This window comes from Marinobacter sp. AN1, assembly GCF_026013985.1.
Lineage (GTDB): Bacteria > Pseudomonadota > Gammaproteobacteria > Pseudomonadales > Oleiphilaceae > Marinobacter > Marinobacter segnicrescens.
The window spans coordinates 978124-1035794 of the sequence record NZ_CP110342.1 but is presented as its reverse complement, the minus strand read 5'-3'; the positions used below and the strand labels follow the sequence as shown (position 1 = coordinate 1035794).

45 protein-coding genes, 1 tRNA gene and 3 pseudogenes (2 of these 49 only partly in view) are annotated in these 57671 nt (G+C 59.0%); 29 read left to right on the top strand and 20 right to left on the bottom strand.

The genetic code is table 11. The features are described 5' to 3' along the window. The 7 genes and pseudogenes from LJ360_RS04620 to LJ360_RS04595 form a co-directional block, all read left to right on the top strand. A protein-coding gene (locus LJ360_RS04620) for a cation diffusion facilitator family transporter (protein WP_091851167.1) crosses the window boundary here: on the top strand, positions 1 to 126 show its final stretch. It extends 783 nt beyond the left edge of the window; 126 of the gene's 909 nt are visible here — the last part of the coding sequence; its start codon lies off the left edge, out of view; it ends in the stop codon at positions 124 to 126. Positions 127 to 669: 543 nt separating this feature from the next. Beyond that, a complete protein-coding gene (locus LJ360_RS04615) occupies positions 670 to 1092 on the top strand; it encodes a TolC family protein (protein ID WP_264995415.1) in 423 nt (140 codons plus the stop codon). Positions 1093 to 1181: 89 nt separating this feature from the next. After that, entirely contained in the window at positions 1182 to 2483 is a 1302-nt protein-coding gene (locus tag LJ360_RS04610) for an IS1380 family transposase (protein ID WP_041336316.1), read from the top strand. A 155-nt stretch (positions 2484 to 2638) separates the two neighbouring features. After that, positions 2639 to 2806: pseudogene (locus LJ360_RS19985) on the top strand (hypothetical protein); the annotation flags it as partial. A gap of 54 nt (positions 2807 to 2860) precedes the next feature. Then, complete coding sequence (locus LJ360_RS04605; RefSeq protein ID WP_264995414.1) at positions 2861 to 3505, top strand: TolC family protein; 645 nt, start codon at positions 2861 to 2863, stop codon at positions 3503 to 3505. A gap of 18 nt (positions 3506 to 3523) precedes the next feature. Continuing rightward, positions 3524 to 4858, top strand: coding sequence for an efflux RND transporter periplasmic adaptor subunit (locus LJ360_RS04600; RefSeq protein ID WP_091851161.1), 1335 nt, complete (start codon positions 3524 to 3526; stop codon positions 4856 to 4858). A 10-nt stretch (positions 4859 to 4868) separates the two neighbouring features. Next, a complete protein-coding gene (locus tag LJ360_RS04595; RefSeq protein WP_248234398.1) occupies positions 4869 to 8090 on the top strand; it encodes an efflux RND transporter permease subunit in 3222 nt (1073 codons plus the stop codon). 444 nt (positions 8091 to 8534) lie between these two features. On the opposite strand, the gene LJ360_RS04590 is transcribed toward LJ360_RS04595, so the two are convergent. Continuing rightward, positions 8535 to 9788: an IS256 family transposase gene (locus tag LJ360_RS04590; RefSeq protein WP_264994805.1), complete on the bottom strand. Its 1254-nt coding sequence runs from the start codon at positions 9786 to 9788 to the stop codon at positions 8535 to 8537. Between LJ360_RS04590 and LJ360_RS04585 the strand changes: the two genes are divergently transcribed. Then, a complete protein-coding gene (locus tag LJ360_RS04585; protein ID WP_264995413.1) occupies positions 9787 to 10836 on the top strand; it encodes a porin in 1050 nt (349 codons plus the stop codon). The genes LJ360_RS04590 and LJ360_RS04585 overlap by 2 nt on opposite strands. Positions 10837 to 11013: 177 nt before the next feature. Next, a protein-coding gene (locus LJ360_RS04580; RefSeq protein ID WP_264995412.1) for an IS3 family transposase occupies positions 11014 to 12167 on the top strand; the annotation gives its coding sequence in 2 pieces (ribosomal slippage) (positions 11014 to 11254 and positions 11254 to 12167; 1155 coding nt in all). A gap of 242 nt (positions 12168 to 12409) precedes the next feature. On the opposite strand, the gene LJ360_RS04575 is transcribed toward LJ360_RS04580, so the two are convergent. The 4 genes from LJ360_RS04575 to typA form a co-directional block, all read right to left on the bottom strand. Then, the gene (locus LJ360_RS04575; RefSeq protein ID WP_264995411.1) at positions 12410 to 13522 is read right to left on the bottom strand and encodes a porin; all 1113 of its coding nucleotides are present in this window, start codon (positions 13520 to 13522) and stop codon (positions 12410 to 12412) included. Positions 13523 to 14013: 491 nt separating this feature from the next. Next, positions 14014 to 14457, bottom strand: coding sequence for a D-aminoacyl-tRNA deacylase (dtd, locus tag LJ360_RS04570; protein WP_264995410.1), 444 nt, complete (start codon positions 14455 to 14457; stop codon positions 14014 to 14016). A gap of 129 nt (positions 14458 to 14586) precedes the next feature. After that, positions 14587 to 15549, bottom strand: coding sequence for a prolyl aminopeptidase (pip, locus tag LJ360_RS04565; protein WP_264995409.1), 963 nt, complete (start codon positions 15547 to 15549; stop codon positions 14587 to 14589). A gap of 464 nt (positions 15550 to 16013) precedes the next feature. Beyond that, positions 16014 to 17825, bottom strand: a complete 1812-nt coding sequence (gene typA / locus LJ360_RS04560; protein WP_264995408.1) for a translational GTPase TypA — start codon at positions 17823 to 17825, stop codon at positions 16014 to 16016. Positions 17826 to 18386: 561 nt separating this feature from the next. On the opposite strand from typA, the gene glnA reads away from it, so the two are divergent. The 4 genes from glnA (at position 18387) to ntrC (ending at position 23450) form a co-directional block, all read left to right on the top strand. After that, positions 18387 to 19790, top strand: coding sequence for a glutamate--ammonia ligase (gene glnA / locus LJ360_RS04555; RefSeq protein WP_091851141.1), 1404 nt, complete (start codon positions 18387 to 18389; stop codon positions 19788 to 19790). A 174-nt stretch (positions 19791 to 19964) separates the two neighbouring features. Further along, the gene (locus LJ360_RS04550; RefSeq protein WP_091851139.1) at positions 19965 to 20489 is read left to right on the top strand and encodes a DUF4124 domain-containing protein; all 525 of its coding nucleotides are present in this window, start codon (positions 19965 to 19967) and stop codon (positions 20487 to 20489) included. A 451-nt stretch (positions 20490 to 20940) separates the two neighbouring features. Next, a complete protein-coding gene (gene glnL, locus LJ360_RS04545; RefSeq protein ID WP_091851136.1) occupies positions 20941 to 22023 on the top strand; it encodes a nitrogen regulation protein NR(II) in 1083 nt (360 codons plus the stop codon). Further along, positions 22023 to 23450: a nitrogen regulation protein NR(I) gene (ntrC, locus tag LJ360_RS04540; protein ID WP_264995407.1), complete on the top strand. Its 1428-nt coding sequence runs from the start codon at positions 22023 to 22025 to the stop codon at positions 23448 to 23450. Before glnL ends, ntrC begins: the two co-directional genes overlap by 1 nt. Before the next feature lie 134 nt (positions 23451 to 23584). Here the strand turns inward: ntrC and ssb are convergent, their stop codons facing one another. Both ssb and LJ360_RS04530 read right to left on the bottom strand, forming a co-directional pair. Further along, complete coding sequence (gene ssb / locus LJ360_RS04535) at positions 23585 to 24124, bottom strand: single-stranded DNA-binding protein (protein ID WP_091851130.1); 540 nt, start codon at positions 24122 to 24124, stop codon at positions 23585 to 23587. After that, a complete protein-coding gene (locus LJ360_RS04530; protein WP_091851126.1) occupies positions 24108 to 25382 on the bottom strand; it encodes an MFS transporter in 1275 nt (424 codons plus the stop codon). Before LJ360_RS04530 ends, ssb begins: the two co-directional genes overlap by 17 nt. 197 nt (positions 25383 to 25579) lie before the next feature. Between LJ360_RS04530 and pomA the strand changes: the two genes are divergently transcribed. The 3 genes and pseudogenes from pomA (at position 25580) to uvrA (ending at position 30205) form a co-directional block, all read left to right on the top strand. Continuing rightward, complete coding sequence (gene pomA / locus LJ360_RS04525) at positions 25580 to 26347, top strand: flagellar motor protein PomA (RefSeq protein WP_091851123.1); 768 nt, start codon at positions 25580 to 25582, stop codon at positions 26345 to 26347. A 4-nt stretch (positions 26348 to 26351) separates the two neighbouring features. Continuing rightward, positions 26352 to 27245 carry a MotB family protein gene (locus LJ360_RS04520; RefSeq protein WP_091851119.1) on the top strand — a complete coding sequence of 298 codons (894 nt, stop codon included), beginning with the start codon at positions 26352 to 26354 and terminating at the stop codon, positions 27243 to 27245. A 142-nt stretch (positions 27246 to 27387) separates the two neighbouring features. Beyond that, positions 27388 to 30205: pseudogene (gene uvrA / locus LJ360_RS04515) on the top strand (excinuclease ABC subunit UvrA). A 90-nt stretch (positions 30206 to 30295) separates the two neighbouring features. On the opposite strand, the gene LJ360_RS04510 reads toward uvrA, so the two are convergent. After that, the gene (locus LJ360_RS04510) at positions 30296 to 32212 is read right to left on the bottom strand and encodes an LTA synthase family protein (protein ID WP_264995406.1); all 1917 of its coding nucleotides are present in this window, start codon (positions 32210 to 32212) and stop codon (positions 30296 to 30298) included. 65 nt (positions 32213 to 32277) lie between these two features. On the opposite strand from LJ360_RS04510, the gene LJ360_RS04505 reads away from it, so the two are divergent. Further along, complete coding sequence (locus tag LJ360_RS04505) at positions 32278 to 32511, top strand: hypothetical protein (protein ID WP_264995405.1); 234 nt, start codon at positions 32278 to 32280, stop codon at positions 32509 to 32511. Between the two features lie 131 nt (positions 32512 to 32642). Here the strand turns inward: LJ360_RS04505 and LJ360_RS04500 are convergent, their stop codons facing one another. After that, on the bottom strand, positions 32643 to 33512 hold the full coding sequence (locus tag LJ360_RS04500; protein ID WP_091851110.1) for a thioredoxin family protein: 870 nt from the start codon (positions 33510 to 33512) through the stop codon (positions 32643 to 32645). 197 nt (positions 33513 to 33709) lie between these two features. Here LJ360_RS04500 and lon point away from each other — a divergent pair, with 197 nt between their 5' ends. Beyond that, a complete protein-coding gene (gene lon / locus LJ360_RS04495) occupies positions 33710 to 36157 on the top strand; it encodes an endopeptidase La (RefSeq protein ID WP_264995404.1) in 2448 nt (815 codons plus the stop codon). A gap of 193 nt (positions 36158 to 36350) precedes the next feature. Here lon and LJ360_RS04490 read toward each other — a convergent pair whose 3' ends face one another. Further along, complete coding sequence (locus LJ360_RS04490) at positions 36351 to 37562, bottom strand: flagellar assembly protein FlgT (RefSeq protein ID WP_264995403.1); 1212 nt, start codon at positions 37560 to 37562, stop codon at positions 36351 to 36353. A 5-nt stretch (positions 37563 to 37567) separates the two neighbouring features. Beyond that, complete coding sequence (locus tag LJ360_RS04485; RefSeq protein ID WP_264995992.1) at positions 37568 to 38053, bottom strand: LPP20 family lipoprotein; 486 nt, start codon at positions 38051 to 38053, stop codon at positions 37568 to 37570. Between the two features lie 311 nt (positions 38054 to 38364). Here LJ360_RS04485 and LJ360_RS04480 point away from each other — a divergent pair, with 311 nt between their 5' ends. From LJ360_RS04480 to trmL, 3 genes are all read left to right on the top strand, one after another. Then, positions 38365 to 39468, top strand: a complete 1104-nt coding sequence (locus LJ360_RS04480) for a multifunctional CCA tRNA nucleotidyl transferase/2'3'-cyclic phosphodiesterase/2'nucleotidase/phosphatase (protein ID WP_264995402.1) — start codon at positions 38365 to 38367, stop codon at positions 39466 to 39468. A gap of 533 nt (positions 39469 to 40001) precedes the next feature. Then, a complete protein-coding gene (locus tag LJ360_RS04475; protein WP_264995401.1) occupies positions 40002 to 41183 on the top strand; it encodes an acetyl-CoA C-acetyltransferase in 1182 nt (393 codons plus the stop codon). An 8-nt stretch (positions 41184 to 41191) separates the two neighbouring features. Then, positions 41192 to 41656 carry a tRNA (uridine(34)/cytosine(34)/5-carboxymethylaminomethyluridine(34)-2'-O)-methyltransferase TrmL gene (gene trmL, locus LJ360_RS04470; RefSeq protein ID WP_264995400.1) on the top strand — a complete coding sequence of 155 codons (465 nt, stop codon included), beginning with the start codon at positions 41192 to 41194 and terminating at the stop codon, positions 41654 to 41656. Between the two features lie 66 nt (positions 41657 to 41722). On the opposite strand, the gene secB is transcribed toward trmL, so the two are convergent. Continuing rightward, positions 41723 to 42247 (bottom strand): protein-export chaperone SecB, encoded by a 525-nt coding sequence (gene secB / locus LJ360_RS04465; protein WP_091851096.1) that lies wholly within the window; start codon positions 42245 to 42247, stop codon positions 41723 to 41725. A gap of 32 nt (positions 42248 to 42279) precedes the next feature. Next, complete coding sequence (locus LJ360_RS04460; protein WP_264995399.1) at positions 42280 to 42696, bottom strand: rhodanese-like domain-containing protein; 417 nt, start codon at positions 42694 to 42696, stop codon at positions 42280 to 42282. A 191-nt stretch (positions 42697 to 42887) separates the two neighbouring features. Here LJ360_RS04460 and gpmI point away from each other — a divergent pair, with 191 nt between their 5' ends. The 4 genes from gpmI to LJ360_RS04440 all read left to right on the top strand — a co-directional run bounded on the left by gpmI (position 42888) and on the right by LJ360_RS04440 (position 47940). Then, a complete protein-coding gene (gene gpmI / locus LJ360_RS04455) occupies positions 42888 to 44441 on the top strand; it encodes a 2,3-bisphosphoglycerate-independent phosphoglycerate mutase (RefSeq protein WP_264995398.1) in 1554 nt (517 codons plus the stop codon). A 22-nt stretch (positions 44442 to 44463) separates the two neighbouring features. Continuing rightward, positions 44464 to 45636, top strand: a complete 1173-nt coding sequence (locus tag LJ360_RS04450) for a murein hydrolase activator EnvC family protein (protein WP_264995397.1) — start codon at positions 44464 to 44466, stop codon at positions 45634 to 45636. Positions 45637 to 45757: 121 nt separating this feature from the next. Then, complete coding sequence (locus tag LJ360_RS04445; protein WP_264995396.1) at positions 45758 to 47107, top strand: S41 family peptidase; 1350 nt, start codon at positions 45758 to 45760, stop codon at positions 47105 to 47107. Further along, positions 47104 to 47940 carry a divergent polysaccharide deacetylase family protein gene (locus tag LJ360_RS04440; RefSeq protein ID WP_264995395.1) on the top strand — a complete coding sequence of 279 codons (837 nt, stop codon included), beginning with the start codon at positions 47104 to 47106 and terminating at the stop codon, positions 47938 to 47940. The genes LJ360_RS04445 and LJ360_RS04440 overlap by 4 nt, the downstream gene beginning before the upstream one ends. Before the next feature lie 340 nt (positions 47941 to 48280). Here LJ360_RS04440 and hisF read toward each other — a convergent pair whose 3' ends face one another. The 5 genes and pseudogenes from hisF to LJ360_RS04415 all read right to left on the bottom strand — a co-directional run bounded on the left by hisF (position 48281) and on the right by LJ360_RS04415 (position 51838). Further along, the gene (gene hisF, locus LJ360_RS04435; protein WP_091851081.1) at positions 48281 to 49054 is read right to left on the bottom strand and encodes an imidazole glycerol phosphate synthase subunit HisF; all 774 of its coding nucleotides are present in this window, start codon (positions 49052 to 49054) and stop codon (positions 48281 to 48283) included. Positions 49055 to 49064: 10 nt separating this feature from the next. Then, positions 49065 to 49804: pseudogene (gene hisA, locus LJ360_RS04430) on the bottom strand (1-(5-phosphoribosyl)-5-[(5-phosphoribosylamino)methylideneamino]imidazole-4-carboxamide isomerase). Between the two features lie 194 nt (positions 49805 to 49998). Further along, positions 49999 to 50640 (bottom strand): imidazole glycerol phosphate synthase subunit HisH, encoded by a 642-nt coding sequence (hisH, locus tag LJ360_RS04425; RefSeq protein WP_264995394.1) that lies wholly within the window; start codon positions 50638 to 50640, stop codon positions 49999 to 50001. Positions 50641 to 50673: 33 nt separating this feature from the next. Next, positions 50674 to 51267 carry an imidazoleglycerol-phosphate dehydratase HisB gene (gene hisB / locus LJ360_RS04420; protein WP_264995393.1) on the bottom strand — a complete coding sequence of 198 codons (594 nt, stop codon included), beginning with the start codon at positions 51265 to 51267 and terminating at the stop codon, positions 50674 to 50676. 109 nt (positions 51268 to 51376) lie between these two features. After that, complete coding sequence (locus LJ360_RS04415) at positions 51377 to 51838, bottom strand: SRPBCC family protein (protein WP_264995392.1); 462 nt, start codon at positions 51836 to 51838, stop codon at positions 51377 to 51379. A gap of 190 nt (positions 51839 to 52028) precedes the next feature. On the opposite strand from LJ360_RS04415, the gene LJ360_RS04410 reads away from it, so the two are divergent. The 4 genes from LJ360_RS04410 to LJ360_RS04395 all read left to right on the top strand — a co-directional run bounded on the left by LJ360_RS04410 (position 52029) and on the right by LJ360_RS04395 (position 55805). Next, entirely contained in the window at positions 52029 to 54224 is a 2196-nt protein-coding gene (locus tag LJ360_RS04410; protein ID WP_264995391.1) for an AsmA family protein, read from the top strand. Next, complete coding sequence (gene mutY, locus LJ360_RS04405; RefSeq protein ID WP_264995390.1) at positions 54221 to 55285, top strand: A/G-specific adenine glycosylase; 1065 nt, start codon at positions 54221 to 54223, stop codon at positions 55283 to 55285. The genes LJ360_RS04410 and mutY overlap by 4 nt, the downstream gene beginning before the upstream one ends. Before the next feature lie 50 nt (positions 55286 to 55335). Beyond that, entirely contained in the window at positions 55336 to 55608 is a 273-nt protein-coding gene (locus tag LJ360_RS04400) for an oxidative damage protection protein (RefSeq protein ID WP_264995389.1), read from the top strand. A gap of 121 nt (positions 55609 to 55729) precedes the next feature. Continuing rightward, a tRNA-Phe gene (locus LJ360_RS04395) sits at positions 55730 to 55805 on the top strand. A 624-nt stretch (positions 55806 to 56429) separates the two neighbouring features. Here LJ360_RS04395 and istB read toward each other — a convergent pair. After that, positions 56430 to 57185, bottom strand: a complete 756-nt coding sequence (gene istB / locus LJ360_RS04390) for an IS21-like element helper ATPase IstB (RefSeq protein WP_091855292.1) — start codon at positions 57183 to 57185, stop codon at positions 56430 to 56432. A gap of 14 nt (positions 57186 to 57199) precedes the next feature. Continuing rightward, a protein-coding gene (gene istA, locus LJ360_RS04385; protein ID WP_177186128.1) for an IS21 family transposase crosses the window boundary here: on the bottom strand, positions 57200 to 57671 show its 3' portion. The gene runs 1073 nt beyond the window's last position; only the last 472 of its 1545 coding nucleotides appear in the window; its start codon lies beyond the right edge, outside the window; its stop codon occupies positions 57200 to 57202.

Here is a 57671-nt window from a genome sequence, read left to right as displayed (position 1 = left end):
CTCGAGAACACCAAATACCGGATAAAGCGGGTACTTGAGCAGGAGTTCGACATAAACCATTCAACACTGGAGTTTGAACATTCCGACCATATCCACAAGGACGCGAGAATCTATGGCCACGACTGACCGTCCCAACACCACCCGCAGTGGACACCAGCGGTCCGGGACAACTTTCAACCCCGCTGTCCGGAAACCGTAAAATCAGGGTCGAGGTTGCATAGGCCGAAAGGTTGCAATACCATGCTTTTCGCTCATAGCGCCGAAACGCAAACAGGATACGTTTGACCGTGCGACACAGACTCCCAGTAATTCTCTTATGTTTCTTCTTGCTGGTGTCAGCCATGGGCTGGGCAACTGACCTGGCGTCAGGACATGTGTCTCCTGTTGAGCACTCAAGTATTGAGTTGAGCGAAAACGCCGACAATACAGATTACTCGAAAGCCAAAACCGGACACGACCAGAACTGCCATTCAGTGATTCATGGTCTTGCACTCCCCTCGTCCAGGCTGACGACAACGTGTCGCGGTGCGAATCCATCCCCCGTGATTTACACCAGTTACCTTTTCTCACGCTTCATCGCGCCCCCCGAACGGCCTCCCAGAGCCTGACGCGCTCTCTCTGCACAGAATTCCAAAACCACGTCTCAGGTAATATACCCAGGAGTCATCCATGTCATATCGAACATGGCTCGCAACCATAGGCCTCGCCTGCGGATTGGCGAGCCCATGGTCTGCGGTCGCTTCCCAGACTACAAGCCCGGAAACAACCCTGCTCGAATTTGCCGAATCGGTGACGGCAGAACACTTCGATGTCCGTGCCGCGCGCGAAGAAGTAGATGCCGCCATCAGCCGACAAAACGCGGCTTCCCAGCCTCTCTACAACCCCGAGCTAAACTTCGAGGCCGAAAGCGGAGGCGAACAGGCGGCTTTCGGTAACGAAGTCAGCAAACTGGGCGTCGGTATCAGCCAAACCATTGACTGGAGCGACAAACGCGAGGTTCGTGCTCTGGCCGCTCAAGGCGATGTTCTGAGCGCGAAGGCGGAGCTTTCTCTGGTAGAACAGCAGATTGCGGCTAACCCGGATTTCTCATGAAGAAGGTAGCATGAGGAAGGAAGAAGCGGCTTAAAGTGTTAGAATTCAAGTTCCTACACAAAAACCCACACTAAAAGCCGCTATCCAAAATGGTACCTCAAAAACTGACCTTCTCGCCACTCTCCCGCCGCCAGATTGAAGCCGATTTCTCCGGAGGCCATATCACCTCGGATGCCGGTGTGTTGTTACTGCGCGAAGTCGATAAACAACACCGGCTAACCCAGCGACTGGCCGAGACGCTGACCGACCAGCGGGATGCCCGCATGATTCGTCATGGGCTCAACACCATGATCCGGCAGCGCGTCTACGGCGTGGCCAGCGGCTACGAAGATCTGAATGATCATGAAGCGCTTCGCTTTGATCAGGCACTACAAACCGCCACGGGGAATGCCTCGACTCTGGCCGGCAAGTCCACGCTTTGTCGAATGGAGCAGGCGATGGATCGGCAAACCATTGTCAAAGCGCATGAGTTGCTCTGGCACCACTTTATCGAGCAGCATGAGAAGCCGCCCAAGGAAATCGTGCTGGATTTTGACGGCACCGATATTCCGGTGCACGGCGACCAGCCGGGTAAGTTCTTTAACCGGTATTACGACCATCACTGCTACTTCCCGCTTTACGTCTTCTGCGGTAGGCACTTGCTGGTGAGCTATCTGCGCACCAGCAATCGAGGTGATGCCCGGCACAGCTGGGCCATTCTGGCGCTGCTGGTGCGATTTATTCGCGAGTATTGGCCACAGACCCGGATCGTGTTCCGGGGCGACTCCCACTTCAGCAAGCCCCGACTGCTGGCCTGGTGCGATCGCAACCAGGTGGATTACATCGTAGGCATGGCCCGCAACCAGCGGCTGGAGGCGCTTGCCGCCCCAGCCATGGACAAAGTCCGGACCTACTACGAGGCTCATGGCCATAAGCTCGCCAGCACCTTCCGCTTCCGCTACAAAGCCCGAAGCTGGCATAAGCCACGCTGGGTGGTTGCGCGCCTGGAATATGGCCCTCAAGGCCCGAACCCCCGGTTCGTTATCAGCTCCCGCTACGATGACGGATTCAAGCTCTACTACGAACAGTATTGCGCACGGGGTGATATGGAGAACCGGATCAAGGATCAACAACTGGATCTGTTTGCCGGTCGCACCTCCAGCACACACTGGTGGACCAACCAGTGGCGGCTGATCTTATCCGGCTTCGCCTACACCCTGTTCGAGCGTTTGCGGGTGCATCTGAAAAACACGCCCTTCGAACGTATGAGTGCCGGCACCTTGCGCTTGAAGCTGATCAAGGTTGGCGCAGTCATCATCCGCAACACCCGCCGAATACGGGTGTTGATGAGTGATAGCTATCCACACAAGAACGATCTCTCAGCACTGGTTCAGCGCTTGGTGCCCCAGTAGATAATCGGGCTCCCCCGGCCCGATACCAATGGGGGAAAGGGGGAGTTGTGCCTGAATGCCGGAAACTGGCTAAATAATCGCCAACTTCGACCATGACCACTCGGATCTGGCACTACCAGGCTTGGTCTGCGAAGGTTGTTGGAGCACTATGAGAAATCCGGGCTAAGGCACTGAAGGCGCTGATTAGCTACCGCACATCCCAGCACCTTGTCGACCTTGCCCAGAGCCGGGTCGATGTACTGCAACGCTTTGTCGATCTGTCTGAGGACCGCAAGCGGGCGGGCGATATTGGCCAGACAGATCTCGACCTGGCACGCCTTGCACTGGCGGAAGGCCAAAGCACCCTGGCCGAGCAGAGAGTTCAGGCCAACGAGGCATTGCAGTCCGTTCGAGAACTTTCGAGCGGTACGCCGCGGGGCTGGCCCGGATTACCGGAAGATCTGCCACCACCGATAGAAAGCACCCGGCTGGACGAGCTCGCTAAGCGCCACCCCCGCATTGCTGCCCTGCGCAGCAAGCTAGCCGCTGCTCAGGCCGAAATCGATGTTGCCAAAAGCAACCGTAACGCTGACCCGGTTATTGGCGCCAGCGTCTCGAGAGACGGCGAGAACGACATCGTGGGCCTCAGTTTCAGCATTCCCCTGTACGTTCGCAATGACTATAGCGACGAAGTGGACAGCGCCGCCAGTAACGCCCTCGCGGTGGAAGCTCGCATGCACGCCGAATACGAACGTCTGCAGGCCCAACTGAAAACAGCGCTGGAAAACTACCAGAGCAGCCGAAATGCCCTGCAAGACTGGAACCAGGCCGTTAGTGGACGCCTGGACGAAGGTCTGGATCTTCTGGAGCGGCTCTGGCAGGTGGGTGAGCTCAATGCCACCGAGTACCTGTTGCAGATTCAACAACGCCTGGATACCCGCGCCTCCGGTTTACGCCTGCAGGCACAGACCTGGAGCAGCTGGACCAACTGGCTTGTTGTCAGTGGCGACTGGCAGGCCGGATTGAGCGAACTTGGGCTTTAACGTTTAACGGAGATTTGCATGAACATGCCGTTTCAGTTTTTTACATTGACACTCGTAGCAATGCTTGCAGGCGCTCCGGTCGGGGCTCAAACCAATCACGAAGAAAACGGCGAGCACGATCATGCCGCCGAGGAGGGCCAGCGCCAGGCTAGCGCCCAAATGTCCGAAGAAACCCATGAGGAGCCCGGCCATGAGGGGTCAGGCCACGAAGAGGAGGGCGAACACGAAGGTGAGGGGCACGAGCAAAGGGCCTCAGAAGAAGGGCATGACGCCGATGGACATGAAGAAGAACATAAAGAGGAAGGACATGCCGAAGAAGGCCACAATGAGGCCCCCCCGGGCGTGGTGGAGCTGAGCAGCGAATCGCAGCGCATGGCCAATATCGAGGCCAGAAAGCTTGAACTTCAGCCAGTGCCGGAAATCGTCACGGCCCCCGGTGAAGTCCAGCTGAACGACTACCGGTCCGCTCGCGTGAGTACAAGGATTCCGGCGCAAGTCGTTTCACGGATGGCGGAACTGGGCGACGTGGTCGAAAAAGGCGCTCCCCTTGTACTGTTGACCAGTGTTGAAATGGCCGAAGCCCAGGGCGCGCTCCAGATCGCTGCCCGTGAATGGTACCGCGTTCGCGAATTAGGCAAGTCCGTGGTCGGAGAGGCGCGCTATATAGAGGCCCGTGTCGCGTTCCAGCAGGCACAGTCCAGACTCCAGGCCTACGGCATGACCGAAACCCAGGTTACTCAGTTTTTGCGCGGCGAAGACGAGCTTCAACTTGGTCAGTTCAGGCTGCTTGCGTCAGTGGCGGGCACCATTATCGAGGATGATTTCGTGGTGGGTCAGTATGTGGAGACCGGAACACCGCTCTTCATGATCACTGATGAATCCAGCGTCTGGGTAGAAGCGACGGTTCAGGCCTCGGCCGCGCGCGCCATCGAACCCGGCGAACCGGCGAGGGTCCGCATAGGGGACGAGTGGCACCAGGGCACGGTCGTTCAGAAACATCATCGACTGGACGAAAGTACTCGCACAATGGGCGTGCGCATTGAGCTTGAGCTTGACGAGGAGCACTCACCGCACCCTGGTGAATTTGTTGAAGTGGCCATAGAAGCGGATCAGGGTGAACCCGGCCTGCTGGTTCCTGAACGGGCACTGAATCGTAACAGCGCCGGTGAATGGGTGGTATTCATACAGGAAGCTCCGGGCAAGTATCGGCAGGTCGATATCCGGAGATTGAAAGAGCTCTCCGGAAAAGTACAGATCGCTGGCGTTGAACCTGGCACCACCGTCGTGACTGACGGTTCGTTCTACCTTAATTCCGAAATTGCCAAGGGCGGTTTCTCCGTACACAACCACTAAAGGGGACCTCATGCTTAACGCCATTGTCGACTGGGCGGTGAGAAGCCGCCTGTTGGTTGTGATCGGCCTGTTCGCGGCCGTCATAGTAGCTGTTTTCACCATCCCCCGACTTAACCTGGATGCATTCCCGGACGTATCCAATGTCCAGGTCGTCATAAACACGGAGGCGCCGGGGCTGGCCGCCGAGGAGGTGGAGCAGCTTATCAGCTTCCCCATCGAAGCGACCATCTACTCGCTGCCAAGCGTCGAGGAGGTCCGGTCGATCTCACGTACGGGGCTGTCAGTGATCACCGTTGTCTTCGAGGAAGGCACCGACATCTACTTCGCCCGACAGCTTGTCTTTGAACAGCTTCAGGCTGCCCGGGAGCAGATTCCCGAAGGCGTGGGACAGCCCGAGATGGGCCCGAATACCAGTGGCCTCAGCCAGGTCTATGAGTATGTGCTGACCAGCGAGAATCCGGAAAAGTACGGCCCCATGGAACTGAGGAGCCTCAATGACTGGGTGGTGAAACTGCTGATGATGCCGGTCGAAGGTGTCACGGGGCTGCTTTCATACGGTGGAGAAGTCCGCCAGTACCAGGTCAAGCTGAATCCGGCCAAGCTGCTTTCCTACGACCTGACCGCTGATGACGTCACCGAAGCCATCAATGCGGGTAACCGCAATGCCGGCGGCTGGTATGTCAACCGCGGCAGCGAACAGTTGGTCATTCGCGGCGTTGGCTGGGTCCGGAGCGGTAAAGATGGCCTGCGGGATATCTCAAACGTACCGGTCAAGGAAGTTGATGGTACAGCCATCACCGTCGGGGACGTTGCCGAGGTGGCCTACGGCGGTGAGATACGTCAGGGCGCTGTCACCATGACCAAGAGAACCGCCGATGGCGAGGTTCAGGCCATGGGCGAAGTGGTCGCCGGCATCGTGCTCAAACGTTTCGGGGCCAACACCGCGGAAACGATTACCGATATTGAAGAACTGCTTCCCACCATCCAGAAGGCACTGCCCGAAGGTGTCAGGATCGAGCCCTACTACAACCAATCGGATCTGGTGTTCAGTGCCGTTGACACCGTGGTGGATGCACTGCTGCAGGCATTCGTCTTTATCGTCATCATCCTGGCCCTGTTCCTGCTGAATCTTCGGGCCTCTCTGCTGGTGCTGCTATCGATTCCCATTTCGGTAGGTCTGGCACTGATGGTCATGAGCTATTTCGGCATGTCGGCGAACCTCATGTCCCTCGGAGGGCTGGCCATTGCCATCGGTATGATGGTGGATGGCTCCATCGTGGTCATGGAAAACATCTTCAGCCATATATCCCGCCCGGACCGGTTCCACGACTCCGAACGGAGGCGAGAGCTCACCCCTGACGACAGCGGAACGGAAATCGACCACGACCAGGCTGAGCAGGACGATCCGCAAGGTGTATCGCTACGTATCGCGGAAGCCACCAAGGAGGTCGCCAGATCGGTGTTTTTCGCCGTCATGATTATCGTCGTGGTGTTCCTGCCACTGTTTACCCTCCAGGGAGTGGAAGGGAAAATGTTCACGCCGATGGCAATCAGCATTGTACTCGCGGAGCTCGCCGCACTGGGTACAGCGCTGGTGGTTGTGCCGGCACTGGCCAGCTACTTCTTCCGCCGGGGCATCCATTATCGTCCGAGTCCGATATTGAAGCCGCTGGAAGCCGGTTATCGCTGGTTGCTGGACCGCGCCATACGGTTTCGGAGCATTGTCGCAGGTACAGCAATCGTCATGCTGGCGTTTGCCATCTTCCTCATTCCCAGGCTCGGTACCGAATTCATGCCGGAGATGGAGGAAGGCACCATGATGGTGCGGGTGACGCTTGCTCCCTCGGTCAACGTCGATGCCGCGGTGGAAATTGCGCCCAAGCTGGAAAAGCGAATCATGAAATTCCCGGAGGTGACCTATGTGACCAGCCGCATTGGTCGTGCCGAGTTGGGCGGTGACCCCGAACCCGTATCCAACATCGCGATGTATATCGGGTTAAAGCCCGCGGAACAGTGGGAGTCGGCCGAGGACCGGGAAGGGCTCCAGGCACTGATACAGGAGGAGCTCTCAGTTCATCCGGGGCTTATCCTTAACTTTTCCCAGCCCATTGCCAACCGCGTGGACGAACTGCTCTCTGGCGTAAAGGCGCAGCTGGCCATCAAGCTGTTCGGGCCCGACCTGGACATTCTTGCCGAGAAGGGCCAGGCCATCGAAACCCTTGCCAAGTCCGTTGAAGGCACCCGCGATGTTCAGATGGAACAGATCGCCGGGGAGGCTCAACTGATCGTCCGCCCGGACCGGGATCGCCTCGCCCGCTATGGCATTTCAGTCGCACAGGTCATGGAACTGGTGTCTGACGCGATCGGTGGCCAGAGTGCCGGCCAGGTGATCAAGGGCAATGAACGGTACGACATCTACGTGCGCCTGGCTGAGCAGTACCGAAACAGTGCGGAGAGCATTCGCTCACTGATCCTTCAGGCACCCAACGGTGCCTGGGTCAGGCTGGAAGACGTCGCTGAAGTGGCGATTGAGGAAGGTCCGCCGCAGATCCGCAGGGATGACGTTCAGCGCCGGGTAGTCGTTCAGGCAAATATCGAGGGTCGTGACATGGGCGGCGTGGTAGCCGAACTTGACCGCCGGATTGCGGAAGAGGTGGACCTGCCGGCGGGCTACTCGGTGGTGTTCGGCGGTCAGTTCGAGAACCAGCGTCGGGCTCAGCAGACATTGATGATTGTTGTTCCCATTTCACTGGCGCTGATTTTCCTGTTCCTCTACTTTGCCTTCGGCTCAGTGGGGCAGGCGCTACTGATCATGCTAAACGTACCCCTTGCCCTGATCGGCGGGGTGGTGAGCCTCTGGATAACGGGGCAGTACCTGTCTGTACCGAGCTCTATCGGCTTCATCACGCTTTTCGGCCTGGCTGTACTCAATGGCGTGGTCATGATCAGCGCGATCAACCAGCGAGTCGAGGGAGGGTTACCTCCAGCGGAAGCTGCCTTTGAGGGAGCCCTTACAAGGTTACGGCCGGTGATGATGACAGCCTTCACCTCTGCACTGGGCCTGATACCGATGCTGATGGCGTCAGGGATTGGCTCTGACGTTCAGCGCCCGCTGGCATCCGTCGTGGTGGGGGGACTGGTTTCGGCAACGCTGTTGACGCTCGTGGTTCTGCCAGCGCTGTACCAGACCTTCTCACGGGGATGGATCAGGGACCACACACACGAGGTCTGACAGGCCTGACAGTCCGTGAGTGCTCGACAGTTTCCAGCCATGGATACGGAGCCTCACGGACACCCTGCTTTTCTCGCCGGGCCCCAGGGTCCGGCCACTTCCCGAAGCAACATTACCTGACTGGCGTCCGAAAGACGTAAAGGCCAAGCATTTCCGTCTTATCACTTACGCCCTGCAGAACCCCCCTCCAGAGATCTGCTCCGACAAGGGAGCCTTTTCACAAAAATGAAATATTAAGTTAACCATTTATTCATATTCTCTCCGCATAGTAGGCACCACGAACTCAATACTGATCGGTAACGATCGAATCTGGAGAGAAAGCGAATGAAAAAACAATTGCTTGCAGCAGCTATCGGCACACTGGTTGCCGCACCGTCCATCGCACTGGCGGATAAGGGCCCGACGGTATACGGCAGAGTTATTGTCAAATCTGGTGTATGACCATCAGGCAGCGTTCCTGTCAGATTGATCTTCCACCTGTATTCCATCCTGAAACTGCACGTTGTCCACGACCAGCTTCAGTTGGTCGAACCCCTTGATCCGCTTCCAGCGCTTTTGGGCGGACTGTAGCAGTTTGAACACCATCGATAACGTGGTGTCGCGGTTGCCGCAAGAGCGGCTTCGCTTGGTTCTCAGTCGCACTGTGGCGAAAGTGGATTCAATCGGATTGGTCGTCCGTAAGTGAATCCAGTGAATCGCCGGAAAATCGTAGAAGGCCAGCAGCTCGTCACGATCCTTCTCCAGGTTTTCCATGGCCTTTGGGTACTTGTCCCGGAACCGCCTCAAGGTGCTATCGAACGCCTTGTGAGCGCTGTCTCGCGTCTCGGCCAGATAGATCTCGTGCAGTGCCGATTTCACCTTTGGCTGCACGGACTTGGGCAGTTTGTCCAGCACGTTAGCCGTCTTGTGGACCCAGCACCGCTGGTGCCGGGTGTCCGGAAACACCTTGCTCAGGGCCTTCCAGAAGCCCAGTGCGCCGTCGCCAACAGCTAGCTTGGGCGAAGGCTCCAGGCCTCTTTCCCGTATGTCCGTGAGCAGCTCTCGCCAGCTGGCTTCGGACTCCCGGTGGCCATCCTCGACCGCAACCAGCTCCTTGTGGCCGTGCTCGGTCACGCCGATGATCACCAGCAGGCAGAGCCGGTCATCCAGGCGGACGTTGCTGTACACGCCGTCCGCCCACCAGTAGACGTAACGCTTCTGGCTCAGGTCTCGTCGCTGCCAGTCCTTGTGCTCATCAAGCCACTTCGCCTTGAGCCGAGACACTGTGTTGGCCGACAGGCCATTGGCTTGTTCACCAACCAGCGCACTCAGGGCCTCCTGGAAATCACCAGAGGAAACACCTCGCAGGTAGAGCCAGGGAATCAGTTCCTCCAGGCTCCGGGCGCGCTTCAGGTACGGTGGCAGCAGGTGGCTGTTGAAGCGAATGCCAGAGCCACTGCGATCCCGGACCTTGGGAACCTGCACTTCCACGTCACCGACGCCTGTCTGGACGGTGCGCTTGGGAAGGTGCCCATTACGCACCACTGCCTTGCGACCATCAGGTGCCTTAATGTCCTCATATTGCCTCAACAGACTCTCCAGCTCTGTCTCGACAGCCTGTGCAATCAGGTCCCGGGCACCCTGCCGGATCAACTCGTGCAACGGATCGTTGCTGGCTACCTCTGGTTGTGAAAGAGCATGCAGGTTAGACTTGGGCATGGCGTATCATTCCTCTGTTGGTTGTGATCTTGGCGGTGATCAACCAACAGGATACGCCACCCCTTCAGCCTGCTTCCATACACCAGAAATCACCATAACTCTATACGGCAAGGTCAATGTCTCTTACGAGAACTACGATAACGGCACCGACGACCAGTGGGAATTGAACAGCAATGCTTCCCGTATCGGCGTCAAGGGCGCCCTTGACCTGGACTTCCAGAATGTTCAGGCCATTTATCAGGCCGAGTTCGAAATCGATGTCGATAACGGCGACTCCGGCGGTGGCGAAACCTTCGATCAGCGGAACATCTACGGCGGTTTCACGCACGCCAATCTGGGTACGCTGATTGCTGGCAAGTTCGATACGCCGTTCAAGAAAGCACAGTTGGACGTGGACCTGTTCGACAATCTGGGCGGCGATATCAGTTCGATCCTTGGTGGCGAAGAGCGGGTCAGCAACATTATCCAGTACAGCACACCGAAACTCGCTGACGTCATCACCCTGAACCTGGCCATGATCCCAGGAGAAGGCGACGATAAGGCCGGTGAAACCAGGGACAACGCCGCCGACGCGTTCTCCTCTTCCGTGGTATTCGATAATGGAACTATCTTCGGCGCTGTGGCATACGATTCGGAAGTCACCACCAACATCTATGATGCTGACTTTGCCGGTATCGGCGAAGATCTCTACTTGGTAGACGCGGTGCGCGTCTCCGGCGGTGCCCGCATTCAGAACTTCGAGTTAGGGGCGATTTACCAGAAATCCGAAACCTCTGATGACGTGGCGGGCATGAGCTACGAGGACAGCTCCTACATTCTCAGTGGCGCCTTCAGCCTGAACCGTTTGAAGCTGAAGGCGCAGTATGGTCTGACCAGCATGGACCAGACTGACGACGACCTCACGCTGATGGCTCTGGGGGCCGACTACAAGGTGGGTGACAAGAGCAAGATCTTTGGCTACTACGCCAATGCGGAAGCGGATGAGAATACGTCTTCCCTGGAAGACACCTACTTCGGTGTCGGTTTCGAGCACAAATTCTCTATGTAACCGCCGGAACGTGAAGTCAGAATACAACTGCAGGCGCTACAGCGAAGCCTGACATGAGTTAACACAGGTGTTGCCGGGATCTTCCGATCCCGGCTTTTTCGTACTCACGCTAAAGGGGTTCTACCCTGTTACTGCGGACATTCCTAAAAAGAGGCACACTGTGCCAAAGGAGTGTTCATGTCCAGACGCAGAAAATATAGCCCAGAGTTCAAACGCGAAGCCATCGCTTTAACCCGTCAACCCGGTGTGAGTTGTCGCCAAATAGCATTGGAGATCGGCATCAATCCCAATCTCCTGTCTCGTTGGCGCAGAGAAGCGGATGAGGAGACAGACAAGGCCTTCAAAGGCTCTGGTTCTCCCAGAGACGAGGAGGTTGCCCGTCTCAAGCGAGAATTGGCTCGCGTGAAGAAGGAGCGTGATTTTTTGCGCGAAGCGGCAGTGTTCTTCGCAAAGGAGTCGTCCTGAGGTATCAGGCGATTCAACGTTGTCGCAATCATTTCCCGATACGTCTTATGTGCCGATGCCTGAAGGTGTCGGCCAGCGGTTATTACGCTTGGGTATCTCGCCCGCAGTCCGCCAGGGCAAAGGCGAATCAGCACTTGCTGTCACGCATCAGAGAGATTCATGACGATAGCGGTGGCATGATTGGCTCACCCCGAATGCACGAGGACCTGGTTGCCGAAGGCACGTCAACCAGTCTGAACCGTGTTGCTCGGTTGATGGCCAAACACGGCATTCAGGGTTGGCCACGCAAGAAGCGCGGACGCTTGGGGCGTCGATCTCATCGGCCACCGGGAATCCGGAATCATCTGGAGCGAAATTTGTCCGCTCTGGAGCCAGACACCAAGTGGGTGACGGATATTACGGAGATACCCACGCAGGAAGGAAAGCTCTTTCTCTGCGTGGTTCTCGACCTGTTCAGCAAGCTGATCGTTGGCTGGTCGATGCATCACCGACAGGATCGGCATATGGTGATAAGAGCGGTTGAGATGGCCGTTTGGCAGCGCCAGGGGAAAGTCCCGGTGATATTGCATTCAGATCGAGGCAGTCAATTTACCAGCGGAGACTATCAACGATATCTCGGCAGCAACCGCCTGGTGAGCAGCATGAGTGCAGTCGGCCACTGTGGCGATAACGCGGCCTGTGAGGGATTCTTCGGAATGCTCAAGCGTGAGCGCATTCACCATCGACATTACCGCACTCAGAACGAAGCGAGAGCTGATGTATTCGACTACATTGAGCGGTTCCATAATCCCAGGATGCGACGTAGGGTTGCCGTTCAGGATCAGAAGTTATCAGCCGTTTTAAAACCGTCCGTGGAAACGGGGTAGAACCCTTGCAGATGGCCCGGAATTCAGACTTATGGGGTTTCGCTGGAATCAGCAAGCGGAGTGGTAGTTGATGGGGACCGTTTGGTTACAGGGCGAGCAAAGGATTTACCCGAAACATACGGCAATAAATTTGCCTTCCAAGCAACGCCTTAGCAGCTGGAACCTTTAGCACAAGGCGCATCAGGTTCCAGCTACCAGGTTACTGCACTACATTATGAGGGTGACACACGCCTCCCTACATATTAAAAGAGGTAAGCGCCACCGATATTCAGCTCATTGTAAGCGGAATCGTAAACGTCACCTTCTTCGTCGTTACGATGAAGGCCTTCAACATACACATAGAGGTTGTCGGAAACGTTATGCAGGGCCTGGGCGGTGATGTTAGACGACTCCCTTTTACCGTCACCAGCACCGTCCACATCGTCTTCTTCCATTTCGTAAGACAGCGTGAAACGCGAGGCGCCCATGGTGTAAATCCCCTGAACGCCGATCAACTCCTCGCCCAGACCGGTGTTTTCTGCCACGTTACCAAACGACTCCGCAGACTCAACCGGGTCAGCGCCGAACGATTCACCAGCGGCTGCCACAGACTCATCCCCTTCCTGGGTGGAATAGAACGCATTCAGCGACAGTGCATCCGTTACAAAAAAGTCAACTCGGACACCATAGGTGTTTTCGTTGTTTGCGGCGCCATCATTTGAGTCCATAGCCAGCGCCACGGCAAACCGGTCATGCTGATATTTCATGCCCAACTGGTACGGATACTTGTTGTCACGGCTCTGGCCGTTTTCGTCCCGCTCGCTTTTGCCGTCAACCTGCATAACACCATGCAGGGTCAGCCCGCCGAAGCTCGGTGACACGTACTGAATCAGGTCGTCTTCGCCGGTAGTCCAGTTGGCATAAAAATTCCCGTTACCAACTTCATAGTACCAGTTGCCATAACCACCAATCAGGGTTTCATACTGGGAATCGTCGGAACCAACCCACACTTCACCGAAATTCCCGCGAACACCAAGATAGGCTTCGTCGGTTTCGATAGTTTCATTGGTCTCGCCTTCAGTTGGAAAGAAACCTTCCAGCTCAAGCTTTCCGAAAGCTTCGACTCCCGGCATGATTTCGTGGCTGCCACGAATCCCCAGAGTAGAATAAGTGTAGTCTGTCAGTTGACTTCCTGAACCCTCGAAATCCTCATGATCCGAGTTGGTGTACATCATCTGGACGTTACCGTAAATCTCCGGCATGGCGTCCAGGCGAGCGTTCAGCTCGGAGTACTCTTTGCTGGTCGCGGCCGACACGACTGTCGGAGCAGCGACCATGGCAAAGGCGATGGCTGATGCAATAGCTGTTTTTTTCATCTTATAGCTTCCTTTTGAGTTAACTCAGGTTTTTAGCGACGGGCCTGACCCGCCTGTCAGTCTCAGTACACCCGCCATCGCCAGCTCACGCTGTGAAAGCGGGGTGATGACGTCAGGCTTTTTCTCGCGGAGCCCTTCACAGTCAATCACTTACAAATCCTTCTTAAAGGATTATCTGGTTAAAGATTGTTGTAATACACTTTCCAGAATTTTGCAAATTTTTAACCAACATTTATTGGCAATGATGGTAATTTCAGGTAAGGCATGTAAGTTTCGGCTTTACGTCCTTAAACAAGATCAAGGCCACTACCTGGAAAGGGTCTACAATTCAGAGAATTAGGGACTAAAGAATTGTGGGAGCCCTTCTGCCTCCACCCTAACCGCACCAGTTTAGAGCACCTTTTGCCGTTCCGCCTTGTTCCCGCACATTAAGTGAGCGAATCCAGAAGTGACGAGACTGTAACGTTAACACTTCGCAATCACAAGTTGGCTCAGACACTCAACAAAAAAGTCACCGGCCCGTCATTCACCAGGGCCACTTTCATATCCGCTCCGAATTCGCCCTGGACCACCCGGCCTTGACCCAGCTCACCCTCTGCCTTAAGTACAAACTCCGCCACCAGCGCTCGCGCCAGATCCGGCGCAGCGGCATCGGAAAAACCCGGACGCGTACCCGACCCTGTGTCGGCGGCGAGAGTGAACTGAGGAACCACCAGGAGCGAACCACCGCAATCTTCCAGGCTGCGATTCATTCGCCCCTGGTCATCAGGAAAAACGCGGTAGCGGGTGATTTTGTGGAGGAGAGCATCCACCTCGTGGGGGGTGTCCTTGCGCTCGACCCCGAGTAACAGCAGGAGGCCCAGATCAATGCTGGCGATCGTTTCGCCATCCACCGATACCGAGGCCCGGGTTACCCTCTGGATCAATCCTTTCATGTCATCCCTGAAATGAGGCTGGTTTGAATACGGATCGGATTCTATCGGCGGAATACCCCGGGCGCAAGTTGGTCAGCACCCAGGCACCCGATTTTTGAGGGACTTCGATGGGGTGAGCAATGGCCCCGGTCAGGCGAGGCGCGGCTCTGCCTGACGGGAAACGGTTTCCACCGCGCGCATCAGTGCATCAATGATCGGAGGCTCCGAGGCTGAGTGCCCGGCATCCCGGATAATGCGGAGTTCGGCCTGTGGCCAGGCTTCACTGAGGGCAAAGGCGTTATCCAGCGGGCAGACCATGTCGTAACGACCGTGGACAATCACGCCGGGTATATCCGCCAGCCTGTGGGCATTGGCAACCAGCTGCCCCGGCTCCAGGAAGGCATTATTCATGAAGTAGTGGCACTCGATGCGAGCCAGGGCAATGGCGGTATGCGGGTGCGCGAAATGCTCCACCACCCGGGGATTGGGGTGCAGCGTGGCGCAGCGCCCCTCCCACACCGACCAGGCCTTGGCCGCCTGGATCTGCTCCAGCTCGTTCTCGCTGGTCAGGCGCCGGTAGTAGGCACTGACCATATCGTTCCGTTCGGCATCGGGAATAGGCGCCAGGTAGTCCCGCCAGTAATCCGGGAACACCCTGCCCGCGCCACTCTGGTAAAACCATTGGATGTCTTCAGGGCGGCACAGGAAGATGCCCCGCAGCACCAGGCCCAGCACCCGCTCCGGGTGGGCTTCTGCATAGACCAGGCTAAGCGTGGAGCCCCAGCTGCCGCCGAACAACATCCATTGCTCGATACCCAGGAATTCCCGCACCCTCTCCAGGTCTTGCACCAGCACCTGGGTGTTATTGCCCTCCAGCTCCGCCAGTGGTGTCGAGCGGCCGGCACCCCGCTGGTCCAACAAGATAATCCGGAACCGCTCAGCATCGAAGAAGCGCCGGTACCAGTCCTCACAACCACCGCCCGGGCCACCGTGAACGACAATGACAGGAATGCCGTCCGGGTTGCCGGATTCTTCCAGATACAGCTCATGGGGCGGATCCACCGCGAGACGGTGGCGGGTGTAGGGTTCGATTTCGGGGTAGAGGGTGAGCATTGGCAACTCCTTGTCGTGACCACAAGGAGTCTAGCGGAGACAGGGGTAGGAAATACAGTCGGGTAGATGTTGTCCCTCGCGATGTCTGCAAAGGCTTTTATTCCATGGAATCTACGGCCCTTCGACAGGCTCAGGGCGATCGGGGGGATTGGCTGAGGGCTGAGAGGGTGACTGACTCAGGGCGATCGGGGGATTGGTTAAGGGCTGAGAGGGTGACTGACTCAGGGCGGACGAGAGGATTGGCTCAAAGCGGGTGGAAGACAGGCTTAAGGCAGACGGCGGACAGGCTCAAGGCGGGCGGAGGACAGGCTCAAGGCAGACTGAGGACAGGCTCAAGGCAGACTGAGGACAGGCTCAAGGCAGACCGAGAACAGGCTCAAGGCAGACCGAGAACAGGCTCAAGGAGAACGGAAGATAAGCTCCGTTCGCCCTGAGCCTGTCGAAGGGCGTGGCAGATCCGCGCCTTACTTCTTGCCAGCCCGCTTACGCTCGTTCTCGGTGAGGAACTTCTTGCGCAAACGAATGGACTTCGGCGTCACTTCCACCAGCTCGTCGTCGTCGATGAACTCCAGCGCCTGCTCAAGGGTGAACTTGATGGGCGGCACCAGGGCAATGACTTCGTCCTTGCCAGAGGCACGCATGTTGTCCAGCTTCTTGGCCTTGGTGGGGTTCACCACGATGTCATTATCACGGCTGTGGATGCCGCACAGCTGGCCTTCGTAGATTTCCTGGCCTGGCTCCAGGAACAGCTTGCCGCGACTCTGGAGGGTTTCCAGGGAGTAGGTCATCGCCGTGCCCTTGGCCATGGAAATCAGCACACCGTTCTGACGGCTGCCCATGGCGCCCTCTTTCAGCGGACCATAGTGGCTGAAGGTGGAGGTCAGGATACCCGTACCGGAAGTCATGGTCAGGAAGGTGTTACGGAAACCGATCAGACCGCGGGCCGGAATGGTGTATTCCAGGCGTATGCGGCCCTTGCCGTCCGGGATCATGTTGGTCAGGTCGCCCTTACGCAGGCCCATCTGCTCCATCACCGGGCCCTGGTGCTGCTCCTCGATGTCGACGATGACATTCTCGTAGGGCTCCTGCTTCTTGCCGTCAATCTCGCGGATCACCACTTCCGGGCGACCCACGGCCAGCTCGAAATTCTCCCGGCGCATGTTCTCGATCAGAACGGACAGGTGCAGTTCGCCCCGGCCGGAAACCTTGAACTTGTCGGCGGACTCGCCTTCCTCAACTCGCAGCGCGACATTGTGCAGCAGTTCTTTTTCCAGACGCTCCTTGATATTGCGACTGGTGACGTATTTGCCTTCCTTGCCGGCGAACGGGGAGTCATTGACCTGGAAGGTCATAGATACGGTGGGCTCGTCCACAGTCAGCGGCGGCAGGGCCTCAACGGCATTGGGGTCACACAGGGTGTCCGAGATGTACAGCGGATCCAGGCCGCTGACACAAACGATATCGCCAGCCTGGGCCTCTTCCACTTCCACACGCTGAAGGCCGGAGTGGCCCATGATCTTCAGGATACGGCCGTTACGCTTCTTGCCATCGGCGCCAACAGCCACAACCGGGGTGTTGGTTTTTACCTGCCCACGCATGATGCGGCCGATGCCGATTACCCCCAGGAAGCTGTTGTAGTCCAGCTGGGAGATCTGCATCTGAAAGGTGCCTTCCGGGTCGACGTCCGGGGCGGGAACATGGTCAACAATGGCCTGGAACACCGCGTCCATGTTGTCGTCCAGCGCTTCGTGCTCCATACCGGCAATACCGTTGAGCGCACTGGCAAACACAATGGGGAAGTCCAGCTGCTCGTCGGTGGCGCCGAGGTTGTCGAACAGGTCAAACACCTGGTCCACAACCCAGTCAGGACGGGCGCCCGGGCGGTCAATCTTGTTGACCACAACGATGGGGCGCAGGCCAGCGGCGAACGCCTTCTGGGTGACAAAGCGGGTCTGGGGCATGGGACCGTCGATGGAATCCACCACCAGCAGCACACTGTCCACCATGCTCATGACCCGCTCAACCTCACCGCCAAAGTCGGCGTGGCCAGGGGTGTCAACGATGTTGATGTCGTAGTCGTGCCATTTCAGGGCCGTGTTCTTGGCCAGGATGGTGATACCACGTTCCTTTTCCTGGTCGTTGGAGTCCATAACCCGCTCGCTCTCGAGCTCTTTACGGTCAAGGGTGCCGGACTGGCGCAGCAACTGGTCTACCAGGGTGGTTTTACCGTGGTCAACGTGGGCGATAATGGCAACGTTTCTTAACTTATCAATCACAAAAAAATTCCTGTGGCATGTCTGGTGACCTGAGAGGGTCGCGCGTACGGGCCGCAGATGCGGTCGCCGACATGCCATCTCAAATCTGAAAATGAATACTCTCCCGGCATGACCGGCATTGCAGCCGGTGCCCCACCGTGGAAGATAGGCAGTGAGGAGAAATTGCGCGCGCAGTATATAGCAAAGTCGATGTCGTTTATATGAAGAAAAACGCCTATCCTGTTTCGGTGCAAGACACGGCAAGCTGCACTACAAAGGATCATTCGCAGGCAATATTGCACCTCTTTGGTGCACAAAACCTGTATAACTGGCATGCACTGCCCCACCGCGGAGCGGGAGCCGTCCCCGGAAGGGCCGTAGTTGCGCCGTTGTGGCGCGCCGACGAAAAACTGGCAAGCACATTGCATTCACTCAGGACAGCCGAATGTCAGAGCGACCCTGGCACTTTTGATATCCCCGGGTTGCTGCAGCAACAGATCGGACCTCAGCATCGCTGAACGATCCGGCATAACGAACACCGAAAAACACCCGCAGCACGGGTTAACTTACGGAGTAAGCACAATGTCCAAGACAATTGATCTGATCAAGGAACACGAAGTCAAATGGATCGACCTGCGATTCACTGACAGCCGCGGCAAGGAGCAGCACGTGACCCTGCCGGCCACCGAAGTGGACGAGGACTTCTTTACAGAAGGCAAGATGTTCGATGGCTCCTCAATCGCCGGCTGGAAGGGGATCAATGAATCCGACATGATCCTGATGCCGGACGACGAAACCTCCGTGCTGGACCCGTTCACCGAAGAAACCACGGTCAACATCACCTGTGACATCGTGGAGCCCTCCACCATGCAGGGTTACGAGCGCGACCCCCGCTCGGTGGCCAAGCGTGCCGAAGAATACCTGAAGTCCACCGGAATCGCCGAAGGCGCCCTGTTCGGCCCTGAGCCCGAGTTCTTTGTGTTCGACTCTGCCAAGTGGGCTGTCGACATGAAAGGCGCCATGTACGAACTCTACTCTGAAGAAGCCGCCTGGGTATCCGGCGAAGACTTCGAGCGCAACAACATCGGCCACCGCCCGGGCGTGAAAGGTGGTTACTTCCCCGTTCCACCGGTTGACAGCCTGCACGACCTGCGTGGCGCCATGTGTGCCGCCATGGAATCCATGGGCCTGGAAATCGAAGTGCATCACCACGAAGTGGGTACCGCTGGCCAGTGTGAGATCGGTGTTGGCGCCAACACCCTGACCCGCAAGGCTGACGAAGTGCAGATCCTGAAGTACTGCGTGCATAACGTGGCCCATGCCTACGGCAAGACCGCCACCTTCATGCCCAAGCCGGTGGTTGGCGATAACGGTTCCGGCATGCACGTACACATGTCCCTGAACAAGGATGGCAAGAACCTGTTCGCTGGTGACGGCTATGCCGGTCTGAGCGAAATGGCCATCTACTACATTGGCGGTATCATCAAGCACGCCAAGGCCATCAACGCTTTCACCAACAGCTCCACCAACAGCTACAAGCGCCTGGTGCCGGGCTTTGAAGCACCGGTCATGCTGGCCTACTCGGCCCGTAACCGTTCCGCTTCCATCCGGATCCCCTACGTGAGCAGCCCGAAAGCCCGTCGTATCGAGGTGCGTTTCCCGGATCCGTCCGCCAACCCGTACCTGGCTTTCGCGGCCCTGATGATGGCCGGCCTGGACGGCATCCAGAACAAGATCCACCCGGGCGATGCCATGGACAAGGACCTGTACGACCTGCCGAAGGAAGAGGCGCTGGAAATTCCCACCGTGGCCGAAACCTTCCAGGAAGCCCTGGACTGCCTGGCGGAAGACCACGAGTTCCTGACCCGTGGCGGCGTGTTCACCGAAGACATGATCAACGGCTACATTGACCTGAAGCGCGGCGAAGTAGAGCGCCTGAACATGACCACCCACCCGGTTGAGTTCGAGCTGTACTACTCCTGCTAAGACCGGTGAGGTCTGAGCGCTGCTTCGCGCAGTAGTGACGACTCAAAGCCCCGCCATGCGCGGGGCTTTTTTTGTGACTTTTACCTCACCGTAACCTAAGGCGACGGATGCTCCATTGCATTGCATCCCGCGTCTGCCGATAATCCGGCCATGGTCCACAGAAAGGTCCCGGATATGAAAGCTCAGTTCCTGATTGCTGCCGTCGCAACGGCATTTCTTTCCCTGCCGGCCCAGGCCGAGGTCTATCGTCAGGTAGACAAGGATGGCAACGTTACCTTCACCGATGACCCCCAGGGCAAGGCCGAGCGATTGGACGTCAAGCCGGTGACCACCATCACAATGCCCAAGCCGGAAACCGTCAGGAAGCAAATGAAGGAAGACGACGGTGAAATCGGCGACCAGGATGCCTATGACTCCGTAACCTTCCTGGCTCCTAATGACGACGAGGCTTTCCACAGCGGCAGCGGTAATGTGCAATTCCAGGTTGCCAGTGACCCGGCCCTTCGCAGGGGGCACCGCTTCGAGATCACCCTCGATGGCCAGCCTGTGGGGCAGACCAGCTCCGGAACTGTCTCGGTCAGCAACGTTTTCCGTGGCACTCACAAGGCCGGTGTAAACGTGATTAACGCCGAGGGCGAGCGGGTGTTCACCGGCGACTCCATCACCTTTACCATCCATCGTCCCTCCGTTCTGAACTGACACATCGGCTTGCGCGGTTTTCCGTCCAGCCGGACAGCCGCGCGAAACCTCCGCCAGACCTCCTCTGCCCTCCTCCAGGCACACCCCTTAAAACCCATCTTTTGCACCATTTTAGTGCTCCTGCACCATTTAGAGACCATACTCTGGTCAGGGACAGGGCGTTCCGTGCAACGGACCTTGTCAGCAGGGCCCTGAACGCACCGGTTCTTTCTTCCGCCCTGAGCGCCCTTGCCCGCAAATAGCGCATTCTGGGCGCCTGTTCGGCAATAAACTGCGATGCTATCTCAGTTCTGGCTCAATTCTGGATCGGTTTTTGCAATTTAACTGGGTGACAGCCGGGGGAATGCAGGCGAAAGGTTTCGCAGAACCAGGCAGAGACAAAGTATGGCCGACAGACAGGGCTGACAGCCGAGCGAAAAATGGCGCAGGGTTCAGCGACTGAGGGAGCTACATGGCAGCGGTTACGGACTACAAAAGCATTCTCGATAACCTCACCACGGCGGTGATCGTGGTGGACAGCAGTCTGCGGATCGATTACCTGAACCCGGCTGCCGAGAGCATGCTGGAAACCAGCCTGTCGCGAGTGCGGGGACTTCGATTGGCCGGGCTGCTACTGGAAACAGACCAGTCCCTTGACACCCTGCAGACGGCCGTCGAAACCGGGCAGACCTATACCCGTCGGGAGGCCGAGTTCCTGCTGGCCACCGGCAACCGGCTGACCGTGGATTATTCCGTGACCCCTTTTGGTGCAGGCCCGGACCGACTGCTCCTTGAAATCCAGCCCCGTGACCGCCTGATACGCATAAGCCGGGAGGAAGACCTGCTGACCCAGCAAGAGGCCACTCGCATACTGGTACGGGGCATGGCCCACGAAATCAAGAATCCGCTGGGGGGCATCCGCGGCGCTGCCCAGTTACTGGACCGGGAGCTCTCTGACGCCGGCCAGAAAGAATACACCCAGGTGATCATCGACGAGGCGGACCGCCTGCGCAGCCTGGTGGACCGGATGCTGGGCCCGAACCGGGCACTGCGACTGGCGCCCACCAATATCCATGAAGTACTGGAGCGGGTACGCACCCTTCTGGAGGCCGAGAGCCGCGGTCGCCTGACCTTCCGCCGCGATTACGATGTGAGCCTGCCGGAGTTTCCCGGCGACAAGGAACAGCTGATACAGGCATTCCTCAACATTGCCCGCAATGCCATGGAAGCTGCCTTCGAGTACCATGGTGGCCCCTGCAGTGATGAGCCGCCCACGATTACCTTCCGAACCCGGGTACTGCGCCAGTTCACCATCGGCCAGAAGCGCCACCGACTGGTGTGCCGCGTCGACATTATTGATAACGGGCCGGGGATTCCCCCGGACCTGCTCCAGAACATCTTCTACCCCATGATCAGTGGCCGGGCGAGTGGCACCGGCCTCGGACTGTCCATTACCCAGAGCATTATCGGACAGCACCGTGGGCTGGTTGAGTGTGAGAGCGAGCCCGGCAAGACCGACTTTATTATCTTTCTGCCGCTGGAGGAGACCTCGTGATGAGTCAACCGGCAAACGTCTGGATCATCGATGATGATCGCAGCATCCGATGGGTGCTGGAACGCGCCCTGACCCAGGCCGGGATGGCGCCCCGGGTATTCGAAAACGGCGATAGTGTCATGATGCGCCTGGAACATGAGGAACCGGACGCCATTATCAGCGATATCCGCATGCCCGGCATTGACGGCATCGCACTGCTCACCAGGATCGTCGAGCAGCACCCGGACGTACCCGTGATCATCATGACCGCACACTCGGACCTGGAGAGTGCGGTCACCAGTTACCAGAGTGGTGCCTTCGAGTACCTGCCCAAGCCCTTCGATGTGGATGACGCCGTGGCACTGGTCAAGCGCGCGGTCGCCCACAGCCACGAACGCCGCGCCACTTCAGAGCCCAGCACCGAGTCACCTCACCGTAACGCGGAGATCATCGGCGAAGCCCCGGCCATGCAGGAAGTTTTCCGGGCCATTGGTCGACTCGCCCACTCCAACATCACCGTTCTGATCAACGGTGAGAGCGGCACCGGCAAGGAGCTGGTGGCCCAGGCCCTGCACAACCACAGCCCCAGGGCCACCCATCCGTTCATTGCCCTGAACATGGCTGCCATTCCCAAGGACCTGATCGAGTCAGAACTGTTTGGCCACGAGAAAGGTGCGTTCACCGGAGCCGGTGCTGCCCGCCAGGGCCGCTTCGAACAGGCCAACGGTGGCACCCTGTTCCTGGACGAGATCGGCGACATGCCCGCTGACACCCAGACCCGGCTGTTACGGGTACTCGCTGACGGGGAGTTCTACCGGGTTGGCGGCACAACCCCTATCAAGGTGGATGTGCGTATCATTGCGGCCACCCACCAGGACCTGGAAAAACTGGTCGAGGCAGGCAGCTTCCGGGAAGACCTTTTCCACCGCCTGAACGTGATCCGCGTACACCTGCCCAAGCTGGCCGAGCGCCGGGAAGATATCCCACGGCTGATGCAGCACTTCCTCAAGCGGGCAGCGAAGGAGCTGTCTGTGGAGCCGAAGCTGTTACGCCCGGAAGCCGAGGAATACCTCACCACCCTGCCCTGGCCCGGCAACGTCCGCCAGTTGGAGAATACCTGCCGCTGGCTGACGGTGATGGCCAGTGGCCGCGAGGTTCACATCGATGACCTGCCCCCGGAGCTGATGCAGCAGGCGGAAACCCCGGCTACCGGCCAGACCTGGCAGGAAGGCCTGCGCAACTGGGCCGAGAACGAACTGCGCCGGGGCAAGAAGGGCATCCTGGACACGGCGGTGCCCGAGTTCGAGAAGATCATGATCGAAACCGCCCTCAAGCACACCGGCGGCCGCCGGCGGGACGCGTCGATCCTGCTGGGCTGGGGAAGGAATACCCTGACCCGGAAGATCAATGAACTGGGAATGGACCATCCGGAGGTGGAGGAGCACTGACGTAAACGCCGAAGCCTGTCCAGTTGGAAGTCTCCAGCAAGTTTAAAACCAAGAGTCCTGACCAATCAGTTACGAAAAAGCCTCCAACTGTGGAGGCTTTACCGGTACCAGCTTAAATTCCCTGCCTGGGCGGATTAGAACGGAATATCGTCGTCAAAATCGTCCACCGGCTCGGGCATATTACCCTGGCCTCCGGCTGGCTGGTTATAGCCACCGCCTTGCTGGCCACTCTGCTGACCGTAATTGCCCTGCGGCGGTTGCTGGTTTTGCTGTGGTTGCGGCTGGGGACGGCCCTGGGGGGCGCCCTGGTCCATGCCACCACCGGCACCGCGGCTGTCCAGCATCTGCATCTGGCCATTAATGTCCACTACCACTTCGGTGGTGTAGCGGTCCTGGCCGTCCTGACCCTGCCATTTGCGGGTCTGCAGTTTGCCTTCGATGTAAACCTTGGAACCCTTGCGCAGGTACTGACCAGCCACTTCGGCGATCTTGCCGAACATGACGATGCGGTGCCATTCAGTCTTGGGCACCATCTGACCGGTCTGGCGGTCCTTGTAGCTTTCATCGGTAGCCAGGTTCAGGTTTACGACCGCATTGCCGTTCGGCGTATAGCGGGTCTCCGGGTCCTGCCCCAGGTTGCCGATCAGAATGACCTTGTTAACACCTCGTGCCATGTTTCACCCCTGCTCTGTCTCTGTTCATGTCTGACGCTCCTTCGTCAGCGTCTGTTGGGTCTAACTCTACCACGTGTCCACCCCGGTCACGATAGCGGGGCGCCGGCATGGTGACGGCCACCACAAGCCAGGCCAGCAGCACCAGCACCATTAGCCCGAAAACCCCATCGGCACCACCCCAGCCGGCCAACACTCCGCCCGCGGCACCACCGAGAAAGGCCCCGAAGAACTGTGAGGTGGAATACACCCCCATAGCCGTACCCCTGGCCCCTGCGGGTGACTCCTTGCTGATCAGCGACGGCAGACTTGCCTCAAGGAGGTTGAATGCCATAAAAAAGAAGAACAGCCCGAACCAGGCCGTCGTCAGGGAAGCTGACCACTGCCAGAGCGCTACCGTAGCCAGTGCAAGCAAGGCAACCGCTCCACAGAGAATCACTTTCATCTGCTGTTTTTTCTCACCGATGATGATGAAGGGCACCATGGCAAAGAAGGAGGTCACCATCACCGTCAGGTAGAACCACCACATATCACCCTGGGGGAGTCCCAGCCGATCAGACAACAAAAGCGGAACCTGGATAAACAGCGCAGTCAGTGCCAGGTGCAGGGCAAAGATGCCGAAATCAAGGCGCAACAGGCGCTGGTCCGCCAGCACCTGGCCTAGCATGGCCCGGGCGGGCAGGTGCTCGCCTTCCGTAACCATGGCCGGTGGATTGGGCACCAGTTTCCAGACAATGACCATGGCGACAAGCGCAAGCACTGCCGTGAGCCCGAAAATACCAGACAAGCCAGCCCATTGCCCCAGCAGCGGCCCGATGATCAGTGACAGGGAAAATGACAGGCCAATGGTGACCCCGATGCTGGCCATGGCCTTGGTGCGCTGCTCCGCCCGGGTAAGATCGCTTACCAGGGCCATCAATACGCTGGCGATAGCGCCAGCCCCTTGCAGCGCCCGCCCGGCGATAACGCCGTGAATATGATCCGAAGCTGCTGCCAGCAAACTGCCCGCTGCAAATATCACCAATCCGATATAGATAAGCCGCTTGCGCCCGAGACGGTCTGACAGGGCGCCAAACGGTACCTGTAAACAGGCCTGTGTCAGCCCGTAGACACCGATGGCCAGGCCGATCAGGGCGGGCGTTGCGCCAGTCAGTTCCGGCCCCAGCAGGGCAAAAACCGGCAGCACCATGAACAGGCCCAGCATGCGCATGGCGTAGACGGAGGCAAGTGCGGCAACGGCGCGGCGTTCCGAATAGTTCATCTTCAGGTCACGGTCTGGTTCAAAGCCGCCAAGTCTAACAGATTAGGGACGTGAAATTATCGCTGGAAAGAACATGACTCACAGGAACCTGTGTTAATCGGTTGCTACGAGCCTGCCGTAATTGACATCGGTTCACTGTATCTTGCCGTACAGTTTGCTTACAATTCGTCCACCTTTTCACTACAGGAAGTTCGTTTATGGATCTGGCGACTCTGATCGGCCTGGTCGGCGGTGCGGTCATCATCGGTGCCGCAATTGTTCTCGGGGCCTCGTCAGAGGTTTTTTTCAATGTCCCGTCGGTGCTAATCGTCGTGTTGGGCAGTCTCACGGTAGTGCTGGCCAAGTTCAGCTTCAGTCAGTATTTCGGGGCCCTTAAGGCGGCCGGTCGGGCATTTTCCTTTAAACTGCCGGACACCCAAGAGCTGATCGAAGAGCTGGTGGACATCGCCAACATCGCCCGCAAACAGGGCGTGCTGAACCTGGAGGGACGTGAAGCCAGTTCCGACTACCTGGCCCAGGGCATCCAGCACCTCGTGGATGGGCAGCAGGCAGACGTCATCAACGAACTCCTGACCAAGGAACGCCTGCTGACCATCGACCGCAATCGCTGGGGCACCAAGGTATTCAGGGCGTTTGCCGACGTTGCCCCCGCCATGGGCATGATTGGCACCATTGTCGGCCTGGTGCAGATGCTCTCCAACATGGAAGACCCCAAGACCATCGGGCCAGCGATGGCTGTCGCCCTGCTGACCACCCTCTATGGGGCCATGATCGCCACCATGGTGGCCAACCCGATTGCCGACAAACTGGAACTCAGGCTCACTGAAGAGGCCCGCATGCAGTCACTGATCTCGGATGCACTGGTGGCGATCCAGCAGGGCCAGAACCCGCGGGTTATCGAACAGTTGCTGTCCAGCTACCTGCCACCGGCCAAGCGCGAGATGGTGGCAGAGAGCGGAGCCTGAGTTCATGGATCAGTTGCCGGAAGAGGAATCCACGGGCACGCCCGCCTGGGTGGTCACGTTTGCCGACCTGATGTCGTTGCTGATGTGCTTCTTCGTGCTGTTGCTCTCGTTTTCAGAGATTGACGCCATGAAGTTCAAGCAGATCGCGCAGGAAATGGCCAAGGCCTTCGGTGTACAGCGGGAGGTTCCGGCCGTGGAAATCCCCCAGGGGACCAGCCCGGTATTCCAGCACTTCACCCCCGGCAAGCCCGAGCCAACGGATCTCGATGAAATCCGCCAGTCCACGACCCAGAAGGAACCCTTCCTCGAACGGGAGCCCGCCACACAGCCTGGCGACCAAGCTGATAACAGCAAGGTCAATGACTACGCAGAGCGGCTGAAAAGCGCGCTGCGTGAGGAAATCGCATCGGGCCAACTGGAAGTCCGAGCCGAACCGGGCAAACGGCAGATCGTTATGAGAATCGAGGAGCGAGGCTCGTTCCCGTCCGGGTCCGCCGAGCTGACCTTCGCCCTGGTGGACCTGCTTTACCGCATGGGCAAGGTTCTCACTGAGATACCCGGCGACCTGACCGTGGAAGGCCACACCGATAACATTCCGATCAGCAGTGGCCGCTACCAGTCTAACTGGAACCTCTCTGCAGACCGGGCCGCAGCGGTCGCCAACGCGCTGATCGAGGCCGGGCCCCTGGATGAGGACCGCTTTCGCGTAATGGGTCTGGCCTCAACCCGCCCCCGCCAGCCCAACTCGACGCCGGAAAACCGGGCACTGAACCGACGCGTGGAAATCATCGTGGACCTGTCGGACGACCCGTCTGAAACCCCCACCACCCTGGAGGAATTACCCCCGGACATACTGCTGGACGCGGGGGACGCACCTCGGGAAACCCTGACATGGTAATCCCCGGCCCTGGCCCCAGATAAGGTCCAGTGAGGTTGGCCACAGACCCGAAGCCGTTATACTGGCGTATTTTCCGGGACAAATCCGGGCTGCCGGCCCGCCCCGACTCGCCGGTCAAAACCGAAATCGCCAGAGGAGCACTATGGAGACCATCCAGGTCAAAGGCGCGCGTACGCACAACCTGAAGAATATCGATGTGGAGCTGCCCCGGGACAAGCTGATTGTCATTACCGGGCTGTCCGGGTCCGGCAAGTCCTCCCTGGCGTTCGACACCCTCTACGCGGAAGGCCAGCGGCGCTATGTGGAGTCGCTCTCCACCTATGCCCGCCAGTTCCTTTCTATGATGGAGAAGCCCGACGTGGACCACATCGAGGGTCTGTCACCGGCCATTTCCATCGAGCAGAAGTCCACCTCCCACAATCCGCGTTCCACCGTGGGCACCATCACCGAGATCTACGATTACCTGCGCCTGCTGTTCGCCCGTGCCGGCGAGCCCCGCTGCCCGGACCACGGCCAGCCGCTGGAAGCCCAGACCGTCAGCCAGATGGTGGACCAGGTGCTGGCCATGCCCGAAGGCAGCAAGCTGATGATCGTGGCGCCGGTGATCCGTGACCGCAAGGGTGAGCACCTGCAGGTGATCGACACCATGCGCAGCCAGGGTTTTATCCGCCTGCGAGTAGACGGCTACGTCTACGATATCGATGATGTGCCGCCCCTGGACAAGAAAAAGAAGCACGCCATTGACGTGGTGGTGGACCGTTTCAAGGTGAAGGAAGGACTGGAGCAGCGACTGGCTGAGAGCTTCGAGACCGCCCTTGAGCTGGCTGACGGTATTGCCCTGGTGGCAGACATGGACGGCAAGGCCGAGGACATCACCTTCTCCGCCCGCTATGCCTGTACCCAGTGCGGATATTCCCTGAGCGAGCTGGAACCGCGCATTTTCTCTTTCAACAACCCGGCCGCGCCTGCCCGACCTGTGACGGTCTAGGCGTGCGCCAGTTCTTTGACCCGGAGAAGGTGGTCCATAACCCCGCCGCGACCCTGGCCGAAGGTGCGATCCGGGGCTGGGACCGGCGTGCTGTGTACTACTTCCAGATGCTCACCAGCGTGGCCGAGCACTATGGCTTTGACCTGGATACGCCGTTTGAGGATTTGCCGGAAGATTTCCAGAACGTCGTACTCTCTGGCTCCGGCACGGAGGATATTCCGTTCCGCTATGTGAACTCCCGGGGCCACATCATGCAGAAGGAGCACCCGTTCGAAGGGGTGCTGCCGAACCTGGAACGCCGCTACCGGGAAACCGAGTCCCAGAGCATGCGGGAAGAGTTGGCCCGGCACCTGAGCACCCAGCCCTGCAAGGACTGTGGCGGCTCACGCCTGCGCCGCAGTGCCCGCCATGTGTTCATCGACGAGCATAACCTGCCGGACATCACCTACATGCCGGTGGGCGATGCCTTCAACTATTTCCATGGGTTGGAACTGCCGGGCCGCAAGGGCGAGATTGCCGAGAAAATCCTCAAGGAGGTCCGCCAGCGACTGCAGTTCCTGGTAAATGTGGGGCTGGAGTACCTGACCCTGGAGCGCAGCGCCGATACCCTGTCGGGTGGCGAAGCCCAGCGTATCCGTCTGGCCAGCCAGATCGGCGCCGGCCTGGTGGGTGTGATGTACATCCTGGACGAGCCCTCCATCGGCCTGCACCAGCGTGACAACGACCGCCTGCTAGCCACCCTCACCCACCTGAGGGATCTGGGCAATACCGTCATCGTGGTGGAGCACGATGAGGATGCCATCCGCGCCGCCGACCATGTGCTGGATATCGGCCCGGGGCCGGCGTACATGGCGGCCATGTAGTCGCCCAGGGTACCCCGGCGGATATCATCGGCAACGAAAACTCCCTTACCGGGCAATATCTGAGCGGAGCGAAGGAAATTGCCGTACCTGCCGTCCGCAACGAGGGCAGCGGCAAGACCCTGACCCTGACGGGCGCCACCGGTAATAACCTCAAATCCGTGGACCTGGAACTGCCCCTTGGGGTGATGACCTGCATCACCGGGGTGTCCGGCTCCGGCAAGTCAACGCTGATCAACGGTACCCTGTACCCGGTGGCGGCCACGAAACTGAACAAGGCCACCAGCCTGACCCATGGCCCGTACAAGTCCATGAACGGACTGGAGCACCTGGACAAGGTGATCGATATAGACCAGAGCCCCATCGGCCGGACTCCAAGGTCCAACCCGGCCACCTACACCGGCATCTTTACCCCCATCCGGGAGCTGTTCGCCGGCACCCAGGAAGCCCGCAGCCGCGGCTACAAGCCAGGCCGCTTCAGCTTCAACGTCAAGGGTGGCCGCTGCGAGGCCTGCCAGGGCGACGGCATGATCAAGGTGGAGATGCACTTCCTGCCGGATATCTACGTGCCCTGTGATGTGTGCAAGGGCAAGCGCTATAACCGGGAAACCCTGGAAGTGCGCTACAAGGGCAAGAATATCAACGAGGTGTTGCAGATGACGGTGGAAGAAGCCCGGGAGTTCTTCGACCCGGTGCCCTTCCTCGCCCGTAAGTTGCAAACCCTGATGGACGTGGGCCTGTCCTACATCCGCCTGGGCCAGAGTGCTATCACCCTGTCTGGCGGTGAGGCCCAGCGCGTCAAGCTGGCCCGGGAACTGTCAAAGCGGGATACCGGCAAGACCCTGTACATCCTGGATGAGCCCACCACAGGCCTGCACTTCTACGATATCCAGCAGTTGTTGACGGTGCTGCAACGCTTGCGGGACCACGGCAATACCATTGTGGTCATCGAGCACAACCTGGATGTGATCAAGACCGCCGACTGGATCATCGACCTGGGGCCGGAAGGCGGCTCCGGCGGGGGCGAGATTATTGCGGAGGGAACACCGGAAGAAGTTGCGAATAACAAACGCTCCCATACCGGCCGGTACCTTGAACCGCTACTCCGATAAACCACAGCCCTGCCAGGTTTTGGCTCAGCCCTGGCAGGGCCGGGGATCGGCCAGTCGCCGCCCCGCAGACGCTACTGGAAAGACCTGGGCCTACCCTTCTGCCACGCTCGTTGTGGCCAGTACCTGGGAACGAAGGTAATAATCCATCAGTCGATGATATTCCTCGGCCCATCCAGCATCGAATGGCTGGCTCTCTTCAGGCTGCTGCTGATTGAGCAGGGGATTATCTCCATGCCAGGGATAATACAGCCCGGAGCGGTCGTTGCTGAACGCTCCATGCTCATTGATACTGCGCTTCAGGTTGAACCCCACGTTACTGACGCCGTCCGGGTCCAGCAGGTTTTCGCCGCCAAGGGTAATATAGTCACGGTCTGACAGGCTGAAATGATACAGCGTAGGGAAAATATCCCGGTGCGACCCGATGCGCATCGGGTCATACCTGTGTGACGTATTTTCAAGGACCGGGTCCGGCACGTGCAGGAAGAATGGCACCGCAAAGGTAAGACCATATTCCGTGGGTTCATCTGTACTCAGATTCCGCACGCGGTGATCGCCGGTTACCGCAATAATCGTCTTGTCACCCAGGGTCGCTGACTGTTTGATACGCTCCATGAACTGGCCCAACGCATCAGAAGCGTACTGAAACGTCTCAAGGAGCACCCTCGCCTGCTCGCCTTCATACTCGGCCCTGGCGGCAAACCGGTCGCTGATTTTCGTCGGCCCGGGTTCATAGTTTTCCGGCACCTTGTACGGCGAATGATTGGTGATGGTCATGATGAAGAGCAGGGTCGGTTTATCCGCCTCTTCCATTACCTTGTTGGCAAACTGGAACAGAAAGCCGTCAGGCACGCCCCAGGTACCTGAATAGTCAGCCGCCTCCGGAATCGCCTCAATAATGTCGTTTTCATCATAGACACGGTCAAATCCCTGGACAGGAAGGTAGTTGGCCAGGTTGCGCCACATGCCATTTCCACCATACAGGAACGCCACTTCATACCCTGCCTGTTTGTAAGGAAGAACAGCGGAACCCGGCAAGGGAATATTCTGGACCGAGGAATGACTGATGGTCGCCACCGGACTGTGAAACAGTGTCATTACAATGCTGTCGATGGTCCCGGAAGTGCCTGCCAAAAAGCGCTGGAAAAGAAACCCATCTTCGAAATGGGGGCGAAGGCTTCCCAGCAGGTCGTTAACCGGCGGATTGTCTTCCACCATAATATTCATACCCATACCCTCCATCATGGCCACAACCACATGGGGCGGGTTCTGTTGGAGGTACTTATTCTCCGGCGTGTGGTAAACCGGGGTCTGCTGGCCGAGCACTTTTTCCATCTGGGCATTCAGTGCGGCTTCGGCAACCGGCTCAAAGCGCCGCTGCTTCTGGTAGTCAGAGGTTGCCCAGTCCAGTGCCATGAATACATTCGGGGTGATCATATTCAGCGGTTTGTACTGGGAAACGCTGGCGTGATAGCGCTTGAGGGGGTGGTTATCAAGGGTTCCACGCGCCGTCACAAAGGTGGACAGGAAAATAGCGACTACCGCCAGTGACGTAACGCTCCAGTGCCAATAGGCTTGAGGGTTTATTCGGCCCAACGGACTGTGGAGGAACCACCGGGAGGCCATGTACGCCAGCGCACCAACCAGGAAGGCTACGAGAAAACCACGTACCACCGGGTAGTCTTCCCAGATATTGACAAGCACGGCGGCAGAGTCGTCTTCCCATAACCCGAAAACAAACAGGTCGATATAGGTGCCATAGGTCGTGTAGTAATAAAAATTGCATATACACCCGACCACATAGAGTGCTGCCACAACCGTATGGTAGCCGACCACAAATTTTAACCAGCGCTGGTAAGCACCATGAAACGCGGCGGCGACAAGACCGCTCAACAAAAGGGGTGAGTAGACTATCGCAGTGACCTTGGCATCAAAACGCCCGCCAACAAAGAAAGCCCTCCAGATGTCATCATCAACCCCCGTTTCTGGCAATACGGCCTGTATATGCATAAAAAACAGGTAGCGTGAAACCAGCAGTATGCTGAAGGAAAACAGAAAGCACTTGAATAAAAGCAATGACAGCTGACGAAAGCGGGATTGATATTTCATCTGGGGAAATGGCAACACGTACTGAGGGTCAGGAAATCAAAACTGGCTCGACCGGAGACTTCCGCATGGTAACGGACGTCGAACACCGCGACGGCTGGCATGACAAGCACGCACGCCTGAACCAATCTATAGGAAACGACTATTTTATCGCGGGGAAATGCTGGCCACCACAACAACATGACAAATTGATGTCATTTTGATGCTGTTTTTTGTGTCTGGGAGCGAAGTTTTGCAGGAATTTACATTTTCGGAAAAACACCTGCCCCTTCCATCAGCACTGACGGGAGGGGGCAGGTTAAAGGCAAGCCATGAACTGGTCGGAGCAGACCCGTTAGTGCATCAGCGCATAAAGCTTCCGCCGATAGGTGCGCACATCCGGATTGTTGTTCCCCAGCTTTTCAAACAGTTCCACCAGGGAGGTCTTGGCAATGCCGTCCTTGTAAGCAGGGTTGGTCTGCATCAGGCGAATCAGCAGATCCATGGCCTCGGCATTACGGTCATTCAGTGCGTATTGCATTGATAGCTGGTGCAGGGCATCCGGGTCGTTCGGGTCCTGCTCCAGTGCCATTTCCAGGTCCTTGATGGGGGGCAGTTCGCCGGCCTGACGGAGAATTTTCAGGCGCGCCGCCAGCTGCTTCGCCTTGGGTTGCAGTTTCTCTTCCGGGGGCAGGCTTTCCAGTACCTGTTCGGCCGTGTCCAGGTCGCCCTGTTCCGCCTTGATCTGGGCAAGGTCAATCAGCACTTTCAGGTCGTCGGGGTTTTGCTGGTTAAGCTGACTGAAGATTGCCAGTGCACCTTCGAGGTCCCCTTCTTCCCACAGGCGATGGGCCTGATCATAAGGGGCCTCCTGGTCTTCTGCCTTTTCCACGTGGGGCTCGAGTAATTTGCGCACTTCCCCTTCCGGCAGGGCGCTGTTGAAGCCATCAACTGCCTGGCCGTTCTTTACCAGGATCACGGTGGGCAGGCTGCGCACGCCAAGGCTGGCGGTGAGCTGTTGTTGCTCGTCCGCATTGACCTTCGCCAACAGGAAGCCACCGTTATATTCCTCCACCAGTTTTTCCAGGATCGGCATCAACTGTTTGCAGGGGGCGCACCAGTCCGCCCATACGTCCACCAGGATCGGGGTGGTGGCGGACACATCCATGACCTTTTCCTGAAAGTTGTCGATGGTGGCTTCAAAGATGAACGGCGAATTGCTCATGGGTCGGGTACCTGTCCTGATCCGGTTAGAAGGTTCGAAAATCTAAGACCTACATGGTGCCTGAGCCGGCAAATTCAAGACAATGCGCTAAAGCCTTGAATTCCAGATCGTCGCCGCTACATAGGACGGATAAGCGTACCCGGATGCCGGTTGGTATAGGTCCACCGGCCCTCTGCCATCGAGACTATGAGGACACCATGGCCGACGAAACTCGTAACGATGCACCGGAACAGGAAGACATCGCCGAATACATCGGCACTGAAGAGAACAGAGGCAAGGGCCTGATCCTGCCCGGGGAGGCCCGGCCACGGCGCATGTATGTCATTCCGGTGTCCAACCGGCCGTTCTTCCCGGCCCAGGTGCAGCCGGTCATGGTGAACCAGGACCCCTGGCAGGAGACCCTCAAGCGGGTGGGCGACACTGACCACCACATGCTGGGCATCTGTTACGTGGAAGATCCGGACCCGGAGCGCAATATCCCCGGCAGCGACGAGCTGGAGACCATGGGCTGCGCGGTGCGGGTTCACCACGCCCAGGAAGACAGCGGCAAGGTCCAGTTCATCGCCCAGGGCCTGGCCCGCTTCCGCATCACCCAGTGGCTACGCCGCAAGCCCCCCTACCTGGTGGAGGTGGAGTACCCGGAAGAACCGGAGGAGCCCGCGGACGAGTTAAAGGCCTATACCCTGGCCATTATCAGCGCCATCAAGGAACTGCTGCGCTCCAACCCGTTGTATGGCGAGGATGTAAAACAGTACCTGTCCCGCTTCGGGCCGGACGACAGCTCGCCCCTGGCCGACTTCGGTGCCTCCATGACCAGCGCGCCTGGCCGCGATCTGCAGGACGTGCTGGATACCGTTCCCCTGCTCCGTCGTATGGAGAAAGTGCTGGTACTGATGCGCAAGGAGCAGGAAGTCGCTCGCCTGCAGGCGGAAATCAACGAGGAAGTGAACGACAAGGTGCAGAAGCACCAGCGGGAGTTCTTCCTGCGGGAGCAGCTCAAGGTCATCCAGCGGGAACTGGGCATGGCCAAGGACGACAAGACCGCCGATATCGAACGCGTCCAGGCCCGCATGGACAAACTGAAGCCCAACGAGGACGTGCAGGCAAAGTTCGAGGAAGAGCTGCAAAAGCTGCAGGTTCTGGAACAGGGCTCACCGGAGTACGGCGTCACCCGCAACTACCTGGACTGGATTACCCAGGTGCCCTGGGGCATCACCTCGGAGGATCACTTCGACCTGGCCCATGCCCGGGAGGTGCTGGACAAGGAGCACGACGGCCTCAACGATGTGAAGGATCGCATTGTGGAGTTCCTGGCGGAGGGCACCTTCAAGGGCGAGATCTCCGGCTCCATCCTGTTGCTGGTAGGCCCGCCCGGCGTGGGCAAGACCTCTATTGGCCGGTCCATCGCTGATGCCCTCGGCCGGGAATTCTACCGGTTCAGTCTCGGCGGCATGCGGGACGAGGCAGAGATCAAGGGCCACCGCCGCACCTATATTGGCGCCATGCCCGGCAAGTTCGTGCAGGCCCTGAAGGATGCCAAGGTGTCCAACCCGGTCATCATGCTCGATGAGATCGACAAAATCGGTTCCTCGTTCCAGGGCGACCCGGCCTCTGCCTTGCTGGAGACCCTGGACCCGGAGCAGAACCGGGAGTTCCTGGACCACTACCTGGATGTACGGCTTGACCTGTCCAAGGTGCTGTTTATCTGCACCGCAAACCAGCTGGACACCATTCCCCGGCCGCTGCTGGACCGGATGGATACGATTCGCCTTTCCGGCTACATTACCGAGGAGAAGCTGGCCATTGCCAAGCATCACCTGCTGCCCCGCTTGCTGAGGCGGGCCGGGCTGCTGAAGAAGCAACTCAATATTACTGATGCGGCCCTGCGCCAGGTAATCGAGGGCTATGCCCGTGAATCCGGGGTGCGGAACCTGGAGAAGCAGTTACACAAGATTATTCGAAAGGGCATCGTGAAGCTGCTCGAGAACCCGGACCGGCCAGTACGGGTGGGCGTTTCGGACCTTGAGGGGTACCTGGGTCAACTAGCTTTCCGCAAGGAGAAGGCGTTGAAGGGTGTTGGCGTGGTAACCGGGCTGGCGTGGACGGCCATGGGTGGCGCCACGCTGAGCATCGAGGCTTCGCGCATTCACAGTAATCAGCGTGGCTTCAAGCTTACCGGCCAACTCGGTGATGTGATGAAGGAGTCTGCGGACATTGCCTACAGCTATGTGTCGTCAAACCTGAAGCGACTGAAGGGCGACCCGGCATTCTTCGACAAGTCGTTTGTGCACCTGCACGTACCGGAGGGGGCGACGCCGAAGGACGGGCCCAGTGCGGGCGTGACCATGGCCACGGCGCTGCTCTCTATCGCCCGGAAGGAGGCGCCGGCCCAGAATATCGCCATGACCGGGGAGCTGACCCTGACCGGGCAGGTGTTGCCAGTGGGAGGCATCCGGGAGAAGGTGATTGCGGCACGCAGGCAGAAGATCACTACGCTGATTCTGCCAGATGCGAACCGGGGGGATTATGACGAGCTGCCGGAGTACCTGAAGAGCGGGCTTACGGTGCACTTTGCGAAGCAGTACGGCGATGTTTACCAGGTTGTGTTCGGGAACAAGCCAAAGAAAGGAGCTAGTGTTCACTGATTATTGTTATTGGGCTGGACTATTCAGCCTGACAGTTCGGTGCACGGCGCCCCGGGGGTGGGGCGGTCTTTCGCCGCCGCACCCCCGGGGCGCCCCAGACTTTGGTCCAGTCCGGAACAGGGGATGCGTGGTCACCCCTTTTCCAGGGTCCTTGGGTATGTTGAGCTCCGTTGAGCTGCCCCCTTTGGTTGCTCTACCAGATAATCGCGATATCGCCCCGCTGGATGTTTTCCAGGGCGCCGTATTGGGGGATGAGACCGTTGGCGTATTCGGGGAAGACGCTGTCGAGGGTGACTTCGATATCAGCATCCTTGAGTTCCGGGGTGGCGCCCAGGCTGTCGAAATGTGTGGAGCTGCGGTAGAGGGCCAGGGTATCCCCCGGGCGCAGGCCTGAGGTGGCACCGGCTTCCATGGTGACCCTGGTGCCTTCAACGCGGGTAATGCGGGTCATGAAGGGCTGGCAGGACAGGGCGTTCTGGATGTCGTCCCGCATCTGATCCACCAGGCCATCAACGGCCTCCCCATAGCCGGTATTCAGGAAACCGATGGAACCGAAGCCGACGGACTCGCCGACCCCGGCATTCCACTGGCCACTTGTGTCATAGCGTTTCTGGTAGACCGGTGAGCCGCTGAACCCGTCGAAGATCATCAGGTCTGCTATGAATCTCCGGTCGCGGCTGGTTGGGCTGAGGCTTCTGCCAATTTTGTGCAACACGGAGCTGCCCCAGGCCTCCGGGGCTTCCACGCCGATTTCACGAATCACCCCTGCCACCACAAACTGTGCGCCCAACTCCCGGGCCACCTGGGTGACGTTGGTGAGTCGGTTGTCGAACTGACGGGCTGTCGGGGCGTTGGTGACGTCCGGGTATAGCTGGGTAGTGGCGGCCTTGAGCACCTGGAGGTTGCCCTGCGCCTGCAGGCGGGCCTGTATCATTTGCGGCAAGACTTCGCCGGCATCATCGAGGCGACCGTGGCGGGCCTGGTCCGGGTGCTGGACGGTAAAGCCGGTGACTGCCACCCTTTTCTTCAGGCTGGCGGCTTCGCCTACGTGGCAGTTACCGGCGTCTTCGGACACTTCCGCTTTCAGGGTTATACGCAGGGCGTTGCCAACCTGGCGTTCGTCAATGACACGCACATTACGGGCCCGGGCGCTGGACGCCACGGTGAGCCGTGAATTGGTGATCCTTCCCTCTTCTACGGTGTCCTCGCTGCGAATGCGGGCGTCATACTGCAGCGCAACATCTCGCAGGGCAGCCTTGTGGGCCTCTTCCCTGGCGGTGTCCATGTCGCCGCCACGAATGGTGGCGATGCCGGTTCCCTCAAGGACAACCGCGCTGGCCGGCACCACGGGAGTGAGAAGTAGCAGGGTTGCCAGCAGGCTGCGCAGGGATGCGGTTAAGGTCATGGCGGTCAATCCAGGTAGTAGAGAGAGTCCGTGCCTTCCTGGCTGACCACGTCACCGATGGCATCATTGCCCCGCGGCATGGGCGCCGGGCACACCCGCGCCACGTTACGGTCACTCACCCTGGCAACGCATTCGCGGAAACGGCGCTCCAGTTTGAGCTCCATAACGGTTTCCACAACACCGTCGCTGTGCTCGTTGACCGAAACCAGCTTGGCCCCACGGAGGTAGGTGTCCACATAGGTACGGAACATGTCGTTGCGAGCCACAAAATCGCTGACCGTGGAGTTACCGTACACCACCGTGCCGTATACCCTCTCCGCCAGGTTGCGATAGGCATCGAGCTGAGAGGCCCGTCGAGCCATCAGGCGCTTGCGGGTATTTAGCCGGTCACTGGTTGCGTCTTCATAGGTGCCGAACCCGCTGACCCGGACCACAATTGGGTCAAAGCGGCTATCATCCTCGCTTCCTGAATGATAATAGCCGCCATGCATGCAGCCGCTCAGCACGATCAAGCCGACGACGGCCATTAACACTGATTTCATGAACAAGACTCCGGTTAAACTGCCAGATGCTTTCAGGGGGTTATGAAAGATCTGTTCCAACTTTTTCAGAATATTGATTTGATTATACTTTCCAGAAATCTGCACGCATTCAGCGACGACAGCGGCAAAGACTGGCCGCCCCCCCTGGCCCGCGACCACGCCCCCCCTGGACTACACGCTTGCCCCGCAGTTTTGCCTGTTACCCGACACGGCTTCATAATCCCCGCACTGATGACCCAAGACAGCGAGGACCTGGTCCCATGAGAATCTATCTGGTTGGCGGTGCGGTCCGGGACGAGTTGCTCGGCATACCGGTCAAGGACCGGGACTGGGTGGTGGTTGGTGCCACGCCCGACGAGATGCTTGCGAAGGGCTACAAGCAGGTGGGCGCTGACTTTCCGGTTTTCCTGCACCCGGAAACCCGGGAGGAGTATGCCCTGGCCCGCACCGAGCGCAAACAGGGCCATGGCTACCACGGTTTTACGGTGTACAGCGCACCGGACGTTACCCTGGAGCAGGACCTCAAGCGCCGGGACCTGACCATCAATGCCATGGCGCAGGCGGAAGATGGCTCCCTGGTGGATCCTTTTGGCGGCCGGAACGATCTGGAAAGCCGTAAACTTAGGCATGTTTCCGACGCCTTCTCCGAAGATCCTTTACGCATACTAAGAACCGCCCGTTTCGCGGCCAGATTTCATCACCTGGATTTCCGGGTGGCCGATGAAACCATGACCCTGATGCAGCAGATGGTTACCGACGGGGAGGTAGAGCACCTGGTTCCGGAGCGGGTGTGGCAGGAGGTCCAGCGGGCGCTGCATGAGGTCACCCCTGTGACGTTCTTCGAGGTACTCAGGGAAACCGGGGCCCTCAGCATCCTCATGCCGGAACTGGCGGGAGACGAGGAGGCCTTCGGCAAGGCCATGGCGGCCCTGACCGCTACTGCTGAAAAGGAGCTGGCCACAGAGTGCCGTTTTGCCGCCCTGCTCCACCCCCTCTCACCGGCTGAGGCACCGAAACGGGCCGCAGCGCTGAAGGCGCCCAATGATTGCCGGGACCTGGCGCGGCTGGTGGTTGAGCTGGCGCCTTTTATTGGAGAACGCTCTTTGACAGCGGAACGGGTGCTTGAGTTGTTTAACCATGCGGATGCGTGGCGACGGCCTGAAAGGTTTGGCCTGCTGTTGCAAACCCTGACCTGTCTGCCAGATGGGCCGGGAACCGAGGTTAGCCAGACACTGGAACGTGCCTTGGACGATGCCCGTGCAGTGGATGCCCGGTCTTTGATGGCGAAGGGGTTCAAGGGTAAGGAGCTTGGTGAGGCTATTGGGCGGGAGCGACTTCGGGCGATTGACCAAAGTCTTGAGTAATGCTTTTCCAGCCTGCTGGGTGTTGGTGGTGGGGCATGGGTTGCTGGTTACTTTCCAAGCCTGTGAGTTTGGGGGCAGGAGGGCTTGGGTGGTTGGCTTTTCTCCACCGCAATTCACGGCCCATCCCTGGGCCGGCCTTGCTCCGCGCCATCCCTGGCGCTGTTACGAAAAGCCAACCACCCAATCCCTCTTACTGACCTCCGGGTATTCGGATCTCTATTGCCAGGATCAGACCGAAAAACACCTACGCCCCTGTTCTTCTTCTGACAAGATTTAGTGACTGGGCAAACCCGCCCCTAATTAGGACGACTGAACCAATTCAGATAGAATTCTCGACTTGCTCATCGAGGACAGCACGAAACTTTATCCGGTATCCGGTGGGGGCCTTCTGGAGCAGCGCCATGGATGGCGCGGTGCAAGGCGGGTGCCAGGGACGGCCCCTGAATTGCAGCGGAAGAAGGCCCCCACCGGGTACCGAGCCCCCGAAACCCGATCACGAAGGGGCAGAACCCAAAAACGGAGACACCCCCAAAATGCAAGACGTAGTCATAGCAGCCGCAAAACGCACCGCCATCGGCACCTTTGGTGGCTCACTTTCCAGTCTGAAAGCGGACCAGCTGGGTACCGCCGTTATCAAGGCCCTGCTGGAAGAGACCGGCGTAGCCGCTGACCAGATCAATGAAGTTATTCTTGGCCAGGTACTGACCGCTGGCAGTGGCCAGAACCCGGCTCGCCAGGCCGCCATCAATGCCGGCATTCCCGCCTCCGTTCCGGCCATGACCATCAACAAGGTCTGCGGGTCCGGCCTCAAGGCCGTTCACATGGCCGTTCAGGCCATCCAGTGCGGCGATGCGGACATGATCCTCGCCGGCGGGCAGGAAAGCATGAGCCAGTCACCCCATGTGGTGCCCAACAGCCGTAATGGCCAGCGCATGGGCAACTGGACCATGATCGACACCATGATCAATGATGGCCTGTGGGATGCCTTTAACGATTACCACATGGGGGTTACGGCCGAGAACATTGTCGAGAAATACGGCATCAGCCGGGAAGAGCAGGACGAATTCGCCGCCGCCTCCCAGCAGAAAGCCGCTGCCGCGCGGGCCGAGGGGCTGTTTGATAGCCAGATTGTCCCGGTCTCCATCCCCAAGCGTAAGGGCGACCCGATCGTCGTCGACCAGGATGAAGGCCCCCGGGACGGCACCACCGCTGAAGGACTGGGCAAGCTCAAACCCGCGTTCAAGAAGGACGGCACCGTAACTGCAGGTAACGCCTCATCCCTGAACGATGGCGCTGCAGCCGTGCTGGTTTGCAGTGCCGCCAAGGCGAAGGAGCTGGGCCTGACTCCGCTGGCGACCATCAAGGGCTACGCCAATGCCGGTGTCGACCCCACCATCATGGGCACCGGCCCGATTCCCGCCAGCCAGCGTTGTCTCCAGCGTGCGGGCTGGACCGTGGATGACCTGGACCTCGTCGAGGCCAACGAGGCCTTTGCCGCCCAGGCCATTTCCGTGAACCGTGACCTGGGCTGGGACACCAGCAAGGTGAATGTTAACGGCGGCGCCATTGCCCTCGGCCACCCCATCGGTGCCTCTGGCTGCCGCATCCTGGTCACCCTGCTGCACGAAATGCAGCGCCGTGATGTGAAGAAAGGGCTGGCAACCCTGTGCATCGGCGGTGGCATGGGCGTGGCCCTGGCCGTCGAGCGCTGCTGATCACGTCTGTGCTCAATATTGTGCTCTACGAGCCGGAGATACCACCCAACACGGGCAATATCATCCGGCTCTGCGCCAATACCGGCTGCCGGCTGCATCTGATTGAACCCCTGGGGTTTACCCTGGAAGACAAGCAGATGCGCCGGGCCGGACTGGATTACAGCGAATACGCCAGCGTTGAAGTGCACCCCAACTACCAGGCTTTTCTGGAAAGCGAGCGTCCCGGGCGATTGTTCGGGCTGACCACAAAAGGCAGTCACCCGTACCACCGGGTCAGGTTTGAAGCGGGAGACTACCTGATGTTCGGACCGGAAACCCGGGGCCTGCCAGAGGCTGTGCGTGAAGGGCTGCCGGCGGACCGCCGACTCCGTATTCCCATGCTGCCCCATAGCCGTAGCTTGAATCTCTCCAACGCAGCTGCCGTGGTGCTGTACGAGGCCTGGCGCCAACTGGGCTTTGACGGCGCAAGCTGACAGCAAACCAGGCACCCACAAAAAAACCGGCTGCAACGACGCTTGTGGAGCGCGAAGGCAGATGCCTCAGTGGGTCTGCTGACCCTCGGCCGAGGCCTCACCTTGCTGCTTCTGCTCTTCCTGCTTGCGCTTCACCGCCTGGGCGAAGATAGCGTCGAAGTTCACCGGCGCCAGCATCAGGGCCGGGAAGCTGCCCTTGTTGACCACATTGTCGATGGTCTCACGGGCATAGGGGAACAGCAGGTTCGGGCAATAGGCGCCCAGCATGGGCGGTACCTGCTGCTCGGGGAAACCATTGAGCAGGAACACACCTGCCTGCTGGATTTCCACCAGGTAGGCGACCTTGTCTTCCACCTTGGCGGTGATGGTAATGGACAGCACCACTTCGTACTGGGTGTCGCTCACCTTTTTATGGGAGGTGTTCAGGTCCATGTTCACGGACGGCTTCCACTGCTGCTGGAAAACGTCCGGCGCATTGGGAGACTCGAAGGACAGGTCCTTCACGTAAATGCGCTGCAGTGCGAACTGGGGCTGGTTCTGGTTGGCGTTTTCGTTGCTGCCGCCGGCAGCCTGCTGATCGTTCTCAGCCATGATCTTTCCTTATTTGCTTGTGCGTTCGGTTTTTATTTCTTCACCAGGGGAAGGTTGGACGCCTTCCAGTCGCCGATGCCGCCACTGAGCCGTACCACATTATCGTAGCCTTCGGCGTTAAGCTGTTTTACCGCCATGGCAGCGTGCTGGCCCATCTTGTCCACCACGATCACGGTCTTGGCCTGGTGCTTCTTCAATTCCCCGGCACGGTCCTTGATGGCGTTCAGGGGGATATGGATGGAGCCGGTAATGCGCCCCTCATTGAATTCCTTGCGGTCGCGAATGTCCACCACTACGGCTTCATCACGGTTGATCAGGTTCACAGCCTGCTGCGCTGATACTTTCTTGCCACCACGGCGATTCTCCACGAAGAACAGTGCCAGCAGCAGGGCCACAAAGATGGATACCAGAATGTAATGATTTACGACGAACTCAAACAACCGTTCCATGAACCTGTCCCGAAAGAATAATTTGGCCGGATTATACACACCCTCTGCCGGGGACAGAAGGCGGCTTCCATAGCCCGGAACACCGGATTCGGGTTAGAATTCACCCTCAAATTCCCCGGAGGCCCCGGAGCCGGTTCCCGAGCGTGCTCGGAGCCCGCGGCCGGCCCTCCACAACCACACCGGATTGAGTAATGACCAGCACTCGCAAGACGACGGCACTGATCATACTGGACGGCTGGGGCCACCGTGACCCCGCCGCGGACAACGCCATCAGCCTGGCCAACACCCCGTTCTGGGACAAGGTCTGGGCAGAACAGCCCAAAACCCTGATCAACACCTCAGGTATGTTCGTGGGCCTGCCACAGGGCCAGATGGGCAATTCGGAAGTCGGCCATATGAACCTGGGTGCCGGCCGGGTGGTTTACCAGAGCCTCACACGCATCGACAAGGACCTGGAAGACGGTACCTTCAACGAAAACCCGGCCCTGTGTGCTGCCATCGACAGGGCGGTCACCAACGATGGTGCCGTCCATCTGATGGGCCTGCTGTCTCCGGGTGGTGTTCATGCCCATGAGGACCACATCCTTGCCGCTGCCGAGCTCGCCGCCAGCAAGGGTGCAAAGCGGGTGTATATCCATGCCTTCCTCGACGGTCGCGATATGCCGCCCCGCAGCGCCCGCCCGTCCCTGGAGAAAGCCGCTACGAAGATGAAATCCTTGGGTGTTGGCCGGGTTGCTTCCATCGTAGGACGCTATTTCGCCATGGACCGGGACAATCGCTGGGACCGGGTAGCGGAAGCCTACAATCTGATGACTCTCGGTGAGGCTGAGTTTATCGCCCCCGACCCGCTGACTGCTATTGATGAAGCCTATGAGCGGGGCGAAAACGACGAGTTCATCAAGGCCACCCGCATTCAGGGTAACAATGAACCGGACGCCACCATCAATGATGGTGACGCGGTGCTGTTCATGAACTTCCGCGCCGACCGGGCCCGGGAAATGACCCGCGCCTTCGTCGACCAGGATTTTGATGGCTTCGAACGCCGCAAACACCCTGCCCTCGCGGACTTCGTGATGCTCACCGAGTACGCGGCGGATATCAAAACCTCCTGCGCCTACCCGCCGGAGCAACTGAAAAATGGACTGGGTGAATATGCCTCCTCCCTGGGCAAGACCCAGTTACGCATCGCCGAAACCGAGAAGTACGCCCATGTGACCTTTTTCTTCAATGGTGGCCTGGAAACGCCGTTCGAGGGAGAAGACCGGATCCTGGTGCCTTCCCCCAAGGTGGCCACCTATGACCTGCAGCCGGAAATGAGCGCGCCGGAGGTCACCGACAGGCTGGTTGAAGCAATTAAAAGCGGCAAGTACGACCTGGTGATCTGCAACTATGCCAACGGTGACATGGTTGGCCACACCGGCAAGCTGGATGCCGCCATCAAGGCCGCTGAATGCGTCGACCAATGCGTTGCGCGTGTCGCCGAGGCCCTCGGCGAAGTAGGCGGCGAAGCCCTGGTGACCGCCGACCACGGCAACTGTGAGCAGATGACCGACCCATCCTCCGGCCAGGTGCACACTGCCCATACGGTCGGCCCGGTGCCACTGGTGTACATCGGGCACCGCCGGGTGTCCCTGAAGGATGACGGCGCCCTGAGCGATGTTGCTCCTTCACTGCTGACATTGATGGGCCTGGAACAGCCCGAAGAGATGACCGGCCACAGCCTGGTCGAACTCGGCCAGGACTGATTGCCCATTGAGGCGGCTACTGATGGCAGCTAATGCCACCGCAAGACCTGTGAGAGGCGCCACCGGAATAGTCCGGCTGGCGCTTTTTGCGTTTTTGCTCACTGGCACCGCACAGGCCCAGGAGCAGGTAACCCCTGCCCAGGTGAAAGCGCTCAAGGAAGAGATCGAGGAGATCAATGAATGGCTCTCGGAAGCTGAGGAGGACCGCTCGGAGCTTGAGCAAACCCTGGCGCGCACCGAAAAGGAAATCAGCCGCCTTACCCGGGAACGCCGTGAGCTTCAGGACAGACGCCGCCAGCAGGCCCGGGAGCTGGAAGCACTGGAACAGCAGGAAAAAGACCTTGACCAGAACCTGCAGGAACAGCGCTCCGCCCTGAAACAGCAACTCAGGGGCGCCTGGATGGAAGGCCAGGCCCCGGCCATCAAGGTTCTGCTGAACGAGGCAAACCCCCAGGAAATCGCCCGCACCATGACCTACTACGAATATCTCAGCGGCGATAACCTGCAACGCCTGGAAACCTTCAACAACACCCTTGCCGAGCTTGAGACCACCCGTCAGCGCAAGCTGGAGGCCCAGGCAGAAGTCGTTCGCCTGGAGAAAGAAGCTGAGCAGCGCCACCAGGCCCTTCAGGCCCGCAAGGCCACACGGGAGAAAACCCTGGCCAGCCTGGAGCAGGATATTGCAGCCCGACAGAATCAACGCAGCAGCCTGGAGGCCGACAGGGAGCGGCTGGAGAAACTGCTGAAAGAAGTGGAAGAAGCCATCGCCAACATCCCCTCTCCCACTGAGACGGAACCATTCAGTAAACGCCGGGGCGGCCTGGCCTGGCCCGCAGAAGGCCGGCTGGTGGCGGCATTCGGTGGCTCCATGGCCCAGGGCCATCTGCGCCGTAACGGTATCCTTGTGAACACGGAAGAAGAGGCGGAAATCAAGGCCGTACACTATGGTCGTGTGGTCTTCTCCAACTGGTTACGGGGCTTCGGTATGATGACCATCATCGATCATGGTGAAGGGTACATGACCCTGTACGGCCACAGCTCCAGCCTGCTGACCAGCCCCGGCGATTGGGTCCGGGCCGGCGAAACCATCGCCCTGGCTGGTCGTACTGGCGGCACCACTGATCCCGCCGTGTATTTTGAACTGCGTCACAACGGCAAACCCCAGAACCCCACAGGCTGGCTCAAACGCCGTTAAAACAATGACTAGTGTGCGACCAACCGGGCTGACAAACGTCTCCCGGGGCGCCATACTGACCGGCGAGATACTGAATCCTGAGTACTGTCGCAGTACCCAGCCTCTACTACAGGAATGCTGAATGAAACGGGTTATCCAAGGTCGTAAAACCACTCTTCTCGGCGGCTTGCTGGTACTTTCCTGCCTGTACGGCGCCTTTGCCACTGCCCAGGAATCCCGGCCGACAGAGGCATCGTCTCCCCATTCCGGCCAGTTCGAAGAAGAGGCTACCCTGCCCCTGGATGACCTCCGTAAATTTACCGAGGTCTTCAGCCGCATCAAGGAAGCCTACGTGGAAGAGGTTTCCGACAAGAAGCTGCTGGAGAGTGCCATCAAGGGCATGCTCTCCGGGCTTGACCCCCATTCCGCCTACCTGGAACCCACCGAATACGAAGCCCTGGAAGAAAGCACTACCGGCGAGTTCGGCGGCCTGGGCATTGAAGTGGGTATGGAAGACGGCTTTGTGAAAGTCATCGCCCCCATCGATGACACCCCCGCGCAAAGGGCTGGGGTGCAGGCTGGCGACCTGATCATCAAGCTGGGCGACGAGCCCGTAAAGGGCATGACCCTGCAGGACGCGGTCACCCGCATGCGCGGCAAGCCAGGTACCATCCTGACCCTGACCATCATGCGTGACGGTGAGAGTGCCCCCATCGAAATCGATGTTGAACGCGCAATCATCAAGGTCACCAGTATCAAGTCCCGCATGCTGGAGCCGGGTTACGGCTACGTACGCATTACCCAGTTCCAGGATGAAACCGGCGGCCAGTTCGTGGACGCCATCGAGGAACTGATCGCAGACCATGGCGGCGACCTGGACGGCCTGATCATCGACGTGCGCAACAATCCCGGAGGCATCCTCCAGGCGGCCGTGGAAACCTCCGACGCACTGCTGGATGAAGGTCTGATTGTCTATACCGAGGGCCGCATCCAGAGCTCCCGCCTGCGTTTCAACGCCAAGGCCGGCGATGTGGCCAATGGTGCACCCATCGTTGTACTGATCAACGGCGGTTCCGCATCCGCCTCTGAAATCCTGGCCGGCGCACTGCAGGATCACGAGCGAGCCGTCGTCATGGGCACCCGCTCCTTTGGCAAGGGCTCTGTACAGACGGTTATCCCCCTGGATGAAACCCATGCCATCAAGATGACCACCGCCCGTTATTTCACCCCGGACGGCCGCTCCATCCAGGCCCGGGGTATCGCGCCGGACATCGAGGTACGCCCGGCGACCCTGACCGAGATTGAAGGCGGACCCTTCTTCAGCGAAGCCAGCCTGAGCGGCCACCTGGAAAACGGCGAAGGCGACATTCGCCCGGAAGACCGGGAAAGCAACGGTAACCCCGAAATCGACCGGGACTACCAGCTGCGCTCAGCCCTGAACCTGCTCAAGGGACTGGGCATTCTAACCAGACGGGGAGACCGGGCAGAGTGAGGCTACGCACTACCGTCAAGGCCCTAGCGTTACTGCTGGTGGCAACACCGGGGGCTGCTGAACCAACCGAAGAAGCGCCAGCGGTGGAGGGCTTACAGCCCACCATTGCCATCATCATTGATGACATGGGCGCCAATGCCTTTGAAGGCCGCCGGTTGATCAACATGGAGCAGCCCCTGACCCTGGCCTTCCTCCCCTACCGGCGCCACACCACCGAACTGGCCACGCTGGCGCACCGCAACCACAAGGAAGTCATGCTCCACGCCCCCATGGACAACACCCGCAGTATCGGCCTCGGGGCCGGCGGACTGACCGCGGACATGGACAAGCCCACCCTGACAAATACCCTGCGCCGGGCACTCCACGCCATTCCCCATGTGCAGGGCGTCAACAACCACATGGGCAGCCTGCTGACGCAATTGCCCCAACCCATGGGTTGGGTGATGGAGGAGCTGGACCACTACCCGCTCTACTTCGTCGACAGCCGCACCATCGCCACCACCGTAGCGGGCCAGGTCGCAGCCGACCGCAACATCCCCAGCCTCACCCGCGATGTTTTCCTCGACCACGAACAGACCGAGGAATTCGTCCACCAGCAGTTCCAGCAACTTATCCGCAAGGCCCGCCAAAACGGCACCGCCATAGCCATCGGCCACCCTCACACGGTCACAGTCGACTACCTGGAAAAAGCCCTGCCGGAACTGGACGAACAGGGCATCTCGGTCGCCACCGTCAGCGGCATCTGGGCTATTCGGAACGGTAACCGGAGGATGTTTGCGGAAGGAGAGAAGCGGGAGATTGTGACGACGGTGGCCCGGAGCCACAGAGACTGATCGGCTAATAGCTCAAGGGGTATTGGCCACGAGAAACACGGCCCTTCGACAGGCTCAGGGCGGACGGAAAAAAAATTTCTGCCACGAAATCCACCAAAACCACCAAAACCACCAAAACCACGAAAAGAAAAGCTTAAAATTCTTTTGCCACGGACACTCACGGACTGACACGGACGCCCCTTGGCGGGGCCATGAACAAGGAAAAAGGTCTTGGTCCGTGAGAGTCAGTGAGTGTCCGTGGCAATAAACGTTTTAGAGGATTTCGCGGGTTTCGTGGCCAAAGGTTCTTTTCCTTGTTCCCGTCCGCCCTGAGCCTGTCGAAGGGCCGTGGCCAAAAAAATCACTCTCGAACTTCGATCCCCTGCGCCTTCATAAACGCCTTGGCCTCAGGAATTGTGTGCTGCCCAAAGTGGAAAATCGAAGCTGCCAGCACTGCATCGGCACCACCCTTGGTGACCCCATCCGCCAGGTGCTGAAGCTCTCCTACACCCCCTGAGGCAATCACCGGCACCACCACTGCATCACTCACCGCCCGGGTCAGTCCCAGATCAAAACCGATCTTCGTGCCATCCCTGTCCATACTGGTCAGCAGAAGTTCACCCGCACCCATGGCCACCATCTTGCGAGCCCACTCGACGGCATCAAGCCCTGTAGGCTTGCGCCCGCCATGGGTAAAGATTTCCCAACGAGGCTCCTCACCTTCGCCACTCACCTGCTTGGCATCAATGGCCACCACGATGCACTGACTGCCAAACCGCTCGGCGGCTTCGCGGACAAACTCCGGGTTGAAAACGGCAGCGGTATTGATAGAAACCTTGTCGGCACCGGCATTGAGCAACTTGCGAATATCGTCCACGGTACGCACGCCGCCACCGACCGTCAGCGGGATAAAGACCTCTGCGGCCATGCGTTCCACTGTTTCATAGGTGGTGTCGCGGCTTTCGTGGCTGGCCGTGATATCCAGGAAGGTAATTTCGTCGGCACCCTGCTCGTTATACTTGCGGGCCACTTCCACCGGGTCTCCGGCGTCGCGGATGTCCACGAAGTTGACGCCCTTGACCACACGGCCCTTGTCCACGTCCAGGCAGGGAATGATGCGCTTTGCCAGTCCCATATCGCCCTCCTCAGGCTTTGTTAAGGCTGTCGCAATAAGTCTGGGCTTCGGATACGTCCAGGGTACCCTCATATATGGCCGGCCGGTAATGGCGCCGAGGATCCCCTTGTCAGCCACGGTTGCCAGTCGCTTGAGGTCGTCCATGTTGGTCACACCACCGGAGGCAATGACCGGTATGCCGCCTTCTTCCGCGAGCGCAGCTGTTGCTTCAACATTAACGCCCTGCATCATTCCGTCGCGGCTGATATCGGTGTAGACGATGGCTTCGACGCCATCGTTGGCGAATCGTTTGGCCAGGTCGGTGGCCATGACTTCAGAGACTTCGGCCCAGCCGTCGGTAGCAACCCGGCCGTCCTTGGCGTCAAGGCCGACGATGATGTGGCCGGGAAATTGTTTGCACATTTCTGTGACGAACTCCGGCTCTTTGACGGCCTTGGTGCCGATGATGACCCACTGCACGCCGGCCTTGAGGTAGGCTTCGATGGTTTCCGCGGAACGGATGCCGCCGCCGATCTGGATGGGCAAATTGGGGTATTTGGTGGCGATGGCGCGAACGATTTCGCCGTTGACGGGTTCGCCGGCGAAGGCGCCATTGAGATCCACAAGGTGGAGGCGACGGGCACCGGCGTCGACCCAGCGGTCGGCCATGGCGACGGGGTCGTCACCGTATTCGGTGGAGTCGTCCATTTTGCCCTGGCGCAGGCGTACGCATTTGCCGTCTTTGAGGTCGATAGCGGGGATGATGAGCATCGCTTTTTGTTCCTTTAACTCTGACTCTGGGGCTAGGGAGTTCGCCGTCCGCGCTCCGGCAGGTGGTAGCCCTTTCCGGGACACGCCGTGAATACGTCCGTGTAGGCTCTTCAAAAACATCCCTGTTTTTGAAGGTCCCGGAAAGGGCTACCACCCACCGGATCGCCGCTTGGGTGCGGGCCTCCCAGCAGCGTTCAGTTTTTTCCTGACCAGCCAGTAAAGTTTTTAAGAAGCTGCAGACCCGCCCGGGCGCTTTTTTCCGGGTGGAACTGGACAGCAAAGATATTATCTCTTGCGACCGCCGCAGCAAGGTCGACACCGTAGTGGGTGCGGCCGGCGATGGCGTCGTTGCCGGCGGATTCCACGTAGTAGCTGTGCACGAAGTAGAAGCGGTCACCGTCCTCGATGTCGTGCCACAGGGGGTGGTCGACGGTCTGCCAGACCTGGTTCCAGCCCATGTGGGGGACTTTCAGTCGTTCACCGTTTTCGACCAGGTTTTCGCCGAAGAAGCGTACCTGGGAGTCGAACAGGTTGATGCAGTCCACGCCGCCGTTTTCTTCGCTGCGGGACATCAGGGCCTGCATGCCCACGCAGATGCCCAGGAACGGGCGATCGACAGAGACTTCACGGACCAGCTTGTCCACGCCCAGGCGTTGCATTTCGGCCATGCAGTCGCGAATGGCGCCGACGCCCGGGAGGATGACCCGGTCGGCTTCGCGAATCTGGTCAGCGTTGTCGGTGACTAACACGCGGGCGTCGGGGGCGACGTGCTCCACGGCCTTGCGGGCGGAATGGAGGTTTCCCATGCCGTAGTCGATGATGGCAACGGTATTCATCGGTGGAACAATCCTGCAATCAGCAGGGACCGCTCAGAGCGACCCCTTGGTAGACGGTGTGATGCCGGCCATGCGCTCATCCATTTCAATGGCCATACGCAGGGCGCGTCCGAAGGCCTTGAACACGGTTTCGATCTGGTGGTGGGTGTTCTTGCCCTTCAGGTTGTCGATGTGCAGGGTCACCATGGAGTGGTTGACGAAGCCGTGGAAGAATTCCTCGAACAGGTCCACGTCAAATCCGCCCACTGACGCACGGGTATAAAGCACATCCATCGCCAGGCCAGGGCGGCCAGACAGATCGATGACGACCCGTGACAGGGCTTCGTCCAGGGGTACGTAGGCGTGACCGTAACGGCGAATGCCTTTCTTGTCCCCCACGGCCTGTTTGAAGGCCTGCCCAAGGGTGATACCAATGTCTTCGACGGTGTGGTGGTCGTCGATATGCAGGTCACCAGTAGACTTGATGGTCAGGTCCACCAGGCCGTGGCGGGCGATCTGGTCCATCATGTGTTCGAGGAAGGGCACGCCAGTATCGAAACTGGATTTGCCAGTACCGTCCAGGTCGATCTCGACGGTGATCTGGGTTTCAAGGGTATTTCGTTCTACCCGAGCCTTGCGAGCGGCCATGAAAACTCCGGAAATTGACAAGCAAGCGTTGAATTAAGGGCGTAATTATACCCGTTCGCCCGGACAGAGTCCCGTTTAAAGGACTATGGCGACGATAGCCAAAGGCGCTTCAGAATGCCTTCTTCAGATTGTTCATGTAGGTATCCACCAGACCGTTGAATTCGTGTTTCACCACGGGGCTGATGGCCATCTTGAGCAGGCCTGGCAGTGGCAGGGTCAGCTTGGCAGAGGTCTGGAAGCGGGCACGGGTGGTCTGGGCATCAACGGCACTCAGGGTCCAGCTGCCAGCGACGATGCCGTTGCCCTCGCCTTTTACCGGCACCCAACTGACTTTCCCGGCATCCCTGTCCGCATGGTACTGGCAGGCGTAGGCCGTCTGGATGGAGTACTTGTCGACACCGATCTTTTCCATTTCCCAGCGATAGGTGTTGTCGCCCAGATCCACCAGGCGGTCCACCTTGGGAAAGTGACTGACCGACCGGGGCACGTCTGACAGCAGCGCAAACGCGTCGCCAAAAGAAGCGGCCAGCTCGATCTCGCGGTTCAGTTCAATGGAAACGGTAAAAGCCACGCCTGTGTCCTCCAGTATTGTTCGGCCGGTTTTTATCAGGTGCCGGTAGGCTTCCTATTGTGGCGAAACCCTGCCATTTTGTCATACTTGGAGCACTTTTAATTTGTAATCTGTGCGTTAGGCTTGAAACAGTAGCCCACTTACAGATTCCAGAGCGCTTACCGGATAAGACCAGAAAGGACCCCTTGCCATGAAAGCTGTCCGCTACATCATCTTTGCCATTGTTGGCCTGATTCTGTTGGCGATTGCGGCGGTTGCCGTCGCGGTGTTTGTCATCGACCCGAACGCCTACAAGCCCCAGATTGAGCGAGTGGTGGAGCAGAAGACGAACCTGGACCTGGATCTTTCCGGCGATATTGGCTGGTCACTGTTCCCCCTGGGCCTTGAGCTGAATGACGTTGAAGCCACGCTGGATGGTGAGCGTTTCGTGGCACTGCGCCAACTGGTCGCACAGGTGGATTTCTGGTCGCTGATTGCCATGTCGCCGCAGGTTCACACCTTCGTACTGGACGGCCTCGACGCCCGCCTGACCGTAGCGGAGGATGGTACCGGGAACTGGACTCGCATACTGCCGGAAGGCGTAACGCCCAGCGCCGATGAGGCCGCGGCGGAAGCCGCACAGGAGGAGGCTGCAGCAAACGGCGGCGATTCCGGTGATGTCCTGGCTTTCGCAGTGGAGGAAATCCGCGTCACCGATGCAAGCGTTCAGTATGAAGACATGGCCACCGGGCAGTCCGTGGTACTGCAGGATTTCAGCCTGCTGGCCAGCCAGATCGCCCTGGGGTCCGAGTTTCCGCTGGAAGTAGGCTTTCTGGTCAATACCGGCCAGCCGGAAATGAGCGTCAATGGCGACATCTCCGCCCGCCTGACCGCAAATGAAGCACTGACAGAGTTTGCGGTAAACGGTCTGGATGCCAAGTTCGGATTGTCCGGTGAGGCCTTTGGCGACCGCACGTTGCAGGCCCGGATTACCGGCGGCGCGGCCGCCAACCTGGAAAACGAGACTGCCAGTCTCGACGATTTCCGCGCCACCCTGGCCAACCTGGAGCTGACTACCAACCTGGACGTGGAGGGCTTTAGCGCCCAGCCCAAGGTGACCGGTGACCTGGCCGTGGCTGAGTTCTCCCTGCGGGAACTGATGCAGACCCTCGGCATGGATGAGGTCGAAACCACGGATCCGGAGGTACTCAACCGCCTCTCCCTGAGCACCAAACTCACTGGCCCGGCGGGTGTGGCAGAATTGTCCGACCTGACCATGGTACTGGACGACACCACCTTTAATGGCGGTGCCCGCTACAACATCGAGTCCGGCGCCGTTGCCTTCCAGCTGAAAGGCGATGCCCTGAACGCAGACCGTTACCTGCCTCCGCCGGCAGAGGAAACCGGCGCAACCCAACCATCTACCAGCGGAGCACCGGCAAGTGCAGGGGCTGAAAGCGATCTGCTCCCCCTGGAAACACTCCGCGGGCTTGACCTGGACATCGACCTGGGCCTGGGTGAGCTGATCATCAGCAACCTGACCATCACCGATATCAACACGTCGATCGACGCCTCCAACGGGCAGGTAAGCCTGAGTGACTTCAGCGGCAAGCTCTACGACGGCGGTTTCCAGTCCAACGTCAATATCGATGCCCGCAGTGACGACCCGTCGTGGCGACTCAGGGCCCAGGTATCCGGTGTGGAAACCCAGCCACTGCTGCAGGACCTGGCTGAAATGGACATGCTGGCAGGGGCTGCCAATATCAACATTGACGCCAGCACCCAGGGCAACCGGATCTCAGTGCTACGCCAGAACGCCGACGGTACCGTCAACTTCAACCTGGCTGAAGGCCAGTTCACCCGGATGAACCTGACCCGCATGGCCTGCCAGGGCATCGCGCTGGTGAACCAGGAACAACTGACCACCACCGACTGGGGGCAGACAACGCCCTTCAATGACATGAAGGGCACCCTGCAGATCAACGGCAACACACTGGACAACACCGACCTCGTCGCCGCCCTCGCCGGCATGCGCCTGGAAGGTAATGGCACCGTGGACATGGCCGCCTCCGAAATCGACTACGAGGCGGGCCTTCGCATCGTCGGCGAGATCCACCGTGACGAAGCCTGCCGGGTCACCGAGTACGTCGAAAACGTTGTTATCCCTGTGGAGTGCCGAGGCAACTTCACCGAAGACCCGGCCGGCATGTGCTCCTTCGACGGCTCCCGCTTCCGCGACACCCTCAAGGACATCGCCGCCAACGCTGCCAGGGCCAAGGTCCAGGAAGAAACCGAGCGCGCCCGCGAGAAGGCAGAGGAAAAGGTACGCGAAAAGATCGACGAACGCCTGCAGGGAGAAGACGGCGAAAAAGTGAAGGATGCTATCCGGGGCCTGTTTAACCGATGACCGACCGGTTCGCCGAACGCCTTCTCGAGTGGTATGACAAACACGGCAGGCACGACCTGCCGTGGCACCAGGACCGGTCACCCTACCGGGTCTGGGTGTCGGAGATCATGCTCCAGCAAACCCAGGTGACCACGGTAATACCCTACTTCCAGGCCTTCATGGAGCGTTTCCCCACGGTTCAGAACCTGGCAGAGGCGCCAGCAGATGACGTTCTCAGCCATTGGTCAGGACTGGGCTACTACGCCCGCGCCAGGAATCTGCAAAAGGCTGCTGTCCAGGTCATGGAAGATCATGGCGGGGAGTTTCCTGACAACCAGGACAAGCTGGAAGCACTTCCCGGAATTGGCCGGTCAACCGCGGCTGCAATCATCGCCCAGGCATGGGATCGCCGGGCCGCCATCCTCGATGGCAACGTAAAACGGGTACTGGCCCGCTACCACGCCGTGCCCGGATGGCCAGGGCAGACCACAACGCTCAATGCCCTGTGGGCCCATGCCGAGCGGCACACGCCACACACCCGGGCACGGGACTACACCCAGGCCATCATGGACCTGGGTGCCATGGTCTGCACCCGCAGCCGCCCGGCCTGTGGTGAGTGCCCGCTGCAAGGCGGCTGCGAGGCAAGGGCCCGCAACGAGGTTACCCTCTACCCAGGAAGTAAGCTCAAAAAGACAAAGCCCGAGAAGGCCACCTGGATGCTGATCCTGGAAGACGTCGAGGGCCGGATCCTGTTAGAGCAGCGCCCGCCCAGCGGTATCTGGGGCGGCCTCTGGAGCCTGCCAGAACTTGACCCGGCCTACGGCGCCGAAGAACTGGAAGAAGCCTGCGAGCAGCGATTCGGCCTCACCTGCAGCCAGCCGGACCTGATCACCGGGTTCCGCCATACCTTCAGTCACTACCACCTGCATATCCAGCCCGCGAGGCTCCAGGTTGCACACAGCCAGGTCATCAGGGAGCCCGGCACCCACCGCTGGCTGCACCGCGACGAAGCCCTTGCACTTGGCCTGCCCGCCCCGGTGAGATCCCTGCTGACCAACCCGGAACAGGCCACCCTGCTCTGATCTGTTATCATCCCGCAAAACCGAAACATTCAAGGTAAAGAGGAGCGCCCATGAGCCGCACCGTATTCTGCCGCAAATACCAGAAAGAGATGGAAGGCCTGAACTTTCCCCCCATGCCCGGCGCCAAGGGGCAGGAAATCTACGAGAACGTCTCCAAACAGGCCTGGGAAGAATGGCAGGCTCAGCAAACCATGCTGATCAACGAAAAGCACCTGAGCCTGATGGACCCGAACACCCGCAAATACCTCCAGGCGCAGATGGAACGCTTCTTCAACAACGAGCCTTTCGACAAGGCCGAAGGCTATGTTCCGCCGGAGCAATAACCCTGACTGATCAAGGTTTGCCCAGCCCCGCCGAACACCGGGAAATTTTTCTCAGGCAGCCTTGACTCAGTGATTCTAAACCGGTTTAATAGCGCCCCGTTGCACAGCAGTACTGCAACTTGCCCGGATAGCTCAGTTGGTAGAGCAGGGGATTGAAAATCCCCGTGTCGGTGGTTCGATTCCGCCTCCGGGCACCATAAGATTCAATGACTTAGCCCGCTTCTTAGCGGGCTTTGTCGTTTCTGGGCCCTCCCATGGGACACTCATGGGACACTTCGCCACAAAAATCAGCAACACTCCACGACACTTTCTACCCCAAACACCCCCTCCGCCTTTACCACCCATCCGCAGCCTGAAATCCACCAAAACGACTAATTCTGCAAGCCAACTGCCCCGTGAGTGTCCCAAACAGCAGGGAGTCTCAAAAAATCATCAACACAACAATGCGTTACCTGGTAACGCACGGGGATTAACCATCCCCTGGTTGCTTTTGTGGAGTGTTGTGAATTACAGTTGAGGGGCAAAAAAAGAGCCGGGCCAGTGCACCACCACCAGCCCGGCAACCACCGGCAAACCTGATAAGGAGGTTACGCCAATGGCACACGCCAGTTTATCACGACAAGCCCTTCACCTTGCAGGAGGGCTCCCGCATGGCAGCTCTTGAAAAGCGCATCGACAAGGACGGCAAGACGAAATACCGAGCCAAGATTCGCCTCAAAGGCTACAAGTGCGTATTCCGGCGAACGTGACCGGTCATTCCGGGGATCGTGACCGGTTTGCACACGGCCATCACGCTGGAGTCAGTTTTGTACTTTGAGCGGTCACGATGGGTCAACCGATTCCGTCTTTTGTGTTTTTGCTTTTCGCAGTGATTCCCCCTTCAGATTGAGCCGGTGAGCGCCGTGCAGGAGCCGGTCCAGGATGGCGTCGGCGAGCGTGGCGGAGCCGATGTAATCGTGCCAATGCTCCGTGGGTAACTGGCTGGCAATGAGAGTTGAGCCCCTGCCGTGCCGGTCTTCGATCACTTCCATCAGGTCCTGTCGCTGTTGCGCGGTTACCTTCTGCATGCCCCAGTCGTCCAGGATCAGAAGGTCGGTTTTTAGTAACTGGTTCATCAGCCGGGCATAGCTGCCATCGCCATGGGCGATGCGCAGTTGTTCGAACAGGCGCGGTACCCGCAGGTAGCGAACTGAGAGTCCTTGCCGGCAGGCCTGGTTGCCCAGGGCGCACGCCAGCCAGGTTTTGCCGCAACCGGTCGGGCCGGTAATGCACAGGTTCAGGGATTGGCGGATCCAGTCACAGCTGGCCAGTCCGGCCATGCGAGAGCGCTCCAGCCCTCTCGGGTGGTGGTAGTCGATGTCTTCAATGCAGGCCGGCACACGCAGACGGGCGGCCTTGAGCAGCCGCTCCAGTCGCCGGTTTTCGCGGTGCAGCACTTCCCGATCTACCAGCAGGGCCAGGCGCTCCTCGAACGCCAGGTCATGGGTGTCAGGCTGTGCCCGCTGTTGTTCCAGGGCATCGCACATGCCGGTCAGTTTGAGCTGTCGCAGGGTATCGAGGGTGTTGTGAGTCAACATCAGTTTCTCCGGGATCAGTGGTAGTAGCGGGGGCCGCGAACGTTGGTGTGTAAGGGCAGATCGGCCAGCTCCGGCTCTTCCTCGGCCAGTGGCAGAGGCAGTTGGTCCAGACCCTGCTTCAGGATCGAGCTGATGCTCTGATAGCTGGCCGAGTTGATGACCAGTGCTCGGCTACAAGCCTGCTCCAGCCGGTCACGGCTATAGCGGCGACTGAGGTTCAGCAGACCCAGGCAGGCCCGGTAACCATGCTCCGGATGAGGGCGATCCTTAAGCTGTCGCTGTACCACGTCGAGCGTGGCGGGACCGATGTCCCTGGCCCAGTTCAGGAACCGCCCGGGAGACCAGTTCTGATGGGCCTGGTGGGACTTGGGCATGTGCTCGGTCAGGGTGACGAAGCGGCCCTTGCCATGCCGAGGGTGCAGTGCGACCCGCTGGCCTTTGTGCATGACTTCCACGGACGTATCAGTGACGCGCACGTCCAGCTTC

What these genes read in the sequence shown, in the direction of transcription:
- LJ360_RS04585 (WP_264995413.1), top strand. Translation starts at nt 9,787, where the DNA reads ATGGCGTATCATTCCTCTGTTGGTTGTGATCTTGGCGGTGATCAACCA.
- dtd (WP_264995410.1), bottom strand. Translation starts at nt 14,457, where the DNA reads ATGAAAGGATTGATCCAGAGGGTAACCCGGGCCTCGGTATCGGTGGAT.
- gpmI (WP_264995398.1), top strand. Translation starts at nt 42,888, where the DNA reads ATGACCAGCACTCGCAAGACGACGGCACTGATCATACTGGACGGCTGG.
- pip (WP_264995409.1), bottom strand. Translation starts at nt 15,549, where the DNA reads ATGCTCACCCTCTACCCCGAAATCGAACCCTACACCCGCCACCGTCTC.
- LJ360_RS04530 (WP_091851126.1), bottom strand. Translation starts at nt 25,382, where the DNA reads ATGAACTATTCGGAACGCCGCGCCGTTGCCGCACTTGCCTCCGTCTAC.
- LJ360_RS04505 (WP_264995405.1), top strand. Translation starts at nt 32,278, where the DNA reads ATGACAGCTGACGAAAGCGGGATTGATATTTCATCTGGGGAAATGGCA.
- istB (WP_091855292.1), bottom strand. Translation starts at nt 57,185, where the DNA reads ATGTTGACTCACAACACCCTCGATACCCTGCGACAGCTCAAACTGACC.
- LJ360_RS04610 (WP_041336316.1), top strand. Translation starts at nt 1,182, where the DNA reads ATGGTACCTCAAAAACTGACCTTCTCGCCACTCTCCCGCCGCCAGATT.
- pomA (WP_091851123.1), top strand. Translation starts at nt 25,580, where the DNA reads ATGGATCTGGCGACTCTGATCGGCCTGGTCGGCGGTGCGGTCATCATC.
- glnL (WP_091851136.1), top strand. Translation starts at nt 20,941, where the DNA reads ATGGCAGCGGTTACGGACTACAAAAGCATTCTCGATAACCTCACCACG.
- LJ360_RS04480 (WP_264995402.1), top strand. Translation starts at nt 38,365, where the DNA reads ATGAGAATCTATCTGGTTGGCGGTGCGGTCCGGGACGAGTTGCTCGGC.
- LJ360_RS04490 (WP_264995403.1), bottom strand. Translation starts at nt 37,562, where the DNA reads ATGACCTTAACCGCATCCCTGCGCAGCCTGCTGGCAACCCTGCTACTT.
- LJ360_RS04445 (WP_264995396.1), top strand. Translation starts at nt 45,758, where the DNA reads ATGAAACGGGTTATCCAAGGTCGTAAAACCACTCTTCTCGGCGGCTTG.
- LJ360_RS04600 (WP_091851161.1), top strand. Translation starts at nt 3,524, where the DNA reads ATGAACATGCCGTTTCAGTTTTTTACATTGACACTCGTAGCAATGCTT.
- lon (WP_264995404.1), top strand. Translation starts at nt 33,710, where the DNA reads ATGGCCGACGAAACTCGTAACGATGCACCGGAACAGGAAGACATCGCC.
- LJ360_RS04510 (WP_264995406.1), bottom strand. Translation starts at nt 32,212, where the DNA reads ATGCATATACAGGCCGTATTGCCAGAAACGGGGGTTGATGATGACATC.
- ntrC (WP_264995407.1), top strand. Translation starts at nt 22,023, where the DNA reads ATGAGTCAACCGGCAAACGTCTGGATCATCGATGATGATCGCAGCATC.
- hisF (WP_091851081.1), bottom strand. Translation starts at nt 49,054, where the DNA reads ATGGGACTGGCAAAGCGCATCATTCCCTGCCTGGACGTGGACAAGGGC.
- ssb (WP_091851130.1), bottom strand. Translation starts at nt 24,124, where the DNA reads ATGGCACGAGGTGTTAACAAGGTCATTCTGATCGGCAACCTGGGGCAG.
- LJ360_RS04485 (WP_264995992.1), bottom strand. Translation starts at nt 38,053, where the DNA reads ATGCATGGCGGCTATTATCATTCAGGAAGCGAGGATGATAGCCGCTTT.
- LJ360_RS04520 (WP_091851119.1), top strand. Translation starts at nt 26,352, where the DNA reads ATGGATCAGTTGCCGGAAGAGGAATCCACGGGCACGCCCGCCTGGGTG.
- LJ360_RS04575 (WP_264995411.1), bottom strand. Translation starts at nt 13,522, where the DNA reads ATGAAAAAAACAGCTATTGCATCAGCCATCGCCTTTGCCATGGTCGCT.
- LJ360_RS04410 (WP_264995391.1), top strand. Translation starts at nt 52,029, where the DNA reads ATGAAAGCTGTCCGCTACATCATCTTTGCCATTGTTGGCCTGATTCTG.
- LJ360_RS04500 (WP_091851110.1), bottom strand. Translation starts at nt 33,512, where the DNA reads ATGAGCAATTCGCCGTTCATCTTTGAAGCCACCATCGACAACTTTCAG.
- LJ360_RS04475 (WP_264995401.1), top strand. Translation starts at nt 40,002, where the DNA reads ATGCAAGACGTAGTCATAGCAGCCGCAAAACGCACCGCCATCGGCACC.
- LJ360_RS04615 (WP_264995415.1), top strand. Translation starts at nt 670, where the DNA reads ATGTCATATCGAACATGGCTCGCAACCATAGGCCTCGCCTGCGGATTG.
- secB (WP_091851096.1), bottom strand. Translation starts at nt 42,247, where the DNA reads ATGGCTGAGAACGATCAGCAGGCTGCCGGCGGCAGCAACGAAAACGCC.
- LJ360_RS04590 (WP_264994805.1), bottom strand. Translation starts at nt 9,788, where the DNA reads ATGCCCAAGTCTAACCTGCATGCTCTTTCACAACCAGAGGTAGCCAGC.
- LJ360_RS04550 (WP_091851139.1), top strand. Translation starts at nt 19,965, where the DNA reads ATGAAAGCTCAGTTCCTGATTGCTGCCGTCGCAACGGCATTTCTTTCC.
- hisH (WP_264995394.1), bottom strand. Translation starts at nt 50,640, where the DNA reads ATGAATACCGTTGCCATCATCGACTACGGCATGGGAAACCTCCATTCC.
- LJ360_RS04450 (WP_264995397.1), top strand. Translation starts at nt 44,464, where the DNA reads ATGGCAGCTAATGCCACCGCAAGACCTGTGAGAGGCGCCACCGGAATA.
- hisB (WP_264995393.1), bottom strand. Translation starts at nt 51,267, where the DNA reads ATGGCCGCTCGCAAGGCTCGGGTAGAACGAAATACCCTTGAAACCCAG.
- LJ360_RS04460 (WP_264995399.1), bottom strand. Translation starts at nt 42,696, where the DNA reads ATGGAACGGTTGTTTGAGTTCGTCGTAAATCATTACATTCTGGTATCC.
- glnA (WP_091851141.1), top strand. Translation starts at nt 18,387, where the DNA reads ATGTCCAAGACAATTGATCTGATCAAGGAACACGAAGTCAAATGGATC.
- LJ360_RS04595 (WP_248234398.1), top strand. Translation starts at nt 4,869, where the DNA reads ATGCTTAACGCCATTGTCGACTGGGCGGTGAGAAGCCGCCTGTTGGTT.
- LJ360_RS04400 (WP_264995389.1), top strand. Translation starts at nt 55,336, where the DNA reads ATGAGCCGCACCGTATTCTGCCGCAAATACCAGAAAGAGATGGAAGGC.
- mutY (WP_264995390.1), top strand. Translation starts at nt 54,221, where the DNA reads ATGACCGACCGGTTCGCCGAACGCCTTCTCGAGTGGTATGACAAACAC.